Genomic DNA, 57,671 nt, shown 5'->3' with positions numbered 1-57,671 from the left:
ACTTGAAAAATATCAAAATGTGTAAATTTTATGACTATTTAGCTAATTTTGTTTAATATTTGTAATTTGTTGTTTTATAATGATAATCGGGTTGCTCGTGAATGTTTTAGATATTGCGATATATACTCAGATAAATTTATTTTAGGGAGGTTACAGAATTGAGTAAGAGAGTTATTATAAGAGTTTTTACATTATTATCAGTACTGGCATTATTCCTTAATGTGTTTTTACCAAGGGCTAGTGCAGAAGTTATGACGCATGAAAAATATTCAATGGACTGGAGTTATAGTAATAGTCTAGGTAAGTACATTCGAACTGAAATTATTAAAAATTCAAGTGGTCAAATTGCTTATTGCTTAACTCTTGGATTAAAATCACCAAATGGTGAAGATCTTCCTGAAATGGGGAAAACAGATAATGTAGTATATAAGGTCTTATTAAATGGTTTCCCACAAAAAAGTACTGAACAGCTGGGAGTAGCTAATAAAAATGAAGCGCATTATGCAACTCAGCTTGCGGTCTGGAATGCATTAGGACAACTTGATGTAAATGAATTAAAACATGAGAATAAAAATGTTGAAAAAGCAGCTAAGGCTATTATTAGTAATGCTAATAATAGTGAAGAGACGCAAGATATTTTTATGAATGTGATTCCTGCTGAAAAGCAAAAAGCAGAATTAAAGGGTGAGTTCTTTGAAACAAACCTATACACAGTGCAAACAAATGCTAAGAGTGGTTCTTATAAGGTAGTAGCGAAAAATGCCCCTAATGGAGTTAAAATTGTTAGTGAAAATGGTGAAGTGAGAGATCAGCTTTCAGTTGGGGAAAAATTCCGTATCCAAATTCCTAAGAACACAAAAACAGGTGAATTTAATTTAAGTGTTGCTGCTAATTTAACTAAAGTTCAAGCAATTGCTTACCGCGGCACAGATACTGTTCAGAATGCTACAGTATTATTAGAAAGAAATGAAGAAAAGCTTAGTGGTGATCTTGCAGTAAATTGGGAAGCAACTGGTTCTTTAAAAATTAAAAAGGTTGGAGAAAATGGGGAAGTTCTAGCTGGTGCAGTATTTGAAGTCTTTAATGCAAATAATGAATCAGTTGGAAAAATCACGACTGGTGCTGATGGTACTGCAGAATTAAATAACCTACAAATTGGTACATATACAGTAAAAGAAATTAAAGCACCAACAGGTTATGTTTCAGGTGATAAACCACAAACTATTGAAGTTAAAACAGGGGAAACAGGAGCTGTTCAAGTAGTAAACAATAAAGTAAAAGGTAACATCGAAATTAAAAAACTTAGTGATTCAGGAAAGGTTTTACCAAATGTTGAATTCACAGTCTTCACTGAAGATGGAAAAGAAGTGAAAAAAGTAGTAACAAAAGAAAATGGAATTGCAAACGTTGAAGGTCTTACGTATGGTAAGTATTATTTCTTAGAGACAAAAACACTTAATGGATATATTGAAAATAAAACAAAGTATCCTTTTGAAATTAAAGAGCACAATAAAACACTTACTTTTACAGTGGAAAATACCGAAGTAAAAGGTAGTGTAAAATTACTTAAAGTAGATAATGAAGATATCAGCAAAAAATTAGAAGATGCAGTATTCGAGTTAAAAGATGCAAGTGGGAAAGTTATTGGTGAATATAAGACAGATAAAAATGGTGAAGTTAACGTCAAAAATTTAGCATATGGTAAATATTCATTTGTAGAAAAGGCTTCTCCAAATGGTTATGTTCTTATTAAAGAACCAATTGTGTTCGAAATAAAGGAACATGGGAAAATTATTGAGTTATTAGCAGTTAATCATCTTATCAAAGGTGATCTAGAAATTACAAAAGTTGATGTAGCTGATGGAAACAACAAACTTCCAAATGCAGAGTTTACTATTTATAATGAAGCAGGAAAAGAAGTAGTAAAAGGAAAAACAGACGATAAAGGTATCGCGAAGTTTGAAAAGTTACCATTTGGAAAATACACATATAAAGAAACTGTTGCACCAAAAGGTTATGTATTGAATGAAGAAACGTTCTCTTTTGAGATCAAAGAGAATGGTCAAATCATTAAACATATTGTCAAAGATGAAAAGATTCCTTCAATAAAAACAACAGCTACTGATAAAACAGATGACACAAAAGAAATGCACACTTCTAAGTCTGTAACAATCCAAGATAAAGTGGAATACAAAGACCTACAAGTAGGTAAAGAGTACACTTTAAAAGGTAAATTAATGGATAAAAAGACTAATAAACCATTAGTTGTAAATGGTAAAGAAGTAACTGCTGAAACTAAGTTTACATCAAAAGAAGCAAACGGATCTATCACACTAGATTTCACTTTTGATGCAACTGGTTTAGAAGAAAAGGAAGTAGTAGTATTCGAAGAGTTACTGAAAGACGGAAAAGTTGTTACGACACATACTGATATCAATGATAAAGGTCAAACAGTTAAGTTCGTTAAGCCATTAGTAAAAACAACAGCTACAAACAAAGCTGATGGTGGAAAAGAGATTCATGCAAAGGATGCTATCACTATCCAAGATAAAGTGGAGTATACTAACTTAGTTGTTGGTAAAGAGTACACTGTAAAAGGAAAATTAATGAACAAAGCTATTAACGAACCATTATTAATTGGTGGTAAAGAAGTAACAGCTGAGACTAAATTTATTGCAAAAGAAAAGAATGGTTTTGTAACATTAGACTTTACTTTCGTTGGTGCTGAGCAGCAAGGAAGAGAAGTAGTCGTGTTTGAAGACTTGTTACATGAAGGTCAAGTAATAGCAACTCACGCTGACATTAACGATGTAGGTCAAACAGTTCGATTTGTAGAGCCTTCTATTAAAACGACAGCTACAAACAAAGCTGATGGTTCTAAAGAGTTAGATGCTTCTAAATCTGTAACAATCCAAGATAAAGTGGAATACAAAGACTTAATCGTAGGTAAAGAGTACGTTGTAAAAGGCAAACTAATGGATAAAGCAACAAAAAAACCATTAGTAGTTGATGGTAAAGAAGTAACAGTAGAATCTAAATTTACAGCAAAAGAAAAAAATGGTTCTATCACACTAGATTTCACATTTAATGCTTCTGCGTTACAAGGTAAAGAAGTGGTAGTGTTTGAAGAATTGTATCAAGATAATGTCTTGGTAGCTATACATGTTGACATCGAAGATAAGGGGCAAACAGTGAAATTTAAAGAAGTAAAACCGGAACAACCAAAACCTAATCAACCAAAACCAGATCAGCCGCATCCAGATAAAAGCATTCCAACACCAGAACAACAAAAAGCAGAAAAGACATTAAAATCAGGAATATTACCAGTTACAGGTGGAGATTTATCCATGTGGATCTCAATGGGCGTTGGCCTTTTATTATTAGCTCTTGGAACTGTATTATTTATCAAACGTAGAAACGCATAATAACTATATCATTTTTACAAAGAAGGTCTTCTAATAATTAGAAGACCTTTCATTTTTGAACTTAACTCGGATTTTGTTTGAGTCAGTTTGGACATTCGATTTTAAGCGTGAATAGCATTTAAAATCGAAAATTTATTCGTAGTAAATAATACATAATTTTGTTTTACCGTTTTAATTAAAATACGATCCGTTGTACCATATGCTGTTCCAATACGAATTACATTTGATTCTTCAACGCCAGCATAGGTAGAATCTTCGGTAACCTCAATCACATCACCTAATGGAATCGTAACCTTCGCCAACTGCCATGAAATAATTAACTCTTCCTTTGTTTTTTTTACATGAATACCTAGCATCATACCAAGACCTTTCTATAATAGAATGCTACACTTTTCATCTTATTATACAAATTTTCAGATTGTTTTTCTATATGTAGGAATAGAATGGATTTTATATATTGGAATCTTAAGAGTGGCAAAGAAATAGGAAGATATACTGTCATTTTAGTAAGGAATACTGTATGAAGAAAAGTTCACGTCAAATTAATATGGATTTGATATGGTTCAAGTATGATGAACGAGAAACAGTAAGCGTGTTAGGAAGGAAATGAATAATGAGAATTAAATTAGTAGGGATTTTCACTTGTATGATTGTGATACTAGGTGTCTTTATCGTTTACACCAATCAATCTATTGGTAAAGAACCAGAAAAGACAAATTATGAAACTCGTGAAAACTCCATAAATAATGAGAATAATAGTAAGCAAAATGGGACTTCAAATAAGATAGCAAGTTCTTTTGCTAGTATACAGGCTGTAGTAAATAAGGAATATGGATTGCCGGAAGACTATAAGCCAAAGGATTTAGTAGTACCGAATGTACCATTCTCATTTAGTGGAACGGTAGAAAAGAGTTATCTGCGTAAAGAAGCAGCTGAAGCGCTAGAAAAGTTATTCCTTCTAGCTAAGCAAGAGGGGATCCAGTTGAATGCTGTTTCAGGGTTTCGTTCCTATGAATATCAAAAAACTCTGTATGCCAACAATGTTAAAAAGAAAGGACAAGAGCATACGGATCGTTTCTCGGCAAAGCCTGGACATAGTGAACATCAAACAGGATTAACGATGGACGTTTCATCTAAAAGTGCAAATAATGAACTAGAGCTAGCGTTTGCGAACACGAAGGAAGGCAAATGGTTGAAAGAAAATGCGCATCGTGCAGGATTTATCATTCGTTATTCTAAGGGGAAGGAAAGTATTACAGGTTATGCATATGAACCTTGGCATATTCGCTATGTAGGACATATTGCTGAAAATATATATAAGAAAAACCTGACTTTAGAAGAATATATGAATCTGTGAAAATAGAATTGAAAAGTTAAACTGTATTTAATGTTTAAGAATCCTACTTTTCTTATTAAAAGGCCTAATTTCTCAATGTATTATAGAGAAATTAGGCCTTTTTCATCATTTTATCAAAGTATTTTTCAGTTAATAATTCGATGTACTGATTATATTTTCAAGTGTTCGCTTTGAGCTACATAGATATAGTTTTTGTTGCAACTGTTTGTTGAAATACCTTATCATGCTCAACAATAACCATTGTGGGATTAAATTGTTGAATAAGCTCTTCAATCTGCATACGCGAATAGATATCTATAAAATTTAGTGGTTCGTCCCATATATATAAATGAGCTTTTTATAGAATATTTCACGTAGAAATTCCCAATCTTCTGCTTGGGGACAAATTTCTTCAAGGATTTCATGAGTAAGTTTGTTCTTATCTGCAACAGGATAGGGGAAGTAATTGAATTCTACCGAAGCAAGGATTTTCCCACTATACTCATAATTCCCTAACAATAAATTAAAGAATGTCGTTTTACCTCGTCCGTTTCTACCGATAAATCTCAGTTTCCAATCCGTATCTATTTGGAAGTTTACACCTTCAAAAATAGTATCAAAGCTACGTGGGTATGAAAAAGTTAAGTCTTGGACTTTTATCATTGACATAATAATTCCTCCTTTATATATCGAAACGTTTCATATAAAGGAGGAACATCCATCCATTTTTTAATTCCTCTATATAAGTTTGATGGATATTAACGACTTATATAGAGCATTACATGTGTAATAATAGTGTCTGAAGTACTCATTTTTTTCGCTCCTTTATTTGTTAGGTGTATGTAACAATTAATAAGTTTCAACTAACATAAAACGGGAATAAAAAAATCCCCCAATTTGTAATCGGAAGGATTAGTCTTTCGTCTATAATTAATAAGTACTTATTAATTATTTGAATCATGACAAATAAAGTATGAACTGAATTTTAAAAATGGATAGACTAACCCTATATTTTGTAGTTTGAAGTTATAAAATTCAACTTAAAATTTAAATTAGTTAATCATTATTCATCCATCATTCCTTTCATAATTCTATTTTTAGAGTAACATTCTTTTTTGAGATGCAATATCAGAATCAGCTTCACCTAATCCTAAATCATTTATAATTCTTTGAGTAAGGAAATAAAACATTACCTTCTTTTTATAAATATCGTATTATTGTTCAATATTTCATGCCTTTTGTCCATTAAAAGGGGAGAGATTTGAAATTGACATCAATCTTGGTTGTAACTATAATAGTTACGGTTAGTTTCGTAAATTAATTCGAATTTCCATGTTAATGATAGTATATTTTCATTTCTTTTAAGTGTGATAGTTAGCAACTAAATATAATCCAATAGAGGATTATATTCTATCTCATATTTAAAGAGTAGTTAAGTTGTACCATCCAAATTTACTATGCACAAACACTTAAAAAACTACATTTTTCAACTTATCCTTTTTGGAATCCTCGGTATTAAAAATTGTAAACATATACAAAAAATTAACAAGACTGTTGTATGTAGAAAGAAATCTTTTAAAAAGGTCATAATATGGATAATAGGTGGCACACATTTTAATTAGTAGGAGTTGTGCCACTATCAAGACATTTTTTAATAAAAGTATAGAAAAAACTCAAGAAGGTGAGTCCATTGCGTAAACATGCATATGTGCAATTTTATGTATTGATATTGGCTTTAATAGCTTATATAAGCTTTTGCTTTATATTTTTATTTGTTTTTCCGAATCATTATTTCGTATCAGATTTTAATATCCGACTATCATCTTTAGTCATTGAAACTACTGTGTTTATCTCATTACTGTATTCTATATTAGCTAGAAAAATTAAGTTAGAAGTATTCTGGGTTTGCATTATTATTGCAATAGGGTGTTTCTTGATAGGGAATTTCATATCCGCTTTTCAAGTACTTAATGTGGAATTGCCAATACAAAATTTTAATATCTCTGATGTATTTTTGTTGTTTTTCTTATTCTTCTTTCTCTTTGCGTTCTTTTATAAAATCATGATGGAATGTAACAAGTGGGAGAAAGCGTATTTACTTTGTGATTTATGTATTGTTGTTACTGCTATTTTTACATTAGAGTGGTACCTATTTAATAAACCTTCTGCAAATATCTTATTTTTATCAATTGGAGATGTTTTTCTCTCATTTATTTTTCCGATTTTAGATTTATTGCTTCTATTACTTGGAGTTACCCTAATCTTTCGACCAGCTATTTTCAATACAAAAAGTAAATTGTTTATTTTTATCCTAGTATTAACCGGATTGGCTATTACGGACTACTTGTATTTTTATTTACAAGACGATTTATCAGATCGTTCAGTTATATTATTAAGGTGTTTGTATAGAGTTTTCCTATTATTTATCGCTATTGCTGCTACAATTCCAAAGAATGCATCTTCTAAAAGAAATTATTTTATTATTAATCCGACATTTGGAAAGAAAATTCTTGTCATTTTCCCTTATCTTGCAGTTACAGTTTTAATTGGCTTTACTTTGAAAGAGCAAACTTCTTCATCTACACTGATTATGGGAAATTGTATTGCTTTTGTATTTGTACTGATTCGTCATACAATCGTACGAATGCAAAACAAAGATTTAACTGAAACATTAAAAGTGTTTAATAATCAATTAGAACAAACAGTATCTCAAAGAACAATGGATTTAATAAACAAATCTAATGATTTGGTAAAAAATCAAGAGAGATTTAAGTCACTATATGAGTATCATCCGGATCCTATATTAACGATTGATTCAAATGGTACCGTATTAAATATAAACCAGGCTGGAAGTATGTTATTAGGAAAAGACAGTGCTGTATTAATAGGGAAAGAGTGCTTCTCTATTTTTTTAGATGAGGATAAATCTGAATTGGAATCGGCTATAAAGAAAGGAAAACGATGTAGTTCATCTTCGTTACAGTTACGTGTGAAAAATAACAATGAGAAGGATATACTCTTTTGGTATGTCACTATAGTTCCTATTATGATAGAAGGACAAACCTTTGGGAGTTATGTAATGGTAAAAGACATAACGAGGATGAAACAACAGCAGGATGAGATAAATTATCTTGCATTCCATGATACGGTGACGGAGATTGGAAATCGTATATTCTTCCAGCAAGAATTAGAAAAATCTATTAAGCGTGCACAAAAAACACAGGATAAGCTTGGGCTCTTGTATATTGATTTGAATCGCTTTAAGACTATTAATGATACACTGGGTCATTCGATTGGTGACAGGGTTTTAAAAGAAGTTGCCAACCGTTTTAGGACATGTCTGTCACCGACTATTCCTCTAGCAAGAATAGGGGGAGATGAGTTTGCGATCATTATCCATAACCAAACAGAGCAACAGCTATTGGATTTGTGTGAAACTTTATTTCGTATAACTGAAGAACCATTTGTAGTAAATCAGCATAGTTTTTACTTATCTCTTAGTATAGGAATAGCAGTGTATCCGTTTGGAGGAATAAATACTACTACACTTTTACAACATGCTGATATTGCTATGTATAGTGCAAAGGAAAAAGGTAACAATGCTGTTTGTATGTATGACGAGACATTATCTCGAAAAATAACCCGTCGATTACGATTAGAACAGGATTTACCAAATGCAATTGAAAATAATGAGTTGTTTTTATTGTATCAACCACAGATTGATAGTAAGGCAGGTAAGGTTATTGGTTCAGAGGCTTTACTACGTTGGCAACATCCAGAGCTCGGGCTGATTTCTCCTTTTGAGTTTATACCTATCGCAGAAGAAACGTCGCAGATTATTTCAATTGGGAAATGGACATTACAGAAAGCGTGTCGACAGCTGAAAGAATGGCATTCTGCGGGCTATTCAAATCTAAAGATGGGGATAAATTTATCAGCTATAGAGTTTGAACAGAAAGACTTTGTCCAAATAATTATATCGACCATAGAAGAAATAGGAGTACCTGCTAGTTCTATTGATTTGGAATTAACAGAGCGAATAGCAATGGTAGATGAAAAAGAAACTTTATCGAAGTTAAAAGCATTAAAATCATATGGTGTACATTTATCAATTGACGATTTTGGTACAGGTTATTCTTCATTAGCGTATCTGCCACTGTATCCAATTGATACTTTGAAAATTCCGAGAGAATTTGTTAATAGGATCGAAACTTCTACTGATGGAGATGAAATTATACAAACCATTATTTCACTAGCGCATACTTTAAATATGAAAGTGATAGCAGAAGGGGTGGAAACGAAGGGACAGTTAACAGTGTTACAACAAAATGCATGCTATCTAATTCAGGGCTATTATTACAGTAAACCTGTAAATGAAGATGAGTTTCTCATGTTTTTAAACACGATGTGGAATGAATAAGTGAGAACTCCGTATATGTGAAGTAAAGTGAAAAGAAGTTCTATCTATATTGAGTAGAACTTCTTTTTTATACTTATTTATCAATAGATAATTAGTTAGACCTTCAACCTAAAATATAAATAGCTTTTCTAAATGTGAAGAAGCCTAGATAGTTATCTGTGAGAAACAGAAGTAATTAAAAAGTTAATTAAAGTTTGTAACAGTTCATCAGAGCAGTCAATACTTTCTTTTTCATACACATCACTTCTCGTAGCCATTCGATATAAGGTACCCAATAAGATATGGGTAATGGTTAAGGCAAGTAATCGAGGATCTATATCTTTACGGAATGAACCATCTTGTATTCCTTCTTCAATTAATTCTTGTAATGTGAATAAAGCTTGCCCTGTAATAGATGTATATTTTTCTTCTAACTCTGGTGTAGGATACGATTTAGAATACAATTGATCAAACAAGCCTATGAAGCGGAATTGGGAGGAGTTTGTTTGATATTGATGACTAATAAATTTAAACATAGATTCCATCTTTTCGAAAGCGTTAGTTCCGTTTTGTACTTCTTCTTTTTCAGCTTCTAGTAACTCTGTTAAGATTCGGATTTGAATATTAAATAAAATTTCATGAATGGATTTATAGTATTTGTAAAGGGTAACTCTACTAATTTTTGCTTTATTAACGATATCCACAATAGTGATATCCATTAATCCCTTTTCTAAGGCCAACTCCAATGCAACATCTAAAATTTGTATTCTTCTAGCATTACGCATCTGTTCTAATTCTTGTTTCCGTGTTGAGACCATTAATTTGCACTCCATATTGTAAATAGTTTTTATTTATTAATATTACTCACCATTTTAATATGAAATAAATTACAAATCAATATTAGTCATATGGTAATCAGGTTATATAAAAACATATAGTATCAGTTTATATTATTACCTTACTAAACAAATTGCTTATTTAGTAACGAGTTTGTGATTTTGGTTTTTGTGCGTATGTTCGTTTTAGTGTTCAAATTCTCAGCTGCGTCTGTATTTACTAATGTAAAAACTATACCTTCTTTTAAACTGAAAGTACTTGCTAAGTAATGTTTGTTATTTCCTGAATTTTTTCATTCAACAAGTTCCTTAGAGCTTTTGTATAGTGTACAAACTATCATTTTTAGAGAGGATAAAGGTATTAACATCGTGTAAATACCCTAGCGATTTGAATTATATATGTGTGTTAACACGTTGTAACTATCTTTTTGTGAAATTCTTAATTTTAAGCAAGATTATATATCTGGTCTAGAATTTTTAGTATTGTCTATTGCACACAATAAAAATGAGTGTTGACATTAAAAATACTTAGGGTTACTATTTGTTTGTGGTGTTTACACGGTGTAAACACTTGGAGTGATGAAGGGAGAGAATTTTTCAGTTGAGGTAATTTACTATAGAGTAATTTATATTGTATCTATATAATCTTTTTATAAAGATAATCAGATTTATATTCGTGAATATATATTACTCAAAAAAGGAGAGATAGAAAAATGAAGTTAAAACCGTACATAATCGCTTTCAGCCTATCTGCAATTCTAGCATACAATACTATGTTAGTTTCTGCCGATAGCACAGAACAACCTATTGTTCTCGGGTATACCTTATATGGTACATCCACTGATTCTCTAAAGGTAACACAACCAGCAATGAATCAAGTATCAACAGATAACTTTTTCTTTTATGCAGATGGTACTGTGCAAGGGGAAGCACCTAAAGAAGTATTGTCCTATTCGCAAAAAAATAAAATAAAAATTTATGCAGCTTTATCTAACTTTAATAATGATATTAATTACTTTGACGAGAATTTAGCTCATAACGTTCTTTCTAATTCAGGGAAAAGAACAAAATTAATAAATCAAATATATAATATAGTTGTTAAATATAAGTATGATGGCGTAAATATTGATTTAGAAAATATTAAGCCAGAAGATCGGGACTTACTTACTACTTTTGTAAAAGAGACATCAAAAAAATTCCATGGTTCAGGTCATTCTGTTATGGTATCGGTTCCTGCCAAGAATGAGGATGATCGTGAGAATACATGGACATGGCCATTTGATTATGCTCAATTAGGTGAAAATGTAGATTTTCTTCAAGTAATGACTTACGATGAACATGGTACATGGAGTCAACCAGGATCTACTATTAGTAAGCCATGGTTAGAAGAAAATCTAAATTACACTACTAGAGTGGTAGATAATAAAAAAATTATTATGGGTATCCCTGCATACGGAAATGATTGGGATTTGAGTGATAAAAGTAATAGCAAAATGCTTGCTTGGAAGGACACAAATGAACTTATTCAAAAAACAAATGCAAAACCGCGTCGTGATGGAGCGTCTGGTTCGATGGTGTTTACGTATACGGATAAAAATAATCATAAGCATGAAGTTTGGTATGAGGATGAAACAAGTATTAAACAAAAAACTCACTATACAATCACAAAGAATCTTGCAGGGGTTTCCGTTTATGCAATAGGACAGGAGAATAAACAATTCTGGACAGCGGTATCTAGTGGCTTAAAATAATTCCTGGACATAATAATAAATCATATTTATTTTATAGAAATTATAGGTTATACTAAAGTTAGGTGCAAAAATGCACTGTTTGAAAAAGAGTGAAAAACAAAAAGGAATCCGTAAAGGGTTCCTTTTTGTTTTTTTCAATGAAGTAATATTCTAATTATCCCTGTCTTTTTTATATGCAAATGAACTCACTCATTATAAATTTAAAATGAATTTTGGGGAGATTTAGGAATTCTTGCAATAAAATATAGGACACCATTTTGGTTGTCTGCTCGTGGAACAAATGCCAGAAATACTTTTTAAGTAATTGGCTGTTCTTTTCCTTGCCAAAACCTTCAGTTATAGGAAGAGGTTCAATGAATTGCATCTTAAGTATTATACGTTATACCCGAATAATTTTAAATCTTCTCCTGAGTCTGAAATTATCTTTTCGAACTGCAATCCTACTTTTTCTAAAAGTTTTCCTGAGGCGGTGTTATCTATTGAAGTAATTGCTACAATTCGTTTCAGTCCAAATTTTTGTACACCGTATTCGATTACCGCAGAAGCAGACTCGTGGCCATATCCTTTTGAACGGAATTTTTCTAAAAAGGCAAAGCCGATATCAACATCTTCTAATGAATCTCTTTTAATAAGACCGCACATGCCAAGTGGCGTGTGGTCTTCTTTTCTTTCTACTAAGTAAAGGCCAAATCCGAGTTTGTTATACATATCGACTGGTCCGTTTACGATATAATTTTTTGCGTCTTCTAAGTTTCTAACCCCTTTATCGCCAATAAACTGAATCCATGCAGGATCGTTTACTAATTCAAGAATAAACGGAGCATCTTTTATATCGAGCCAACGAAGAGTGAGTCGTTCAGTTTCAAGAACTATCAATCTATTGCACCACCTTTAAATGTTATAACAATTAGTATGGATTGCGTAATACAAAAGTGCAACATATTTTAATTACGCTCTAATTGTTCACATAAAGTTCGTTTGTTTTGTATAAAAGGATATTTTATAATTAGATTTGATTGTAAAGAGTGAGATGCTTATACAATAACTCCTAGGTGACTAGGAGTTTTTACTATATAACTATCATTATTACTAAATATGACACACTACACATTCTACTCAAGGAGGTATATAATGAAAAAATTATATAATGCATCGTTTACGTATTTAATTATCGGTTTATTGTCAGGAATATTTGCTAGGGAGTATGGGAAGTATAAAGGGATTTTAGGCTCTACTTTATTAAATCTTTTACATACACATACACTTGTACTTGGTTTTTTCTTCTTTTTAATTGCTTTAGGATTAGCAAAAGTATTCGCGTTTCATGAAGTGAAAGGATTTAATAAATGGTTTGTTTTACATAACATTGCATTAACTTTAATGTTAGGTTCGCTGGCAGCGAGAGGGCTTCTTCAATTAAATGGAGCGGATTTTAAAGGGTTAACGTATATTGTAGGTTTCTCTCATTCATTGATGGCAGTTACTTTAATTTGGTTTATGTTGTTAATAAAGAAGTCATATAAAATGTAGTTTAAAAAGAACTTGTAGCGAGTGCTGCAAGTTCTTTTTTGTATGCTTAAAGTTAAAAAATCTCATTTTTCTAATTATTTTGTATAAAAATGGTATACTTATTTTAAAATTAAAAAAGGAGAGTTAGTTATGGAAATAACAATTGAGCATTTAGTAAATGAATTAAAGGATATACTTCCTGAAGAGCGAGTAGTAATAAATGAGACAGTAAGAGAGTTACATAGTAAAGATGAATCTTACCATACTAGTAGTTTACCTGATGTAGTTGTTTTTCCAAAAACGACCGAAGAGGTTAGCGGGATAATGAAAGTAGCGAGTGAGCATAAAAGATCTGTCGTTCCATTTGGGGTAGGCTCTAGTTTAGAAGGACATGTAATTCCGTATGAAAAGGGAATCACAATGGATTTTTCTCTTATGAATAAAATACTTGAAATAAGGGAGAAAGATTTTCTTGTGAGAGTACAGCCAGGAGTGACCCGCTCTCAGCTCAATAAAGAACTGAAGAAATACGGTTTGTTTTTTAGTGTAGACCCAGGAGCCGATGCAACGTTAGGTGGAATGGCTGCTACAAATGCAAGCGGAACGACAGCGGTTAAGTATGGCGTAATGCGTGATCAAGTTCGTGATTTAGAAGTGGTTCTAGCTGATGGAGGCATAATACATACGGGGAATTTAGCAGCGAAGTCATCATCAGGTTATCATTTAAATGGTATTTTCGTAGGTTCAGAAGGGACGCTTGGATGTTTTACGGAATTAACTTTAAAAGTATATGGTATACCAGAGCATGTTATGGCTGCCAGGGCATCGTTTCCAACTATAAATGATGCAGTAGAAGCTGTAATTAACATATTACAAGCAGGTATTCCAATCGCGAGAATTGAACTCGTTGATGAATTATCTATGAAACAAGTAAATCATTACAATGAAACAAGTTACAGAGAAGAACCGACGCTGTTTTTAGAGTTTCACGGCAATGAAGCAGGGTTAAAGCAAGATATTGAATTTACGAAAGAAATCGTTCTTGATCATAAATGTATAGAAATTGCGTTTGAGACGGAAACAGCAGCGAGAAATAAACTGTGGGATGCAAGACATAACTTAGCGTACTCTTACGTGCATAGTTATCCTGGTAAAAAGCTAATGAGTACAGACGTATGTGTGCCAATTTCGGAATTAGCTGGCGCAATCCAACATGCGAAAGAGGTATTAGATAAAGTAGGCCTTATTGGTGGTATTCTCGGTCATGTTGGGGATGGGAATTTCCATGTACTCTTAATGATTGACACAAATGATAAAGAGGAAGTGAAGAAGGCAGACGAAATAAACGAAAGTATCGTTCTGTATGCTCTTAAACGAGGAGGAACGTGTACAGGAGAACATGGCGTTGGAATCGGAAAACGAAAGTATCAAGAAGAAGAACATGGGGCGGCATTATTTGTAATGGAGAAAATAAAGAAAGCTCTTGATCCGCAAAATATTTTGAATCCGAATAAGGTGTTTCAATTAAAAGATAGGGGCTGAGTGGATGAAAATACTAGAAGCGATAAGTAATATAGCTGGAAAGTATTTTGCATTTTGGACCGGCTGCTGCACTCCCAAGTGTATTAGCGGCAGTATGGCATAACATTGCAGGGCCAATATTAGCGACAGTTTGGTCAAAAATACAAAGGGAAAATTTATCAATAAATATAGAAAAATAAGAGATAAGCATTTCATTTGAAATAGAGGAATGATAAATAATGCAAAAACGTATTGTACATTTTGAAGGAATGGTTGTATTTTTAGCCACGATTTATATGTATTCGATATATGAATTTAGTTGGATTATATTTTTTGTATTCCTTTTAGCGCCGGATTTATCCATGTTAGCGTATGGGATCAATAATCACGTTGGTGCTAACATTTATAATTTATTTCACACATATATCATATCGATATTAATTGTTATCATAGGTGTTTATTTTAAGATAGATATAGTTATTATGATTGGTTTAATATGGATAGCACATATTGGAATGGATCGAATGTTTGGATATGGGTTGAAATATGAGACGGATTTTAAGGATACTCATATTCAACGGTTATAATTTATTTTGAGAAGAGGGATACGTTGAAGCAGAGAATTGCTATCGAAGAATATGATGTCAAATAGGAAAGTGAATTTAATAAAATACACACTCTTATTAACAATGTAATGGAAGACAGCATTGTATCTATTGAACATGTTGGGAGTACATCTGTTAAAGGGCTTGCATCAAAACCAATATTAGATATTGATGTTGTAATAGAAGAGTACGAAATTTTTCATGAGGTAGTAAAAAACTGGAGAAGATAGGGTACTATCATCAGTTAGAATGGAGCTTTAAAGGAAGAGAAGCGTTTGGAAGAAAGGATGCGTTCGTTCCATGGAACGAGGGAAATACAGTTTGGATGGAACATCATTTATATGTGTGTGATAAAAATAGTGAAGAGTTGAGAAGGCATATAGCGTTTCGAGATTACCTGCGTGAACATACTGAAGTAGCTAATGAGTATGGAAACTTGAAGGAAGAGTTAGCAAGAGAGTCGAAAAATCGATCGAGCTATGGCGAAGGTAAAACAGCATTTATTACAAATATATTTGGAAAAATAAACTAAGGTCGCATTAAGTACATGCGACCTATTCTTATTAAATTGAATGCTGCCACTATAAAATAATGACAAACTGGCCCTGTTGATTGATGCGATTACTAAATATAATAGGAAAGAAAATAGAAAAGAGGGAGCTAATGTACATACCAAAATATTTTGCAATACAAGATGAAGAGATGAAGTACGAAACAATTGAACAAAATAGCTTTGCGACATTATTTTCTCAACATAACGGGGAACCATATGCAACGCATTTACCGTTGTTGCTAAATAGGGAAACGCTCACGTTATATGGTCACTTCGCACGTCCGAATGCACAGTGGAAAGATAGTGAGAATCAGCAAGTATTAGCTATATTTCAAGGGCCGCATAGTTACATCTCACCGTCATGGTATGAAACAAACAAAGCTGTACCAACATGGAACTATGTTGCAGTACATGTATATGGAGAGTTAGAAGTTGTTGAAGATAAACAGGAATTATTAAATTCTCTTCAAGACTTAGTACATAAATATGAAGATCCACAGAGCACCTACTCACTTGATGATGTAGACCCGGATTATATGGCAGGGTTAAGTAAGGGGATAGTTGGGTTTAAAATAAAGATAAATAAAATAGAAGGAAAAGCGAAGTTAAGTCAAAATCATTCTATAGAGAGACGGAATTTAGTTGTGGAGAAACTTGAGAAAGTTGGTAGTGAGGGGAGTAAGAGGATTGCGGAGTTGATGAGAAAATAAAACCTGCATGAAAGGGAAATATTCTAAATAAGCGTATTTAAAAAGACCTTCTTAATTGAAGGTCTTTCATTTTTTAAAGTGCTTTTTCAGTTGTTGTTGAGTTGTAGTCTGTACTTACGCCAACGGATTGAACAAGGTCAGGTCTTTGTGGTGCAGGAAGATCAGCATGACCCGCTTGGTATGTAAATGAACTATGAATACCAGTAGCCAAAATACCGAAAACAGATAGTCCTAAAAAAACAGAGCTAATTTTTTTTATCATTTCAATGCCCCTTTCTCAAACGTTTTTTCTTTTGCTTGTAACGCTTTATGAAAATATTCACTTGCCTTAATGTGGTTATTTTCACTATAAAATTTAACAGCTAATTTTTCTGAGTATTCTTGAGTGTAGTTATATAATAATTCTTTGTCGAAAAACGTAATTCCTTTAAGAATAATTGTTTCTAATTCTTCAGAACCAACATTATTATTTAGTTCGTTTAGAATTTTAAAATGATATATATATTCTTCATTATTTAATTCCGTACAAATTTTTAACCCTTTTTGGATTAATCCTTCAGCGATAATTGTTTCATCTAGTTTAGAGTGTTCTCTTGCTTGCAAGAAGAGAGCTTTGAAATGTGTAGGCTTCTTTTCAGTTACTTCTGATAGGTGACGGATTGCGAGTGTGGAGAGGTTTTGACTCGCATATAACCACCCCAAATTATTACGTACACTTAAAATTAATTCTTTTTCATTAGATTTTTGTAAAAGGTGTATTGCTGAATTATATTGTTCTTCCGCTTGTTCATATTGTTTTAAATATACAAATGAGGCACCTAATGTATTTTTACATAATCCAACTTTAACTTCGTAGCCAGTTTGTTTATCGAAAATCTCTTTAGCTTTAGTTGCATATTCAATGGATTCAATTGGTTGGTAAAAGTGATAATGGAAAATCGCCATTCGATAATAAAATTCAGCATGCTCTAGATTATCAGTGTTATTTACTAATAATAACTTAGCCTGTTCATAATGTTCGCTAGCTATGTTATAGTCTGTGGTTAAAGTTGCATAAATGCCTTTAAAGAAGTGATAGTAGTAAGACAGTGGATGATTGGATGAGATTACGTAAGAATCTATTTTATCAAAGCTATCTTTTGAAATACTTAAACTATCTGTCAAAACTTTATGTCGAAACTCTAGTAAGGAATGATATAATGCTAAATTTTCATCTTCCTCGAAGTTTAGTTCCTTTTCCTCAATTTCATGCTTTAAGTTTGTCGCTTGGGATACATCTTGTTTTAGCATAGCCAAATACCAGTCATTAAATAATTTTGTAGTTTGTTCATTACCTTGTAGTTGAACGTTCATGAAATCCCCTCACTTTTTGAATATTCTTATAAAATATAGTATCAAAAATAAAAATATTTAGAAATGATGTTTTATATTTCTCAATATTTGTTTAACAAGCTTACGAGTAAGTCTATTGGAATAGTGTAGAATTTGTTTTGGATTAAAGAAATGGCATCGGGGGATGTGCATTTTAAAGTTTTAGTTGAGTGGGGGGATATAAAAAGGGTGCGTTCACACAATTGGTATGAACACACCTTGTTACATATTAAACAATCAAGTCCCACAAAAAGTACGATAAGGACGATTCGTAGGCACGGGTGGAACACAGTATTCTTCTTGCTCTGCAGAATAAGCATAAGGATTTGATAAAGCTTCAAGAAGTTTCTCCATTACGCTATAATCTCCATCTGTAACAGCTGCTTCTAATGCTTCTTCTACACGGTGGTTCCTTGGGATGATCGACGGGTTATTATTTTTCATCATCTCATAGGCGTTCTCTTTTGATTCTTCTTGTTTTTCTAATCGAGATTGCCACAGTTTGTACCATTCTTTAAATGCAGGACTTTCAAATAGAGCTGTATTTTCGATAGTATCAAGAGTTAAAGAACGGAAGGTATTTGTATAATCCGCTTTATATTTCTCCATCATTTTTAAAAGTTGCTCAATAAGTGATTGATCTTGTTCCTCGTTGCTAAATAGTCCTAATTTCTTTTTCATTCCAAGGAACCAATTGTTTTCATACTGTACGCTAAATTTTGAAATTTCGTCTTGTGCAATCTTTAATGCTGCTTCTTCATCTTCATGTAGGATAGGTATTAAAGATTCAGCTAAACGAGCGAGATCCCAAGCAGCCATATATGGTTGGTTTCCATATGCATAACGGCCTTGTGTGTCAATAGAGCTAAATACGGTTCCTTGGTCGTAATTGTCCATAAATGCACAAGGACCGTAATCAATTGTTTCCCCACTAATCGTTATATTGTCAGTGTTCATTACACCATGGATAAATCCAACAAGTTGCCATTTAGCGATAAGACTTGCTTGTCTTTTAATGACTTCTTGTAGTAATGCAGTATATGGATTTTCATGAGATTCAATTTCTGGATAATGCCTTTTGATCGTATAGTCAGCTAGTGATTGAAGATCCTCGATAGAACCACGAGCGGCAGCATATTGAAATGTGCCAACACGTATATGGCTACTAGCAACCCTAGTTAAAATTGCTCCGGGTAACTTTGTTTCACGATATGTTGGTTCGCCAGTTGAGACAACTGCTAAACTTCGAGTAGTCGGAATATCAAGTGCATACATTGCTTCGCTAATAATATACTCACGTAGCATCGGACCGAGTGCAGCACGACCATCACCGCGGCGTGAATACGGAGTAGGGCCAGAACCTTTCAGTTGAATGTCAAAACGTTTACCGGAAGGAGTAATTTGTTCGCCAATTAAAAGGGCACGGCCGTCGCCTAACATATTAAAATGTCCGAATTGATGACCGGCATACGCTTGAGCTAATGGATGAGCTCCTTCAGGGAATGCATTACCAGCGAAAATAGCAATTTCAACTTCTTTTTTCAATTCTTCAGGATTAAAGCCGAGAGATATTGCTAGTGAATGATTTAGTTTAACTAGCTCCGGTGAACTTACGGGAGTAGGGGGGATTTCTGTATAGAATGATTGTGGTAAAGTCGTATAACTATTATCTAAATTCCAACCAGCTTCATTATTTTTAGTCATTTTATCTTCTCCTCTTTTGTAATTAGGATATGTATTTGTACGTATGTATTCTTTGTAAAGTTAACTAAAAGTATAATATAATATTTCCCCTTGCAATCTATTGTAAGGACTTCATTGCACAATGTCTATTTAACAGCAAATTTAAAACCTCCATTTTAAGAAAATGGAGGTTTTATTATTATTTCATTTTTACAATTATTTTTCCTTTTGCTCTTCCAGACTCTGAATATTCCATTGCTTTTTGAGCATCTTCAAAAGGGAAAACTCGATCGATTACAGGTTTGATTTGTCCAGCTTTAATATAGTTTGCAATAGTACGTAATTGATCCCCGCTTGGCTTCATAAATAAAAATGAATATTGAGCATTATGCTTTTTTTCAAGTGCGGTAAGTTTTTTGCTGGCTAATGAAAATAAGAGAGTTTTAAAGAATCCTGAACCAAATTCTTTACCGAAGCGAGCATTCGGCATGCCTGAAACGGAAACAATGTTTCCTCCGCTTTTTATAATATTGAATGATTTTTCAAGTGTTGCACCGCCTATTGTATCAAATACCGCATCATAATTTTTTAGTATATCTTCAAATTTCTCTGTTTTATAATTAATAATTTCATCTGCGCCAAGAGATGTTACTAAATTCGCACCAGCTTCACTAGCAGTCGTTGTAACAGTGGCACCCATTATTTTTGCTAACTGAATAGCAAAAGTACCAACACCACCGGATCCAGCGTGAATTAAAATCTTTTGTCCTTTTTGTAATTGCATGATGTCATGTAATGCTTGATATGATGTTAAGCCAACGAGTGGAATCGAAGCAGCTTCCTCAAAACTTAAATTATTAGGTTTTAAAGCTATATCATCTTCATGAATGGCTATATACTCCGCGAAAGTACCAATCTTATTTTTTCTTGGGCGTGCATATATTTCATCACCGACTTTAAAGTTAGTCACTTTTGCCCCCATCTTTACGATGACACCGGAAAAGTCATTACCAAGTATTAGGGGCATTTCATATTTCAGTAACATTTTTACTTTTCCGTCGCGTATTTTAAAATCAATTGGATTAATGCTAGCTGCATGAATTTCTGCGAGCACTTCATACTCATTTATTTCAGGAGTAGGTACCTCTGTCATACGCATTGGGACTTTTCCATATCTATCAATTATCATTGCTTTCATTTCTTATACCTCCAAATACCGTATCTTTATTTCAATAAAAGTTGTGCAACAGCTTTTCAATATCTAACACAAGATTTTTTAATAAACCTAATTTTGTACGTATATCAATATAATAAAAGTTTTTTGTGCCTTCTTTTCGCATTAAAATAATACCAGCTTCTCGTAAAATCTTAAGGTGATGTGATACTGCTGGGCGGGAAAGGTGTGTTTGCTTCGTAATTTCTCCTACACGTAATCCGGTTTGACATTCCGTTTCCATGAGAACTAACAAAATAGCTTGCCTTGTTTCATCGCCAATTGCCAATAATACTTTTTGAGAATCAATAAAATCTTTTTTTATAACATTTAATTGTTCTTGTTTATTCATTTCAATCACTTTGCCTCCAATAAATTAGTCGAAAGGTTTAAGATGATGAACCATTGCATCGATACGATAATGCTACATGATTGTTGTATGAGCTGCAATATTGGGAAAGAAAATCGAGACGAATGAATTTTTTATTGTTGAAAATTATAGAGGGATAGAAAAGGGATTGGAAGGATTACATAACTCAATAGATGAAGTTTTAAAAATGAAAAATGATTTAACAATAAAATAAGCGATCGCAACCTTATATAATCCATAAGGTTATGATCGCTTATAATTTTTGTATTATTTCTGATTTCTATAATAAAACATGGCTCAACGTAAAGTAAGTTCTTTTGTTTTACTCTTTCATACACACACAATTCAGGTGGATTATAGATGTATGAAAAGGTAAAAGGGATTTTGGGGCGTAATCTATCTATATAATAATTCAAAATGAAATATAAGTCTATATTTTAATGGTTTTTTTAATTATATTTATGATACTGAGCTCAGAACAATGATGTGGAGGATAAATATATGAAAGCAAATTATGTACCAGTTTTAATTGTTGGAGGGGGATTATCAGGATTAGCGTCTGCGTTATTTCTTGCAAAACATAATATTAGGTACTTACTTATCGAAAGACATCCGTCTACTGCAATTCATCCGAAAGCAGGCGGGCTTACTTTACGTACAATGGAGTTATTTCGAGAATTAGGTTTAGAAAATAGAATTAAATTGGCGGGGAAAGCACTAGAAAATTGCCGAGGAAGAATAGCGGTTCGTACAATAGCTGAGGCGAATAAGGAAGAATTGGAAAAAATGAGAGCCACTCAGTATGGAAACGATGAAAAGTTACTTCAAAAAATAGAAGAGATTAGCGCATCAAAACAAACTGCTTGTTATCAAATTATTTTAGAAGAAATGATGTTACAAGAAGCGAAGACATTAGGCGGAGAACTATCTTTTTATCATGAATTAATTTTATTTGAACAAAATGAGAACGGGGTAAAAGCAACGATTCGAGATCGTGAAACAGAAAAAGAGAGTGTCATACATTGTGATTATGTAATTGCAGCAGATGGGGCGAAAAGTAAAATACGTGAGCAGTTAGGGATTAAAACTGAGGGTCGTGGAACCATTGGTGGCTATTATATGAATATTTATTTTGAAGCTGATTTAAGTGAGTTTATACAAGGAGACGCATTCGGTTTTTCTATGGTACTTCATCCGGAGGTTCTTGGTGCACTCATCCCGGTTGATAACGTAAAAAAATGGATTTATCATGTAGCCTACGATCCATTAAAAGGAGAGGGGCCAGAGGATTTCAATATAGAACGTTGTAAACAAATTATTCAAACAGCAATTGGAAGTACAAATGTTGAATCAGAAATATTAAGTGTTCTACCGTGGGAAGCGAGTGAAAGTACAGCGATAAAATTTCAAGATAATCGCATTTTTTTAGTTGGTGATTCTGCACATATTATGCCGCCAACAGGAGGATTTGGTTCAAATACGGGAATACAAGATGCGCATAATTTAGCCTGGAAGTTAGCTGCTGTTATAAAAGGGAAAGCAAAACCGAAATTGTTAGAAACATACCATGATGAGAGATACCCTGTTGCAAAATTAACGACGGATTATGCGAGTAGTTTATTATTTCGTGCTGCGAATAGAGAGGAAGGCAGTTTGAATAATATGGATGGTTTAGCTGTAACTGTTGGGTATCAGTATTGTTCAGAGGCGATTATAGATGACTCCAACACTCCGCATAGAATGGATGTAGTAGAGTTGAACGGAAGACCTGGCACGCGAGCACCACATTTTTTTGGGGTGTATGAAGGGAAAGAAGCTTCTATACTAGACTTATTCGGTAACAATTTTGTATTACTTACAGGAATAGAAAATTGTTCTTGGGATGAAGCTGCACATGATGCTTCATCTAAATTAGGAATAAATATAAAAGTGTATCGAGTTGGTCTAAGTGGAGACTTTATTGCTCAAGAAGATGTTTTTAGCAAATTATATGGGATAGAGAATGGAGGTGCTGTATTGATTAGACCTGATGGCTTTATAGGGTGGCGTTCAAGGAAAGAGGTTATATCTCCAATAAACACAGTACTTGAAGAGGTTATGAACAATTTATTATGAAATTTTCAAATAAATAAGGAAGTGTGGTTGTATATAAATTATCCACTTTTTAACTAAGAATTGTAAAAAATGAAAGTTGTTATAAAAGATAATAATATTATGTAAATAAAATAGTTGATAAAAACAAAAAGACATTATAGCTAATCATTGTCCATAAAAGTCTGATCAGTGTGGACTAATACTCAATGGAGGATGCATAAAACTTGGTTGATTGAAGTTTTACTTTATTAAAAAATCATATTCACAAAATTTAATAGGTTTGGTATGATTAATTTCGACAAGTTAATAGAGGCCGGAGATATTTGAGAAAAGCCATAAATTTATTTAGGGATACAGGAGTGTCCTCTAAATAAATTATGGCTTTTTTTATTGAATGAACCGTACACAATAGGGAGTTACATGTGAAAAGGAGGCTATAGGAATGAAATAGTTTTCTTTATTAATAACATAGAGAAAATATATTTGTAAGATTGGAATTTTAATATAGGCTTATAAAAATAATGAAAGTATGTCTTCTATTTCGTGTAAATCTCATTAGCTTGTTGAAATTTGCAACGTAGGAAGGGTTAGAAGGATGAGAAAAATTATTAGCGTTTTAGTTATTTTCTTTATGACGGGAAGTATCTTTGCTGGGGGAGCTGTTCATGCGAAATCAGAAGGGAAGCATGAATGGAATACGAATAAGTTTTTAAATATTGCACATCGCGGAGCAAGTGGACATGCACCTGAGCATACTTTTACTTCTTATGATCTTGTGAAAAAAATGAAAGCGGATTATTTGGAGTTAGATATTCAATTAACAAAGGATGGCCAATTAATTGCAATGCATGATACAGCAGTTGATCGAACTACAAATGGTACAGGTGAAGTACGAGATAAAACGTTAAGTGAAATAAAGAGTTTAGATGCAGGGTCATGGTTCAATAAAGCTTATCCAGAAAAGGCTAAGCAAGAGTATATTGGTCAAAAAGTTCCGACTCTTGAAGAAATCTTTCAGAAGTACGGAAGAAGTATGAAGTATTATATTGAAACAAAATCGCCAGATGTGTATCCAGGAATGGAAGAGAAATTATTAGCGTTATTAAAAAAATATAATTTAATAGGTCAGAACATGTCTTCTAGTCGTGTTATGATTCAATCATTTAGTAAAGATAGCTTAAAAAAGATTCATAGTATGAATGAAAATATTCCGTTAGTCCAACTACTTTGGTATTATCCAAATGATAACAACGAGATTGTTGAATGGTCTGGCATTACACATGAGCCGAAAAGTGTAACGCATGATGATTTTCAAGAAATTAAAAAGTATGCAGTCGGTATTGGGCCAAACTTACGTAATGATAATGGAGAGTTAATTATTGATGAGTCATATATGAAAAAGGCTAGGGAAAATCACCTGCTTATTCATCCGTATACAATTAATGAGAAACCAGATATGAGATTGTTAATTAAATGGGGTGCTACAGGAATGTTTACAAATTATCCGGATCGGTTACATAGTGTTTTAAAAGGAAAATAAATAGGGAAAAAGGTATACCAATATTTTAGGTATACCTTTTTCTATGATGTAAAATGAGTGGTTACTGTTTCAGGGTAGATTCAAATAATAGAGTTCAGTGCATTCTTCACGCTAATTCTCCAATAAACCAAATCTCTTTTTTAGAGCATTCATCTTCGTCATGAATGATTTCTTGAAAGTGCAATGTTTTGACGGTATGCCAAATTTTAATTCCCCATTTTTCCCAAAAAACAGATTCATTTGAAAGCGGAATCCATTTTTGAAATTCACTATTTCTATGGAAAAAAGTATGAAAGTAGTCATCGTTTTTAAATATGATAATTTGAGAGCGCCATAAATCTGCAATGGAAATCATAACTACAACTCGATATGTATTTGTGTCGTTCGGTTTCATTTTCAATAATTGGCTTGCTTGATTTAATAAAGTTTGAATACACAATCTCTTTACTTTCCTAGGTGTTTTTTGAGAGTTAATAAAAGCTTGTGAAACAGGTAAAGGCATATACCAATATTCATCATGATAGAAAGTAGAAGGGAATGTATTCGTATATTCCTCAATTCGTTTTATCATAGTGTTTGTTTTTCGTTTCATACCACGTATTTTCTTTTCACGCATTGTGAGTCATCTCCATAAATTTTTGTAATGCAGCTGAGTGAAAAATATCTTTTCTAGTAATAAAAGTAGTAGGGATTTTTTTGAAGCTATTTGGTAAAGGGTTGAATGATACGTCATGTTCATGCTCTTTTAAAATTGATTTCATCATAATCGCTACGCCCATACTTGATTTTACACATGCAAGTATAGCTTCAATTGTTCCGAATTCTAATACTCGTTTAGGCGAGATCCCTTCTTCTTGAAGCCAGTCTTCTAATAACCTTCTATAATAGCACCCGTGACTAAAGGCAAGTAAATTCATGTCTCCTATGTCTTGGAAAGAGGATAAAGGATTTTTGCTAATAAGAACTAATTCTTCTTCACGAAATACATTTGCACGAAGTTCAGCGTGCTGAGTAGTTCCAGCGATAAATGCTCCGTCTAGTTTTCGGTCTAATACGAGATGGGTTAGCTGTTCCGTCGTATTTGTTTCTAAAACTAATTCGACTTGTGGGTAATTCTCATAGTAGTTCACTAATATGGAAGGAATCCGAACAGCTGTTGTGGATTCTGTACATCCGATTTTTAAAGTGCCTTTTGGTTTGGTTCCATTACTTTGGACCGCTTTAACAGATTGCTCCATTAAGTGGATGATTTGTTTTGCGTATGTTAATAAAATCTCGCCGTTAGAAGTTAAAGTAACACCTTTTCCATTTCGATAAAATAAAGGCACACCTAATTCGTTTTCTAGTTGTTTCATACGCATCGTTACACCAGATTGTACATAGTTTAAATTTTTTGCTGCATGAAATATATTTCTTTCTTTTGCAACTTCGTAAAAAACAGTTAAATCTTTTATGTCCACGTATCATCCCTCCGAAAAAGGTATCAATTTTTTTGATGGATTATATGATTAATATTTATTTTATATGATATCAAAAATTTCATACAATGGAAGGGGATGGAGGGATCTTAATGCTAATGAAAGAGAATGTGAACAGTACTTATAAGTGGATGATGTTAATTTTTGCGACTATTGCTCAAACGACAGCGACACTTATAACGTATGGTGTCGGAGCTTTCGCTTTATTTTGGAAGGAAGAATACGCACTTACGAATATGGAGAGTGGGTTATTAGTAAGCGTTGTAAATATTGGACCGCTATTTTGCATGCTTGTTGTCGGGAAGCTACTTGATCAATATAATGAAAAATGGTTAATTACTATCAGTTTATTTTTACTCGGAGGTTCGCTCTTACTGACTAATATAGTAAATGGATTTAAAGGGTTACTCTTTGTCCTTTTGTTAGTAGGAATGTTTTATAGTGTTTCCCAGCCGGGAGGAAGTAAAGTGATACTAAAATGGTTCTCAAAAGAAAATCGTGGGTTAGCAATGGGGATCAGGCAAGCCGGTATACCGATTGGTGGTGTACTAGCGGGAGTATTAATTCCGTTACTTGTAATAAAATATAATTTGTCTTATGCGATACATGTAATAGGAAGCATTTGTATAATAGGTGGTCTTTTATTTTCTATATTTTATCGAGATTCATGTGTTCGGAAGGAAGGGAAAGAAGAACGTATAAAAACCTCTTTTTGGGTGCAGTTAAAATCAGTGATGCATAAAAAAGCGTTGTATCCAATTTATATAACTGGTATTTGCATGATTTCATTACAAATGGTGTTAGTTGGACATTTTATAAATTTTTTAGTAATGGAACAATCAATTACACCTATTTTAGCCGGAAAAGTATTTTCAGTTATGTTCTTTTCTGGAATGATTGGCCGTATTACATTGGCAGCTGTTAGTGATTTGTGTTATAAGGGAAACCGGCGCATCCCTTTATTTATATCGGTCTGCACTTCTATCTGTTTTATTCTTATGTTAGTAATGAATATACATACAATAAGGAGTGAGTTCTTGTATGTTGTAAGTGCATTGTTAGGGTTCTTTTCGATTGGCTGGTTCAGTCTTTTTATAATTGAAGTTGCAGAAACGGCAAGTGAAGAATCTGTAGGGATGACAGTGAGTTTTGCTCTTACATTAAATCAAATTGCTATTATTGTTGCACCTGTCTTATTTGGGTATATTGTAGATCAGAAAGGGTATACGTATGCGTGGTTGTGTATAGTTGTATTACTAAGTATTTCAGTACTCAGCTTATATAGGGAGAATAAAAAATAAAGGGAAGTTAGCAATGTGAATTTTTGGTGAAGAAAATATAAAGAAATGCCATATGAGCGACATTTCTTATTGAATATGCTGTATAATCAAAAAAGAAAATGAGATTCGTTTTCAATTACGTTCATTTCCTCTTTTGAAATTACCTGTAATTTTAGCCATAATCAGTTGTTTTTCTTTATCGTTATTTGCATGATTTATTTTGTTTAAAAATTTTTCAGCGTCATTTCCTTTTAAAATCATAATTTGTTTTCCGTAATATTCAATTAAAACTATGTTATTCTTTGTTATCCGATAATGAAACATTCTATCATCTAAACGATTGCGTCTATCGGTATTTTTCATATTACATCTCCATTCTGTATGATGTGTAACAAATGTTACATAAGAAATTGAAATTATAGTCAGGTGCATCCGATTGTATGCTGGATATTTTTTAAGAAAGAAATACAATAGAGAGTAGTTGAATGTGATAAAAAGGAATCTAATTTAAATAAAGAGAATAGCAAGTAATATTATAAAATATCTGAAAATTAAAAGATATAGAATAGAATGGATGCACGTTAAGTGAAACTAGAAAAAGAGGGTTCCTATTATGTTAAAGAAATGGTTAATCGTTTTCTTTATTTTTGCTGTTTTTTGTGGGAGTGTCGTTGCACTAATACATGCAAAGAAAGATAAAAAATATGATATAAAGGCATTTTCGAATATAATTGATAAGCAAAAGGACGAGCAGCAAGAAGTTAGTATAAACGAGAAAAAACGCTATGAAAGTGCAGCGGGAAAACTAGATCAATATTTAAAAGATAAAGGGTTTAATGGGAGTGTTCTAGTAGCTAGCAAAGGTCATGTGATTTTACGAAAAGGTTACGGCTATGCGAATGTGAAAGATAAAATGTTAACAACGCCAAGAACGAAGTATCGTATCGGTTCCATTACGAAAACAGTCGTTGCGATATCTATTATGCAACTAAGAGAAAAAGGGAAATTAAATATTGAAGACAATGTCAATAAGTATATTCCATCGTTTCCGGCAGATAAAAACATTACGTTACGAAATTTGTTAACACATACGTCCGGGTTACCAGAACAGGGGCAAGGGAGTGTTGATGCAGCGTCACGTTTAAAGTTAGTAACGTGGATTGGTGCGCAAACGTTACAATTTCCTGCAGGGACAGGATGGAAATATACAGATTATAATTATATGGTGTTAGCGTATATTGTCGAAAAGCTTACGAATAAACCGCTTGCTGAATATGTGAAAGAAAATATTTTTAATCCTGTTGGAATGCATGAATCTGGAATGGGGGCAACTCTACCGGAAGATATTTTCTTAGCAGAAGGTTATACGAAAAAAGATAATGAATTAATAGATGCGCCTCGCTTAAAAATGAACTGGCTATATGGTTGTGGTGAAATGTATACGACTGTTGAAGATATGAAAAAATTAGATGAGGCTATTATGGATGGGAAATTGCTTTCTAAGCAAGGCTTATCTGATATGTTTACTGTATCACCTGCAAGAAAATATGGATTTAGTTTCTATATTTACCCAGACTATTATCATAATCATGGGGTATTAGCTGGTTGGAACACATTTAATAATTTTAACTGGGATAAACGAACGTTTGTTATATTATTCTCTAACGTACAGAATGGTATGAATGATACGTTTAATCAAGAGTTTAGAAAAATGGCGAATGATTTAATAGAAGAAAAATAAATGTTTAAAAATCGGTATTGATATGAAATGATCAATACCGATTTTTTTATTTAATAATGTTTTATTTAGTGAACAAGCAAGTATGAGAAGGGAGTAAGATTAGAATAAATTTATGAAGGAAGTTAAAAAATAGTAATGTTAAATAGAGGGGGTTACTTTGTGAATGCCCTCTATTTTTATTGGGATTTTACGATTATCACGTGGGAGAATAATTGGTAATTTTTACATCGATGAAAAAGCTTGAGCTTCACACTATGTGAAGCTTTACATTATTGAAGACAAGAACAGGAGGGGCAGAAAATGAAAAAAGTAGTGAAGTTTTGTTTGATAGCTACATTAGCTACAACGATTATAAGTGGATGTTCTTATGAAGGTGGAAATGAAAATGCAAAAGGGAAAGAGAATGAGAAGGTAGAGGTACAGAAAAAGATTGGAAAATACACGATGCCGGATGAAACAGATAAACATGAAGGTACATGGCTACAATGGCCACATGAATACACATATGGTCAAGAGTATCAAAAAGAAGTTGAACCTATTTGGGTTAAGATGGCAAGTGCTTTAACTACGGGTGAAAAAGTCCACATTGTTGCATATGACCAGGAAGAAAAAGAGAGAATCAATAAGCTTTTAACAGATGAAGGGCTAAATATGGAGAAGATTGATTTCATTATAGCACCTACGGATGATGTATGGGCAAGAGATAGTGGACCAATTTTTGTTTATGACAATGATAAAAATCTAAAAATATTAGATCCAGCATTTAATGGTTGGGGGAATAAAACACCTTACAAAAATGATGCTCGTATTCGTGAGAACGTTAGTAAGCAATTAGGGATTGAAAGAATTGATTGGGGGAAATTTGTCCTTGAAGGTGGCGCAATTGAATTAGATAGCAATGGGACTGCTTTATTAACTCGAAGTTCTGTAACGAATAAAAATAGAAATCCTGATTTATCGGAAAAGGAAATTGAAAAATATATAAGTGACCTTGGGGTGTCAAACATTATTTGGTTAGATGGAGTACCTAATTTAGATATTACGGACTTTCATATTGATGGATTTGCTAAATTCCATAATAAATCTACTATTGTAACGATGAAAGAAGACGACCTAGCCGAATGGGGTTTGTCTAACAAAGATATGGATACATTGTTAGATGCAAAAAATGCTTCAGGAAATAAGTATAAGTATGAATACTTACCACTTAGTAAAGACAAGGTTGCTTTAGAAAATGGGAAAACTCTTGATTATAAGGGATCATATATCAATTATTATATTGGGAATAAAGTGGTATTGGTGCCTAATTATAATGATCCAAATGATAAAATCGCAAACGACGCGATTCAGAAGTTATACCCGGATCGTAAAGTAGTAGGTATTGATGTGAGAGAGCTTTATAAAAATGGCGGTATGATTCATTGTGTGACACAACAACAACCAATTCAATTGAAATAGTCGTTTGGAGTTTCGTTATACTGCTGTATAGACAAAATAGATGAAATACTATCTTTACCTATTTTGTCATGCTTTATTATTCGTAAAAATAAAACGTTTTAATATAATGATAATCGGAGTATAGTGTATTGTCGCTTTTCGTTTTATCCCGCTATTTGCGGGTAGTAAGACTCTCACCTTAAAACTCGACTCGAAAAAAGAAGTTAGGTGGGAGTCGGGCTGTCCATAAACGCCCGATTAGTGTGGGCTAATAATCAGTAGGGGGTGAACACCCCCCCTACTGATTAAAGTTTCACTTTATATGGAAAAGGAGAAAATGTTTGTGTTAAAGAACTTAAAAATAGTATTTTCGTTTTTCCCTATCGTTCTACAGTACATTTTAAATGTAGCTTTGATTTGTTTAGGGGTTGTTCTAAGTGTGTTTCTTGTGAAAGAAGTCATTCAATTTATACAAGAACTGAAATTAAATGGTGAGGAATCTAGTTATCATTTGATCGATAGTATCGTCGTATTCTTTTTATATTTTGAATTCATCGTAATGATTATAAAGTATTTTCAAATGAATTTTCATTTTCCATTACGATATTTTATATATATAGGTATAACAGCTATCGTTCGTCTCATTATTATAAATCATGATAGTCCAATAGATATATTGTTATACGCCTGCGCGATTCTTGTATTAATTAGTGCTTTATTCATTGCGAACTCTAAAATAATGCGTCGTGATTTAGAATAGTGAACATTTGTTGTTTAAATTTTAAAAGTGGTATATCTTTTGGCTCAAAAAGGAGTAAGAGTATTGAAAGAAATAATTTTCACCAGTTTCGTAATGATAGGGTTTATGATTCTACTATTTAATTGTATACTTTCGTAATTTTTAAGGATAAAAAGTTAAAAAGAGAAGAGGCTTTTGTAAATATGGTACATTACAATAATCAAAATAGTTTACATCGAATATTTACATTAAAGGGAACAGTTATAAGAGATATTTTCCCACAAATTTTATTATATATGTGCATTTCAACAGTAATCACTGTGATTAATTACTATTATGCAGAAATAAAAATTAATCAAACTCCTTGGGTAATTGTTGGAGGAGCTTTAGGTCTACTGTTAGTTTTTCGTACGAACACTGCCTATGATCGGTACTGGGAAGGTAGAAAGTTATTTGGCACGATTGGTGATTCTACTAGAAACTTAGCAGTTAGTTTTTTATGTCATTGGGAGTCTGAAGAGAAAAAGACGGATCAGGAAAAGCTAAAATTTTTACATTTATTAATTGCTTTTCCTAAGATAGCGAAAGGGCATTTGAGAGACGATAAAGATCTAACTGAAATAAAAGCATTGCTTAATATTTGTTCCGAGAAGGAAAAGGAAATATTGGCGGAGTCTATTCATTTACCAATTAGTATAGCTTTTATGTTAAAAACTATACTATCAAAAGGTTTAAAAACGGGTCGAATTCATCCAAATGTAATAATTAATATGGAAGCTGATTTGAATAATTTGCTTACGGCTGTGGGTGGATGTGATCGTATTAAAACAACGCCTATCCCATTTGCATATTTTGCTCATATTGAAATTTTACTGCTCATATTTTGCGGGACTTTACCGATCGGGCTTGTTGATAGTCTTGGATGGTTTACAGTACTTGCAACTACGTTTATAAGTTTTGCATTTATAGGGATTGAAGCAATAGGGGTTGAAATTGAAGATCCATTTGGCCAGGACCCAAACGATCTTCCATTAGAAGGGATTTGTATAGGAGTAGAAACACATGTATTAGATTTATGTAATCAAAACGGTTTGCTCGAAGTAATGGATATGAATCTTGATAGAAAAATCAGCTAATCATTCATTGGGTATGATGATTATATTTTTAATGTTGTATGAAAAGCGTTATTTTCAAATCTTGTCAAGAGTTACTTTACGGCTTAACGACAGCTATATATTTTTTATATAAATATATAATATTTCTCCGTGCTATAATCCATTCATGAAATGTGCACGTTTCAAAAATTGTAATGAAAAGAGAAATGGATTGGGGAATAGTTGGCTGATTGAAATCAGTTATGTAATCATTATTAAAAAGCGAGGTAAATAAAATGGAACAAAAACATAGTGGCATTATTTTTACTGCAATACCAGACGAATCGAATGAATATTATCAACCATTGTATGAAGACATTATTTACTTTAATGAATACTTAAATGAAAAAAAATCATTTACCGATCAACTTATATCTTTATCTGTTGAAGAGCAAGACTTTCATACAAACTTCTTTGAGTATGATGATATTTGGCTAAGAGATGTTGCGCCACTTATAACGAATCATCTTGTTAAATTTAAATATTACCCAAACTATTTACCAGAGGATCAAGGGCGATATTTAGATCAACAATTTAATAAATGGTTGAAGAAAAATGAATTTGAGTATGTGAAATCACCATTAATATTGGATGGTGGCAATCTTATTTGGAATAAAAAAGATACTGTTATATTAACAGAACGCATATTTGATGACAACGATGATTGGACGGAAGAGGAAATAATTGAGCAATTAGAGTGGGATTTAGATGTAAGCCGGGTTATTATTATTCCTGCTGAAGAAGGAGATGTACTTGCGCACGCGGACGGAATGGTTAAATTTATTGATGAACACACAATGTTTATTAGTGATTTTCTAGGTGATAATGAATTTAGATATCATGTGCAAGAGATTATTCAAGAGCAAATGCCAGAAGCTGAATTTATCGTTGTTCCTTCGTCATATACAGAGAAAGGGCAATATGATCAAGAAATTGCATCGGCAAAAGGTTTATATATAAATATGTTAGAAACATGTGACGCCCTTTATGTTCCTAAGTTTGGATTAGCAAAAGACGGGGAAGTTTTACGATATATTCAACAGCATACGGAAAAACAAGTCATTCAAATTCATGTAGGAGAAATATCGACTATGGGAGGTGCAATGAATTGTTTAACGTGGTATTGTCCGAGTCATTTATTGCCTTCAAAAATGAAAAGATTGAGCAATCAGGGTGAAAGTTCTTCAATTAGAAAAATTTTTGATTGGTTTTAATAGGGTGAAACTTTAATTAGAGGAGGCCATCCCCTCTAATTATTAGCCCATACCAATCGGGATGAATAAGTTTATAAGAAAATGTATTCAAGGGGTATTTATATGTATACAATTACTGAATTTTCACGAATTTGTAAAATGAGTACACGGATGCTAAGGCATTATGACAAAGAAGAGATATTAAAACCAGCATATGTGAATCCGGTAAATGGATATAGATATTATGAACAAGGGCAGCTGGAAGTAGCGTTAAAAATTAAAAAGCTGAGGGAGTACAAGTTTCCTTTACCAAAAATTAAAATCATTCTCCAGTCAGCAGATCAAGATTCGTTTGTTGAACATATGCAATCTCAAATTATGGAGTTATCTCATGAAGTGAAACAAAATTTACAGGTTATTTCAGAAATGAATGAAATACTAAATATGAATAAAGGTCTAAATATTGCTCGCCATAGAAGTTACGATGTATTAATTGGAATGAGAAATGAAATAACAGTAATTGCTCAAAAGTTACAAATAGATATAGACGATATGGATGATTATTTTTATGACTTATATGAACAAGTACAAAAAAATAGCTTTCAAATAGTCGGTTCTCCATCTACAGTTTTTTATGATGAAGAGTATATTCCAAATCGCAGCCATATAGAATTAAGAATTCCGATTATGGATGAAGATAATAAAGGTGTATTACAAGAGTGCGACATAAAAAGGTTAAAGCAGCATCAAATTGTTACCACTTTGCATTATGGCAGCTATGACTATATAGGTTATGCTTATATGGCGTTAGAAGAGTGGGTTGAAAGGAATGGCTATATACTAGAGAGTCATCCATATGAAGTCTATATAAAGGGACCAGAATGTGATTGTTTAACAGAAGAGTATGTGACACAAATTTGTTTTTTAGTTACGAAAATAGAATGAGAATAAGGATTGACATTAACATTATGTCAATCCTTATTCTATATACGAAAGCAATTTATCACGCTATTTTTTGGGAGTCAGGCTGTCCGTAAAAGCCTGATGGATGTGGGCAAATAATTAGTGAGGGATGGAGTCCACCACTGATTAAAGTTTCATTTTATCATAATAAAAAGGAGAAAGAATATGAAAAGAAAAATCATGATTATTTGTTTGATTCTAAGTATGGTATGGATTTCAGCGTGTACGCCTGAAGTAGGAGAAGGTGAGAATGGTAGCTCTGCTCTACCTAGTCAGTTGCCCAAAAATGTAGTGTTTAAAAATGGTACAATTTACACTTCTAATGAAAAGCAAGAAATGGCAGAAGCTATAGAGATTAAAGATGGGAAAATTACTTTTGTCGGTTCAAATAAGGATGTAGAAAAATTGATTAATAAAGATACGAAAGTGATAAATCTACAAGGACGTCAACTTCTTCCTGGTTTTGTGGATAATCATAATCATATTTTTGAAGCGAAATCACCAGCAGCAGGGAATTGTAGTGTCTCACCAGATGCTGCGTTGCAAGAACAACGCTCGTATTTAAATGCTTGTAAAAAAGATGTGAAAGATGGGGAATGGATAAGTGGAACAGGATTTAGTTTGGAAGAGCTGTTAAAAAATATGGATGAAAAGTCAGAACAACAAACGCCATTACAAGTTCTTGATGAGCTATTTCCTAATAACCCAGTAATAATTATGGAAAGAACCTCTCATTCTGTATGGGTTAACTCGAAAGCATTGGAGTTGGCTGGGATAAATAAAGATACGAAAGATCCACAAGGTGGAAGAATTATTCGGGATCCAGAAACAGGAGAACCGTTTGGTATTCTTTATGATACAGCTGGAGATATCGTAATGGAAAAAGCATGGAATGCCCAACCGAATTTGTTCGAAAAAAATTATGAAGGTTTGCTGGACGGCTTAGATGAAGTTGCGAAGAATGGTATTACTACAGTGGGGGATGGACGTCTCTATTGGAAACGAGGCTGGTTAGATGTTTGGAATAAAGTAAATGATGAGAAAAAGTTAACGTCACGGGTAGTACTTCGTCCGTGGGTGTATCCGAACTTAAATGAAGCAGAACAAATCGAGTATTTCCAAAAGATTAAGCGAGATGATTTGTCATCACGCATGCTTATTAATCAAGTGAAGATGTATAGTGATGGAATTAGTATTAACAGTACAGCGAAAACGCTTGAAAAATATAAATTTGAGTGGTTTAAAGGAACCCCGTATGGTTTGAACTATATTCCAGAAGAAAAAATGAAATGGTGGTTAACTGAACTTAATAAACTTGGTTACGGTGCACTTATTCACACAATTGGAGATAGTGGAGTAAGAGAGAGTTTAAATGCAATTGAAGCAGCGAAAAAAGAAGGGGCAAAACAGCCGTATACGCTTACGCGCGTGGAAATGGTAGAAGATAGTGATATGAAGCGTTTTGCTCATTTAGGAGTTAGCGCTGATTTTCAAGTCGGTCATGATTTTGCGGAAGATCCTAAACAAAGCTGGGCAAGTACGTATTTTACAGCCCAGCAAATGAAACGAATTATGCCGTTAGGACAAATTTGGAAAACAGGTGCAAATGTATCACTTAGTAGTGATTGGGATGTAAATGAATTGAATCCACTTGTGACGATTTCGAACGCATTAAGTATTGATGAGAAAGGCTTGTCTAATGTACAGGCTGCTATTGATGCTTATACAATTAAGCCAGCTAAGGCACTAGGACTTGATAAGATTACTGGCTCAATTGAAGTAGGAAAATCGGCTGATATCGTAATACTAAATGAGGATATTACTAAAATGAGTGTCGATAAGATTCCGAGTGTGAAAGTATTAATGACAGTTTTACAAGGAGAAGTAGTGTATCACAAGGGAGAATAAAGAGTAACGTTATGAAGTAGTTACAAGCAAATGAATATATTGTTGTTGACCTTAACACGATGTCAAAGTATAGACTGGACTTACATTTAGAGAAGGGGTGAACATGTATGAGAAATATAGAAAATAGTTTGTTTTATATGCCTGCAGAATGGGAGAAACATGAGGGGACATGGCTCCAATGGCCTCATGATAAAACGCATAGAGGTGAAGGTTACAGAGCTAAGTTAGATGATATTTGGGTAACGATGGCGAAGGAGCTTCATTACGGAGAGAATGTGCATATTGTTGTATATGATGAAGAAGAAAAAACACATGTCCAATCGAAGCTAATTGAAGAGAACGTAAATATGGATAAAATTGATTTTTTAGTTCAAGAAACTGATGATATATGGATAAGAGATAATGGACCGATATTTGTAAAAGATAAGGAAGAAAATCTCTGCTTAACGCACTGGATTTTTAATGGTTGGGGGGATAAATATCCGTATGAAAATGATGCTGTTATTCCGGACGAAATAAGTGAAACGTATAGCATCCCAAAAGTTGCAGCAAGTGTTTGTCTAGAAGGTGGAGGAATAGAGATAAACGGAAACGGGACCTTAATGGCGGCAAAAACTTCTATTACAAATGAAAATCGAAATCCTACACTAAGTCAGGAAGAGATTGAAATGGAGTTAACGAAGTATTTAGGGGTAACGAATTTTATATGGATAACTGGTATTCGTGGTGAAGATAATTATGATGAAGATACGGATTATCATATTGATGGGGCAGCACGTTTTGTAAATGAAAATACGATTCTTTATGAATATGATCCTTTCGGGGAAGGAGAGGCGTACCTTTTGGATGCGCAAGAAAAGCATTATCAAGAATTGCGACAAGCGAGAAATATAGATGGAAGTCCATTTCAACTCATCCCAGTACCAGTAACAAGAAAAGTGGTAAAAGAGGCAGACTGTAAAGGTTCGTATTTGAATTTCTATATTGGAAATGAAGTTGTATTGGTTCCTATATACGGTGATGAACATGATAAGTTAGGACTGCAAATCATTGAAGGGCAGTTTCCAGGAAGAAGAATCGTTGGTATTCATGTAAATGCACTGTATGCGTATGGTGGTATGATTCATTGTGTGACGCAGCAACATGTAGAATAAAGTGATTCGAATGAAAAAAGCATGCAGAGTATATACTCTGCATGCTTTTTTTATAATGCTGAAAACTCTTCAACAAGTTGAGTAAAGCGATTTAATGCACTTTCAATCGGTTCTGGCGTAGTTAAATCAACACCAGCTTTTTTCAGTAGGTTTAATGGATAGTCAGAACTTCCGCCTTTAAGGAATTCGATATAGTTTTTTTGTGCATTTGGATCACCGCTTAATAATTTATCGGCAATTTGAATGGCAGAGGCGAATCCAGTTGCGTATTTGTACACGTAAAATGGACGATAGAAATGAGGGATTCTAGACCATCCATATTTTACTTCTTCATCAAATACAAGTGAATCACCGTTATATTCTCTAAATAGCTTTTCATAAATTTCGCTAAAGACTTGGGCGTTTAATGGTTTACCTTGTTCGGCCATTTCATGTGTGATTTTTTCAAATTCTGCAAACATGATTTGTGTAAAGAAAGTACCTTTAAAGCTATCGATAAAGTAGTTAATTAAATGATTACGTACGTTCGTTTCTTTCGCTTCTTTTAATAAGTAGTGAATTAATAACACTTCATTTACTGTAGAGGCGACTTCTGCAACAAAAATGGAATAGTGTGCAGAAATTCTTGGTTGGTATCCGTGTGAATAATGCGTATGCATACCGTGACCACACTCATGAGTAAGTGTGAAAAGGCTATTTAGATCATCGTGATGATTTAAAAGAATGAATGGGTGAACGCCATATACCCCAAAGTTATAAGCACCCGAACGTTTTCCAGGCGTTTCTCTCACATCTATATATCGTTTATCTTTAAAACCTTTTAATGTTTCAATATACTCTTCTCCTAAAGGAGCAAGTGATGCAATCATAGTATCAAACGCTTCGTCATATGGAATGTCTTGTTTTACACCTTGTACTAAATCGACGCTTAAGTCGTATTGTCTTAGTTCGTCTACATTTAATTTTTCTTTACGAATTTCATTGTATGTATGTAATGTTTGAATGTTTTTTTTCGTTGTATCAATTAGGTTTTCATATACCTCTTTCGGAACCATATCGCCAAATAATGATTTCTCTAAAGCTGATGGATATTTTCTTAGCTTTGAAACAGTAACATTATTTTTAATAGCAGAAGATAATGTAGAAGCGATTGAGTTCTTTAACTGAACATACGGTTTGTAATATGCCTTATAAGCTTCTTTACGTTTCTCACGATTCTCATCTTCTATTAACTTCGAATACATTCCACGTGTTAAGTTCACTTTCTTTCCATCATCATTCGTCACTTCACCAAATGATATATCTGCATTATTTAGCATACCAAATGTATGTTGCGGAGAGGAAAGTGCTTCACCCATTTGGGATAAAATTTCTTCTTGATCCGTATTCAATACGTGTTTTTTATAACGGTATAATTCAAATAAGTCTTCTTTATAGTATAGTAACCCTTCCGTTTCTTCTATGTAAGAGTGTAAAGTGTTTTCTTCTACGCTAAGTAAGAATGGGGAGAAGAATGATTTCGCTGCGCTTACCTTTACATGTAATTGTGATACTTTATCGACAAGGGATTGGGCGTCAGTATCGCGTGTATCAAGATCAGATTGTAATCGCGCATAAGCGAACATTAAAGATAATATGCTAGATATTTCTTCACTCTTTGTTAAATAAGCTAATAAACGATTGCCATCGTGAATATCTCCATTAAATTCTTTTAGTTCAATTGTTAACATTTCTATTTTTTTATAATCATTTTCCCAATCATCAATCGTATCGTAAATATCTGTTAACTTCCATTTTTCATTATCGGGTACTTGTAATCGATCTTTAAGTTCTGTCATAATCATTTCCTTTCTAAACGTGTAGTCATATTCCTATATAACTATGAAATACAACAAATTGCAAAAAATCCCTGCTGAAAATTGAAAAGCCTTGCTGTAAATAGCAAGGCTTAAACAGTTATAGTGTAATTCCGAACTTCGAATGTAAAAGGTTTGTATATTGCTCGTCTGTAACTTCTTCTTTAGATTTTGTACCGTCCTTTGTTATTGTAAGACGATCTTTTGTTAAAGAAACGTGTCCGTCATGTGTAAGTTTTACAATAAGAGGTACTTTGTTAAATGGTGAGCCCTCATGTTCAACGATGATTTTTTGTGCTGTATTCGCTTTCGTTTCATCCACTTCTTCTATATAAAATGCATAGCCTAATGTCCAATCATCAGCAGAAGATTGATCTAGAAACTCATTGTTTTTACGCATTTCTAAAATGTAATTTCCTTTTTCAGTTGTTTCTTTGCGAATACGATAATCTCCTGTTACTGAGTGAACGACTTCACCTGAGAAAGGAACAGGTGCAAGAGGTAAGTATGATCCGAACCCCACTTCAATTAAATAAAGTTCATGATGATGTTTTAAAACAGTTGCGATATGTCCGGAATCGACAGCCCATATAGAGTTCGCAGCATTGTAAACTGTTCCTGAAACTAAATAAACATCCAATCCAAAGTCTTTAAGAAAGTAATACATAGTAGGATTTAGTTCATAACAAAGACCGCCACGGTTGTTTACTAAAATTTTTTCTTTTAAATTCTCTTTTGATATTTCTTTAAAGTTATTTTCGAGAACATTTAAATTTTCAAATGGAACAGTTTGCGCCATTCCATACATAAGTTGAGATAAATCTTCAAATGATATGGTTTCTTTTTCTTCTATATGTAAACGTGCGAAAAATTGTTTTTGAAAGTCTGTCATAGAAATCCCTCCGTCATACTTTTATAGATAAATTGTATACAATTTTGAATACGATGTGAATTTTAAACTATGTGGGGGTACTTGTGGAATAGTTAAATTCATATTTTGAAAAATAATGTGAGAGATTAAAAGATTGTTACTTTACTAACTGTAGAACGAATATTATAATAATTTTAATGAGTTATGCAAACGTTTTCTTAAAGGGGATGGTGTAAATATGTTGAAAAGGATTACGGTAGTCTGTTTATTATTTATTTTGCTTTTTCCTAATATATATGGGAGGAATAAGGCGGAAGCAGCAACGATAAATAATGGAACATTAATGCAGTATTTTGAGTGGTACGCTCCGAATGATGGGAATCATTGGAATCGTTTGCGTTATGATGCTGAAAGTTTAGCTCATAAGGGAATCACATCTGTATGGATACCACCTGCATATAAAGGGACTTCGCAAAATGATGTAGGGTATGGGGCCTATGATTTATACGATTTAGGGGAGTTCAATCAAAAAGGAACGGTGCGGACGAAATATGGGACAAAGGCACAGTTGAAATCTGCAATTGACGCTTTACATAAGCAAAACATCGACGTATACGGTGATGTAGTTATGAATCATAAAGGTGGGGCTGATTATACTGAAACCGTAACAGCTGTTGAGGTAGACCGTAACAATCGAAATATTGAAGTATCAGGTGATTATGAAATTAGTGCGTGGACGGGTTTTAACTTTCCAGGGCGCAGAGATGCTTATTCTAATTTCAAATGGAAATGGTATCATTTTGACGGAACGGATTGGGATGAAGGAAGGAAATTAAACCGAATTTATAAATTTAGGGGTATAGGTAAAGCGTGGGACTGGGAAGTGTCTAGCGAAAATGGAAATTATGATTATTTGATGTATGCAGATCTTGATTTTGATCATCCAGATGTTGCGAATGAAATGAAAAGTTGGGGAACGTGGTATGCGAATGAATTAAATTTAGATGGATTTCGTTTAGATGCTGTTAAACATATTGATCATGAATATTTACGCGATTGGGTAAATCATGTCAGACAGCAAACGGGGAAAGAAATGTTTACGGTGGCTGAATATTGGCAAAATGATATCCAGACTTTAAACAATTATTTGGCGAAAGTCAATTATAATCAATCTGTATTTGATGCACCGCTTCATTACAATTTTCATTATGCTTCAACAGGAAATGGGAATTATGATATGAGAAATATTTTAAATGGAACAGTAATGAAAAATCATCCTGCACTCGCAGTTACTCTCGTTGAGAATCATGATTCTCAACCTGGGCAATCATTGGAATCTGTAGTAAGTCCGTGGTTTAAGCCGCTGGCATATGCATTTATTTTAACTCGTGCAGAGGGCTATCCTTCAGTTTTTTATGGTGATTACTATGGGACAAGCGGAAATAGTAGTTATGAAATTCCAGCGTTAAAAGATAAAATTGATCCAATTTTGACGGCACGAAAAAACTTTGCATATGGTACGCAGCGTGATTATTTAGACCATCCAGATGTGATTGGCTGGACAAGAGAAGGAGATAGTGTACATGCTAAGTCTGGTTTAGCGGCATTAATCTCCGATGGACCAGGAGGATCAAAGTGGATGGATGTTGGAAAGAATAACGCTGGGGAAGTATGGTACGATATTACGGGTAATCAAACAAATACTGTAACAATTAATAAAGATGGATCGGGGCAATTCCATGTAAGTGGAGGCTCTGTTTCTATATATGTTCAACAGTAAATTGGTGATGAAAAAGAAGAGGTAGACTGAAATATAAGTTTCCTCTTCTTTTTACATTCTGTATAGTTATAAAAGTATGACACCTTTACTTCTTGCAAAACATATAGTATGATGATTTCAATAAATTAGATTTCAATGACCATAAAATATAAATTAATGAGAGGTGCTTTTTGTGAGTGCGGTAGGTATTAAATAGGAAAAATTTAATGAAATAAATCGGATAAGACCAGGGGATTTTTATGTATATCATACCCCTAATTTTGTCATGCGTTTATTTCGAAACCTATGAAGATACCTACAATACTTTATAAAGCGTGTAATGAGAGGATTGCCATTCGTTTTTTATGGTTTATTTCCTCATATGTTATTACACATGCCTTGTAAATGTAAAAGCTGCGGTATCCCCGCAGCTTTTTTGTATACGTTTTAAATGTATAAAAATGGTAATTGAATAATGTAAAACTCATTGGGATCTAATGAGTAGGTATCTTCATTTATGATAAACATCAATCATAGTGAGGAGAAACAAAATGAATACGATGACTTTTGAAAAGTTACAATATAACGAATTAAAGGAAATAGTGAAATCTTATTGTGTAAGTGGATTAGGTAAGGAATTATTAAATAAATTAGAGCCGAGTACAAGTATAAAAGTAGTGAGAAATCGTTTAAATGAAACGACAGAAGCAAGGACTATATTAGATGCAGAAGGACATGTGCCTTTTTTCGGAATTTCAAATATCGCGAGTACAATTCAAAAATTAGAAAAAGGGATGATTTTAGATCCAGAGGAATTAGTAAGTGTTTCAGACTTTTTACGTGGATGTAGAAAGATTAAAAAGTTTATGTTAGATAAAGAATTTTTTGCACCAGTATTAGCTTCCTATGCAAATTCAATGACTGAATATAAAAGCATTGAAGAGGAAATTAACTTTTCAATTAAAGGAAATAGTATTGATGCAGCTGCAAGTAAAGAGTTAAAACGAATTCGAAATAATATCGATTCTGTAGATGGAAAAATAAAAGAGCGTTTAACGAAGTTTTTAAATAGTAGTGCAAATAAGAAATTTATTCAGGAATTCTTTATTAGTAAAAAGGATGACCGTTATACGATTCCAATTAAATCTTCCTATAAAAATCAAGTTGCTGGGAGTATTGTTGAAGCTTCTGCAAAAGGTTCTACTGTATTTATAGAACCACATACGGTTACAAAGCTAAATGTGGAACTAGCAAGTTTGAAAGCAGAAGAAGCAATGGAAGAGTATCAAATATTAGCGACACTATCAGGAATGGTAGTAGAAAATATTTATAGTATAAAAATTAATATGGAACTGATAAGTCAATATGACATGGTATTTGCGAAAGCGAAGTTTAGTAAATCAATCGATGGAATAGAACCGAAGCTAAACGATCACGGAAACATTCATTTAATGAATTGTAAGCATCCGCTTTTAACGGGGCAAGTTGTACCGTTAAACTTTGAAATTGGTCAAGAGTACCGTAGTTTAATTATTACAGGACCAAATGCAGGCGGCAAAACAATTGTGTTAAAAACAATCGGACTATTAACATTAGCGACAATGTCAGGCTTTCATATTGCGGGAGATAAAGAAACGGAAATTGCTATTTTCGAAAATGTATTTGTAGACATTGGTGATAATCAAAGTATCGAAAATGCACTAAGCACTTTTTCATCTCATATGAAAAATCTGTCTGAAATTATGAGGATGTCAAATAATAATACGTTACTACTATTTGACGAAATAGGGAGCGGTACAGAACCGAATGAAGGTGCGGCGCTTGCGATATCTATTTTAGAAGAATTTTACCTTGCGGGATGTATTACAATTGCGAGTACGCATTACGGTGAAATTAAACGCTTTTCAGAAATGCATGGTGATTTTATGAACGCAGCAATGCAATTTAATAGTGAAACACTAGAGCCACTTTATAAATTAGTTATCGGTAAATCAGGTGAAAGTAATGCGCTTTGGATTGCGAATAAAATGAACGTAAAAGAACATGTACTGCAAAGAGCGAAAGAGTATATGGGAAATAAAGAATACGCTATAGAAAAAGTGAATGAAAGTAAAATTAGAAAACCGAAATTTGTGCAAGCGAAAAGAGAATCTCATTATGAGTACAAAGTCGGCGACCGTGTGAATTTATTGGATTATGATGATTTTGGTATCCTTTATAAGGAAAAAGATAATTTCTATAACGTCGTTGTATATTATAATGGTGAATTCGTTGAAGTGAATGTAAAACGCATTACTTTAGAGGTAGCAGCGAAAGAATTATATCCAGAAGGGTACGATTTAAGTACACTATTTGTTGATTATAAAGAAAGAAAAATGCAACATGATATAGAGCGTGGATCGAAAAAAGCACTTCGTAAAATCCAAAAAGAAATAAGAAAGAATAGAGGATAATATAGAATGGTAACGATTAGACAAGAACAAAAAAATGATTATAGAAAGACAGAAGAAGTTGTAAAAGAGGCATTTTTAAATGAAGAATTTAGTGATAAAAAAGAGCATGAACTTGTAAAACGTATTAGAGAATGTGACGCATTTATTCCGGAGTTATCCATCGTTGCAGAGTAGATAAGGAAATAGTCGGTCACATTATGTTATCGAAAATTACAATAGAACAAGGTGGGACTACTGTAGATTCATTAGCACTTGCACCAGTGTCAATAGCACCAAGCCATCAGAAGAAAGGAATTGGTGGAAAACTTATCACGGCTGCTTTAGAAAAAGCGAAAGAATTAGGATACGGGTCAGTTGTAGTATTAGGGCATCCAGAGTACTATCCGAAATTCGGTTTTGAACGCGCAAGTCAGTGGAATATAAAAGCGCCATTTGAAGTGCCAGATGAAGTGTTTATGGTGATGGAGCTAAGAGAGAACACTCTTCAAGGTGTAGAAGGAATTGTACAATATTCGAGTGCTTTTGCTGAGTAGAAGTATTGGCTAAGAAATGTAATCATAAAAGATGCTATCTTTTTGTAGAGATATACAGAAAGATAGCTTTTTTTATTCAGCAGATCTACTGACGTATATTTTGCTCAATGAATAATTGAGGTGGTAAAATTGATATAGAAACGTAAAGGGAGAGAATAGAATGAATAAGCGAGAAACAAATAGCAATGAGAATGTAGTTACGTTATATGTTACAAGACATGGTAAAACAATATTAAATACGAACCATCGCGCGCAAGGTTGGGCAGACTCTCCGTTAGTAGAAAAAGGTGTGGAAGTTGCCTCAAATTTAGGAACAGGATTAAAAGATGTTCATTTTACGAATGTGTATAGTAGCGATAGCGGCCGAGCGATTGAAACTGCTAATTTAGTATTAAAATATAGTGAGCAATCAAAATTGAAACTTGAGAAAAGAAAAAATTTGCGAGAATTAAATTTTGGTATTTTTGAAGGTGAAAAACTTGAAAATATGTGGGATGCGGTTGGAAAAGCTGCGGGTGTTGCAGCACCAGAAGAACTTATGAAGCTTTCTATTCAAGAAGTAATTAATCTTATTAGAGCAGCAGACCCTACGAAACAAGCGGAAGATTGGGAATTATTTTCTACTCGTATAAAAACAGAGATTGATAAAATTAGTGAAGAAGCTGCTGCAAATGGAGACGGTACCGTTTTAGTTGTCGTTCATGGGCTTTTGATTACTGCCTTAATAGAAATGATAGATAGTAGTAAAACAAAACTTGGAGTGGAAAATGCTAGTGTGACGAAGATTGTATATCAAGGTGGAACATACACAGTCGAGTCGGTTGGAGATATGAGCTATGTTGCAAAAGGGAAAGAAAGTGTGGAAATATAAAAAAATCATATAGAAATAAGAAAAGGAGGGTAGAGAAATCTAGCTTCCTTTTCCTATTTAGTATATTAATTATAAAATCAGGTTGGGATATACTGGTGAATATATCTATTATGTAGATTGTTTCTTTGTTCGACAATTGGATCATTTAATTGGATAAGGGTGTATCTTTTTGAATAGGGCCATTTTGTTGAAAAGGATATCTCCAATTTTTAACGAATACAGGGTTATAAATAAGAAAAAGTGGTGAGATAAATAGGAAGAGAATTTAATTTCTTTTTGGAAAATAAAACGAAAAAATGTATCATTAACAGGCTTCAGAGCGCAGGGTGTGTTTTCGCAGAAGATGAAACCCGGTTACTTATGTCAGAGGCACAAACAACAGAGGACCTAAAGAAAATGGTGGAAATGCGAGTCGATGGTTTACCACTTGAATATGTTGTTGGATACGCAGCATTCTGTGGATTGCGGATAGAAGTGGACCGAGGTGTTTTCGTACCTCGTCAACGTACAGAGTTTCTTGTTCAACAGGCAGAAGTTCTGTCATGTTTTGGTGATATCGTCGTTGATCTATGTTGTGGGTCAGGGGCTGTGGGTGCAGCTCTGGCGGCATCTTTAGGACGAGTTGAATTGTATTCTGTTGACATTGATCCTGTCGCAGTACGATGTGCTAGCCGCAATGTAACAAATTTCGGTGGGCATGTTTTTGAAGGTGACTTGTATAAAGCTTTGCCTCAAGCACTTAAAGGCCGCGTGAATACCCTAGTTGCAAACGCACCTTATGTACCTACCAAGGCAATAAAGCTGCTCCCACAGGAGGCTCGCCTACATGAACCAAAGGTGGCGCTTGACGGAGGAGAGGATGGACTTGACATTCAGCGAAGAGTAGCAAAAGAAGCATTTCTCTGGCTAGCACCGGGAGGACATCTTTTAATAGAGACGAGTGAAATGCAGGCAACTCAGACCTGTGAAATCTTTGCGGGTGCTGGGCTTACTCCGAAAGTGGCTAGAGACGAGAATTCACTACTGTCGTTATAGGAGTGAATTCTCGTTTTTAGCATAAATCAGTACGTAGTCTTATATACAAGTGAAATGATAATTTCCTAGCGATATACAAATAAAAAATTCATATTCACTTAAAGGGCGTTTTAAGTGAGTAAGGAGCACAAAATTTATTCCAAATCAACACGGGCTCGTTATTTGAAGAAGAAAGGACATAACATATTAGTTATATAAAATATGTTATGTCCTTTCATTTATTAACTGTTTTGAATTTAGGTTTTGATAAAATTTAACCTAGCTTCCTTTTTAAATATGAACGATTATGGAATCAATAAAATCTTCCCAGTACTTTTTCTGCTCTCTAATAATTTATGTGCAAGAGCACCATCTTGTAAGGCGAATGTAGTAGGACTCGCGATGTTTACTTTTCCACTAGTGATCCAATCGAATAATTGAGTAGAGCGCTGCTTACGTTCTTCAAAAGTAGTAAGCACGTTCCAAAGGTCTCCACCAGTTAAAGTTTTTGAAGTATCCATAAGCATACGCGGATCAACTGGCGCAGGATTACCACCAGCCATTCCGTAAAATACGACAGTACCGCCAATTTTAGTAGCGTTAAAACTTTCCTCTAATGTAGAACCTACTGATTCATATACAACATTTACTCCAGTGCCGTTTGTTATTTCAAGTACTTTTGAATGCCATTTTTCCGTATATAAAAATACATGATCAGCCCCAGCTAACGTGGCTACTTTGTTTTTTTCGGTTGATGACGTAAGACCAATTACTGTTCCGCCCTGTAGTTTAATCATTTGAATAAGAAGTTGACCAACGCCACCAGCCGCAGCGTGGACTAAAGCTGTATCACCTTGTTTTATTTGATAGCTATCTTTCGTTAAATAATGTGCCGTTAGACCTTGTAATAAGACAGAAGCGGCTGTTTCAAAAGAAATAGAATCCGGAAGTAGGATGGCTTTTTCTGATGGAACGGCAACTAATTCTGCATTTGCAAATGGGACGTCAGCAAATGCAATACGGTCCCCAGGATTGATAGTAGTAACGTCAGCTCCTACTTTTTCAACAATACCAGCCCCTTCATAACCTAATATATATGGCGGGTTACCAGCGAGATGATAATCACCGCGGCGTCTATAAATATCAGCAAAGTTTAAACCGATTGCTTTCGTGCGGACAAGAATTTCATTTGAATTTATGATTGGATCATGTATTTTTTTATATTGTAGTACATCCGGATTTCCGAACTGTTCGAAACAAAGTGCTTTCATATGGAATACCTCCATTTATATTGTTTGTCGATGCTCTTTATCATACAATATAAACATCGATAGACAAAGAGGATTATTTCGATGAAATCAATCGGAAATACCGATTGAAAAGAGGGATGATAAATGGAGATAAAACAATTAATTACATTTAAAATAGCCGCGGAAACTTTGAACTTTACACAAACTGCAAAGAAATTAAACTTTGCCCAATCGAGTGTTACAGCACAAATTAAAACGTTAGAGGCTGAGCTCGGTACACCACTATTTGAGAGGTTAGGGAAACGTCTTTTCTTAACTGAAGCGGGCAGGAAGTTTCAACTATATGCGGACAAGATAATCGCACTTAGTAACGAAGCGAAGACGGCTGTGAAAGATGATGAGGAAATAGCAGGTACGTTAATAATTGGTGCACAAGAAAGTCAATGTACATATAGGCTTCCTTCTATATTAAAGAGGTTTAAAATACAATTCCCCAAAATAAAGCTTATATTTAAACCAGCGCATTCCAATAAAGATGCGAAGGAACAATTGATGGAGGGGAAAGTCGATCTTGCATTTATTTTGGACGAATGTAAAACAGAAGATGCTTTGCATGTGGATCCACTTATGAAAGAAGAATTAAAAGTAGTAGCGGCTCCAGGGCATTGTTTACTCGAACAGGCTTCCGTTTCTATAAAAGATTTAGAGAGTGAAACACTTTTGTTAACTGAACTAGGGTGCTCATATCGGACTTTATTTGAAGAGTTATTTCGTGCGGAAGACGTATATCCAGCAAATAAGATTGAGTTTGTTAGTGTCGAGGCAATTAAACAATGTGTCATTGCGGATTTAGGTATAGCAGTTTTGCCAGCAATAGTAGTAGAAAAAGATATACGGGAAGGGACGTTAAAGGAGTTAGTGTTAAAAGAAACAATACCTCCGATTTATACACAAATTGCTTGGCATAAAGATAAATGGATGACAGCGCCACTGCAGCAATTTATTGATGTAACGAGGGAGTTTTTTACAACGGATTAAGTGGAGAAATATTTATTTTATATAAAAGAAAAAATGGCAATTTTATATAAAGAACCGATGCTTGAATATAACAAGTATCGGTTCTTTTATGTTTTAAATAAAGAATGCTATAAAATGTGTATTTCTCAACTTTTTTCTTACAAGGATAAGTAAAATTCTTCGTATATTCCAATAATCATAAGGGAATTTACAACGTTTATTCGTTTCTGTAAGATGCCTCTAGGAAGCGTGAAAGGAGGGCTTACATAGGGGATAGATTGTCTTTAGTATACGTACTTATTGTGAGGGGGGAATTTAATATGTTTAAAAAGTTAATGAAAGTATGCGTGTTAAGTGGGGCAAGTATAGGTGTATTATTTAGTTTCCAAGGAAGTACATTGGCAGCTACTGATTTAAGTAGTTATTATGACGGAAAAAATCCAGCAACAACGAAAGTATACGGGGGAAGTACAACGTGTGATGCAGATGGATTTAATGCAAAGTCTACAGCAGTTTATGAAGGGAGTAAAAAAGTAGGGACAGTGTATTTACGTTACAGTAATAAATGTCATGCAGCATGGTCTAAGCTTGTTTTAGATCAACCAGCACCAGCTGTTTCGGGAGGAGTGTATGCGTACGCAGTTGTAAATAAATATAAAAATGGTGTATTCCAAAAATCAGTTACTTCTAATCAGGGGAACGGCACAATAAAAACAGGTCAAACGAGCACGTATACAGGAATGGTATTTGATTTAACTGCAGATTTCGGATATACAGCAGATGCTGAAGCGGTTACGTTTAATAACGGTTACGGTAAAACAGCACGTTATTAATAAAGGAGTGAAATTATATGAAGCTATTAAAAAAGGTGAGTGCATGTTTATTGCTATCTTTACTCGTTGTAACTAGTATGTTTAGCACGACTAATAGCGATAAAGCATACGCAGAAAATCATTCATATGATGGGAAAAGTCCTTACTATAACAGCTGTGATCAATCCGCAGTAACGAAAGAAAAGAAGTGGATTGATTCAAATTCTTATGTAGAATTAAAATTTAGCACGACTTGTAAGACAGCATGGGCAAAAGTTACTGTAACCCGCCCAGCAGTTTATAATAACGAAGCTGATGCAAGGATTGTTAGAAAAACAGATGGAAAGGCATACACTTGCGGAAGTGCTGGAGGAAATGGTGTTGTAAATAAAGGGAAAACATCATGCTATACGCCAATGGTATATGACTTAGATCCAAGAAAGGCACAAGCGCAGGGGAAACATGCCATTCCGAATAGTGATGCTTATAATTATGCGGAGACTATTTGGTATTGATGAGGATATGGAGATTGTAAGATAGCATATTTTAAGAGCATGTTTTGATTGGATTTCAAAACATGCTCGATTTGTATTCATTCTAATTTTTTCAGTAATCATGGACCATTGAATTAACTAAGATCTGTATCAGGAGGAGTATATCCAAGGTGCCTAGCCATTGATACAATTTGTCCTTTATGATGAAACTCATGTGTCTCCGTATGAGTTAAAAGCCAGAGCGGAGTTGTGCTCCAAGGTTCTTTTTGCCATTTAACTTCATTTGCTATATTTTCGAGCCATCGGTCATTATATTCATCTAAAAAACGTAGTACAACCTCATCTACTAACTTAAATCTAGTACGAACTTTTTCGACATCTGCATGCTCAACTTCATAATCGCTGGCAAATGAAAAATCTGCTCTTTTTTGCTTGAATGCGAATGATCCAAGCCAGTATCGATAGCAATCGGCTACATGAATATGCGTCTTTATTATACTACCGCTTCCGAAATTCGGAACAGTGCTATGTAATTTTTCTACTAGGATTTCTTCAAAAAACGAAAATAGAGTTTCTCTTGTAGAGCTAATCAGATTATATTGTTGTTTTAAAATATGTAACATACAAGTACACTCCTCTTTTATTTACATAGTAAGTAATTCTATATTTACGAGGAGTGAACCTTTTTATTATGTTTAATAAGCATATTAGGTGTATTTCTTAATTGTTTCTGATAGATTATACAAGGTGAAACTTTAATAAGTTGAACACTCTTAGTTCATAATAAATTGTACATAAAAAAGGGGAGCGATAAAATGAATAGACTAGTTGGTTTAAAACAATTTGAAATAACGCGTGGAGCATTACTGAAATTCATGGAAACGTTAGATGATAATACTGCGGATACGCAGCCGGATGGCTTTAACAATACAATTCGCTGGCATATTGGTCACGTGTTAACGGCAGCAGAAACTTTCATGTTTGGAAGAGAATTTAAACAATTACCAACTGAATACCCAGGTATGTTTGGATATGGTACACGACCATCTAAATGGGAAACAGAAGGGCCATCATTAGAAGTGTTAACGGCTCAATTAAAAGAACAAGCGAAGCGTATTAACGAAATGCCAGCAGAAGTATTTGAAAATAAACTTCCAGAACCATTCCTAGGATTAGAAACAGTAGGGGAGCTTTACGGTATGATGCTTTATCATGAAGCGGATCATCTTGGGCAAATGAAGGCGATGGAACGAATTATTAAAGCTCTTTAGTCTTAATTGCATATAACAAGCAATACAGGTGTAATGTTAAATAATATATACAAAAAAGGTAGATAAATTATTATCTACCTTTTTTGTATAACTTTTTGAAGGATTAGGGATTATCATCTTGATGCTGATGAAGAAAGATAAAAAACAATATATAAGGATGAATGAATTTCATGATTTTTATGGTGTGATTATTAATTATAGTGTTCCTAAATATGGAATATACGTATAATAATAGAGAAGAACTAGAAATAGGGGTGAATACTATGATTACATTAGAACAAAAGTTGGAGCAATATAAACATACATATGTACAGTTAAAGGGAGAACTAAAATGGAAAACGAGTGATTCTCGAACAGGAATGATGATTGCTGCTATGTATGCAAGTAGTGATAAATTGTTTGATCTCGGACGTTTTTTAGAAATTAGTAGTTATATTAAAAATCAGGTAGGGATGTTTTCATACTTAAAGTCTTATCATCGTTTTGTAGTGGCCGCAACATTAGATATTCACTTTACAGATTACAAGAAAGCTTTTCGGACGTTTTTAGATTTATATGAACAATTGGTCACTGGTGGCTTTAGCCGGAGTATATTTACTTATCTCGCAGCAGCTGTACTTTTAACAGAAGAAGATGAACAACATGGCGCGTACATTCAGCGTTCGATGCAAGTATATAAACGCATGAAAAAGGATCACCTCTTTCTTACAAGTACAAATGATTATCCGCTCGCAGTTTTATTAGCAGGACAATCAGAGCATGTAGAAACACTTATGGACCGAGTGGAACGTCTTTATCAGAAACTAGCGACAGCTGGTTTGCGTAAAGGGAATGATCTTCAATTTTTGAGTCATATTCTTTCACTAAAGAAGGATGTCAGGGAAGAACTATTAGTTGCAAAATGCACAAATATATGGAATTTGTTAAAGCAAGAAAAGGTAAAAGTAAAACAGATGCATTACCCAGCTATCGGGCTACTAGCGTTACTCGAGGACGGAGAAAAAGAGATTCATTCTATTAGAGCATTTATTGAAAAATTGCAGGGGGATAAATTGTTCCGTTGGCATACAGATACAACTATTCTTATTGCTATTCAACTGTTCGTAAGTCAGAAAGGTGAGGAAAGTAAAGCTACTAACACAGGTTTACAAACAATGATAGAAGTCCTCATACAAGCACAACAGGCAGCCATGATGGCAACGATTGCCGCTTCATCTGTAGCAACATCTTCTGCTAGTAGCAGTTCATAATGTGTAATTGCTTATACTCTTGTAAATTATAACTTCCTTGATAAGGACGGTTTAAAAAATATTACTAAAAACAGTTAGCTCATCACTCTCTAATGAGTGATGGGCTAACTGTTTTTACATAATCAGCATTATCTTTTTGATTCCTTCAAATGTTTGAGCTGCGTGACAATCATAATGCTAATAACAACGAGTAAAAACCATGAACTAATTTTGCTTAAGTGAACGAGACTCCATGCTTCCCGTTGATTTGGATATTGCCATGCTCCGAAAAATGTTGCGATGTTCTCTGCAATCCAAATGAAAAATCCGATAAGGAAAAAGGAGAGAACGAGTGGCATTTTATATGTAACGCCTTGTAATGAAAATTGTACAAATGTGCGAGAGAAAACAATGAATAGTAGTAAAGTTAATATCCATCTAAAATCGTATGTAAAGTGGTGTGTGAAAAAATTGAAGTAAATCATAGCTCCTAACGGCACGGCAAAAATAGCTTTCGGCCAATGATGCATTTTTAAATGCAACCTTCTCCACGCTTGACATATGTAACTCGCGACACTCGCATACATAAAACCGCTGTAAAGCGGAACTCCAAAAACCTTCGAATATGCCTCTTCGGGATAACTCCATGAACCGAAATGTACTTTATATATTTCTAGTAAAAGGCCGATGAGGTGGAAGATGGTAATTACTTTTAGTTCGTCTTTTGTTTCAAGACCAGTCTTGTACATAATCCACTGCATAAGAAGGCATACGATGAGTATGAAATCATAGCGATATAACCCTGGGATAGAAATGATTTTTGAAAGGGCTAGTGTTAAAAAAATAGTGACTGGGAATAAACAAGATAATGCTTGTTCGTAAGTGAAATGTAGTAATTGTTTTATATAGAACATTGGGTCTCCTTTGATAAGTTTGTTAGAAAACTCGAAATAATGACTAAGTATACTACGATTTTAAAAATAAGCTAGTAGTCTATTTTGCATGTATTTGTAAGTTTTAGAAGGGAATTGTAATAAGTATTTTAATATTTTAACAAAGTAAAAAATAGTTTGCTATTTAAAAAAAGTGGGGATATAATATCTAAATGAAAATGATAATTATTATCAATATTAATTATAAATAAAAAATAATTATAAAAAACAACTGAATATAAAGGATGAAATGAAACATGTTACATAAGTCTACTGTACATGCTGGTAATAACCGCTGGATACATATTAAGTTCATATGTTTCATGAGCTTAACAATTTTATGTTTAATTGGATCTATATTTTTAGCCATTTCATTTGGTGCAAAGGATATTCATTTACAAACGGTGTGGGTAGCGGTTTTGGATTACAATCCGAAACTAACACAGCACCAAATTATTTATGAATTAAGGCTCCCGAGAGTAATTGGTGCAGCAGTTGTAGGGGCAGCTTTTGCGGTTGCTGGTGCTGTTATGCAAGGTGTAACACGAAATCCTTTAGCTGATGCAGGTGTACTCGGAATAAATGCAGGTGCGATGTTTGTAGTAGCACTTAGTTTTGCTTTTTTCCCACATATGCCGTATTCCTATTTAATGATTGTTTCCTTTATTGGAGCTGTCTTAAGTACAGTACTTATTTTTGTTATTGGATCAGCAACATCAGGCGGGTTAACACCAATGAGGTTAACGATTGCTGGAGCGGTTATGGCAGCGCTTTTACATTCATTAAGTTCAGGTGTTGCGATTTATTATGATTTAAGCCAAGATTTAGCGTTTTGGTATGCTGGTGGTGTTGCAGGGGTTAAGTGGGAACACTTGAAATTTTTAGTCCCTATTATTCTTATAACGATTATTTTTGCGATAGTGTTAGGAAGATCTATTTCACTCATATCAATGGGAGATGATGTTGCTACAAATTTAGGAGTGAAAACGAACCGAACGAGAATACTAGGGATGATTATAGTAGTTATTCTGGCAGGTGTTTCTGTTTCAGCTGTTGGTTCTATTGGATTTGTAGGACTAGTTATCCCGCACATTGCTAGAAAATTAGTTGGTGTTAATTATAGACTCATTATTCCTATGTCAGCATTATTAGGAGCTATGTTATTAGTTGTAGCTGATTTAGGGGCAAGAACAGTAAATCCTCCTAAGGAACTTGCGATAGGGATTATGGTAGCTCTTGTTGGAGTTCCGTTCTTCCTCTATATAGCACGTAAAGTTGGGAGGGAATTATAAGTGAAGGATCTTTTTAACACGGATAAAAAGAGAGCTATTACTGTAACTACAATCTTCGGATGTATAAGTATCGCTGTAATTTTAATTAGTTTAAATACAGGGACACTGAGTATAGCGCCACTTAGAGTAATTGAAACACTTTTGGGTTATGGTGATTTTGAGAGTGCAACCGTGCTATATGATTATCGTATGCCAAGAATAATAATCACGATGTTAGCCGGTATTGGTCTTGGTATTTCCGGTGCGATTTTGCAAGGGTTATCCCGTAATGCACTTGCAGATCCTGGTATTTTAGGGTTGCATTCAGGTGCATCTTTCGGTCTTATCGTATTTGTTACTCTCTTTCATTCTATTAATGAGAGTGCATCCATTTTAATACCGTTATTTACATTTGGCGGAGGAGTATTAGCTGCATTTCTTATTATTTTACTTGCGAGTGATCGGTCAAAAGGTTTACTTCCCATTAGACTTATTCTCGTTGGTATTGCAGTTTCAGCTGGCTTTAGTGCAATTTCGCTATTTTTCTCTCTCAAGTTAAATGATGAGACGTATACATTCGCTTCTAGATGGCTAGTTGGTAACGTGTGGGGAAGAGACTGGATTCATGTGCTAGCATTATTACCTTGGATTTTCATACTAACCCCTTATGCGTGGCTAAAATCTAAAACGTTAAATGCATTGTCACTAGGTGATAGTGTAGCAGCAGGACTTGGTGTTTCTGTGCAAAAAGAACGGTTATTACTTTTAGCTACAGCGGTTGGATTATCTTGCGCAAGTGTATCGATGGCAGGGGGGATTGGCTTTATCGGCTTAGTTGCTCCGCATATCGCAAGAAAGTTAGTAGGTACTACCTATCAACACTTTCTTCCGTTAGCTGGCATAATCGGAATGATTATTTTAGTGCTCGCAGATACGATAGGACGCTCTATATTTGAGCCGAATTCTATTCCGGCTGGTGTAGTAGTAGCGGCTTTAGGAGCACCGTATTTTCTTTATTTACTTACAAAAACAAAATAACTACTTCAAAGAGGAGAACATATGAAAAAGAAACTTACTATTTTATTTAGCATTATGTGTATTTTAGTATTAGCAGCATGTGGTCAAACGAAATCTAATGAAGAGGCAACGCAAAAAACGGAAAAAAGTAATGATCCAAAAATTGCTTCCATGTCTATTCACTTAACGAACAATTTACTTGCATTAGGAATTACACCAGTAGGTTCTGTTATTGGTGGAGATTTAAAAGATTTCTTACCACATGCAAAAGAACAACTGAAAGATACGAAGAAACTGGGCGTTGTAACAGATCCGAATATGGAAGCGTTACTTCAGTTAAAGCCATCTGAAATTTATGTGGATGAAAAATACGCTGGCAAAGATTTAGCGAAATACGAAAAAATTGCAAAAACACATACTTTTAATTTAGATGAAGGTACGTGGAGAGATCATTTAAAAGAAGTAGGTAAACTTGTAAACCGTGAGAAAGAAGCAGATAAATATATTCAAGACTATGAAGAACAATCAAAACGAGTGAAAAATTTAATAGATAAAGAGCTGGGTAATAACGAAAAAGTAATGGCAATTCGCGTTACTGCAAAAGAGTTACGTGTATTTAGTACGAAAAGACCGATGGGACCAATTTTATTCCATGACTTAGGATTACAGCCTGCAAATGGTGTAGAGAAAATTGATGGAAACCGCCCCTTCGAAGTCATTTCACAAGAAGTATTACCTGACTTTGATGCAGATGCGATTTTCGTTGTTGTAAATAGAGACGATAAAGCGAAAGAAGCATTTAAACAACTTCAAGAAACACCAATTTGGAAAGACTTAAAAGCTGTTAAAGGTAAGCACGTATATACTATTAATGACCAACCATGGCTTGACTATTCTGCTTTAGGAAACAAAATGGCGATGGATGAAGCGGAGAAAATGTTTACGAAATAATACAGTTTTGCTATTAGGGAAGACCCTCTAAATTTGAAGTGCACCCCAATTGTTAGACACATAATTAACAATTGGAGGTGCATTTTTTATGGCTAAATTTTCTTCAA

The 57,671-nt window shown here is 33.8% G+C and carries 47 protein-coding genes and 4 pseudogenes; 34 read left to right on the top strand and 17 right to left on the bottom strand.

The annotated features are described in order from the left end of the window. Positions 1-158: 158 nt before the first annotated feature. Entirely contained in the window at positions 159-3,425 is a 3,267-nt protein-coding gene (locus G9F74_RS07180) for a VaFE repeat-containing surface-anchored protein (protein WP_016108873.1), read from the top strand. 101 nt (positions 3,426-3,526) lie between these two features. Here G9F74_RS07180 and G9F74_RS07175 read toward each other — a convergent pair whose 3' ends face one another. Beyond that, positions 3,527-3,781 (bottom strand): SunI/YnzG family protein, encoded by a 255-nt coding sequence (locus G9F74_RS07175; protein WP_002093492.1) that lies wholly within the window; start codon positions 3,779-3,781, stop codon positions 3,527-3,529. 257 nt (positions 3,782-4,038) lie between these two features. Between G9F74_RS07175 and G9F74_RS07170 the strand changes: the two genes are divergently transcribed. After that, entirely contained in the window at positions 4,039-4,782 is a 744-nt protein-coding gene (locus tag G9F74_RS07170; RefSeq protein ID WP_001220647.1) for a M15 family metallopeptidase, read from the top strand. A 303-nt stretch (positions 4,783-5,085) separates the two neighbouring features. On the opposite strand, the gene G9F74_RS07165 is transcribed toward G9F74_RS07170, so the two are convergent. Then, positions 5,086-5,430 carry an ATP-binding cassette domain-containing protein gene (locus tag G9F74_RS07165; protein ID WP_016108872.1) on the bottom strand — a complete coding sequence of 115 codons (345 nt, stop codon included), beginning with the start codon at positions 5,428-5,430 and terminating at the stop codon, positions 5,086-5,088. A 1,021-nt stretch (positions 5,431-6,451) separates the two neighbouring features. Between G9F74_RS07165 and G9F74_RS07160 the strand changes: the two genes are divergently transcribed. Continuing rightward, complete coding sequence (locus G9F74_RS07160) at positions 6,452-9,181, top strand: sensor domain-containing protein (RefSeq protein ID WP_016108871.1); 2,730 nt, start codon at positions 6,452-6,454, stop codon at positions 9,179-9,181. Positions 9,182-9,333: 152 nt separating this feature from the next. Here the strand turns inward: G9F74_RS07160 and G9F74_RS07155 are convergent, their stop codons facing one another. Continuing rightward, positions 9,334-9,978, bottom strand: coding sequence for a TetR/AcrR family transcriptional regulator (locus tag G9F74_RS07155; RefSeq protein ID WP_000255295.1), 645 nt, complete (start codon positions 9,976-9,978; stop codon positions 9,334-9,336). 731 nt (positions 9,979-10,709) lie between these two features. Here G9F74_RS07155 and G9F74_RS07150 point away from each other — a divergent pair. Next, entirely contained in the window at positions 10,710-11,747 is a 1,038-nt protein-coding gene (locus G9F74_RS07150; RefSeq protein WP_000769448.1) for a glycosyl hydrolase family 18 protein, read from the top strand. 372 nt (positions 11,748-12,119) lie between these two features. Here the strand turns inward: G9F74_RS07150 and G9F74_RS07145 are convergent, their stop codons facing one another. Next, the gene (locus G9F74_RS07145; protein ID WP_016108870.1) at positions 12,120-12,623 is read right to left on the bottom strand and encodes a GNAT family N-acetyltransferase; all 504 of its coding nucleotides are present in this window, start codon (positions 12,621-12,623) and stop codon (positions 12,120-12,122) included. A 255-nt stretch (positions 12,624-12,878) separates the two neighbouring features. Between G9F74_RS07145 and G9F74_RS07140 the strand changes: the two genes are divergently transcribed. The 6 genes and pseudogenes from G9F74_RS07140 to G9F74_RS07115 all read left to right on the top strand — a co-directional run bounded on the left by G9F74_RS07140 (position 12,879) and on the right by G9F74_RS07115 (position 16,645). Beyond that, positions 12,879-13,277, top strand: a complete 399-nt coding sequence (locus G9F74_RS07140) for a DUF2871 family protein (protein WP_000737892.1) — start codon at positions 12,879-12,881, stop codon at positions 13,275-13,277. 129 nt (positions 13,278-13,406) lie between these two features. Next, positions 13,407-14,798 carry an FAD-binding oxidoreductase gene (locus G9F74_RS07135; RefSeq protein ID WP_000406565.1) on the top strand — a complete coding sequence of 464 codons (1,392 nt, stop codon included), beginning with the start codon at positions 13,407-13,409 and terminating at the stop codon, positions 14,796-14,798. 50 nt (positions 14,799-14,848) lie between these two features. Continuing rightward, a pseudogene (locus G9F74_RS07130) lies at positions 14,849-14,977 on the top strand (transporter); the annotation flags it as partial. Positions 14,978-15,016: 39 nt separating this feature from the next. Beyond that, complete coding sequence (locus G9F74_RS07125) at positions 15,017-15,364, top strand: DUF4260 domain-containing protein (protein WP_001172067.1); 348 nt, start codon at positions 15,017-15,019, stop codon at positions 15,362-15,364. An 83-nt stretch (positions 15,365-15,447) separates the two neighbouring features. Next, a pseudogene (locus G9F74_RS07120) lies at positions 15,448-15,914 on the top strand (GrpB family protein). A gap of 131 nt (positions 15,915-16,045) precedes the next feature. Then, positions 16,046-16,645 (top strand): FMN-binding negative transcriptional regulator, encoded by a 600-nt coding sequence (locus tag G9F74_RS07115; RefSeq protein WP_000275802.1) that lies wholly within the window; start codon positions 16,046-16,048, stop codon positions 16,643-16,645. Between the two features lie 73 nt (positions 16,646-16,718). On the opposite strand, the gene G9F74_RS07110 is transcribed toward G9F74_RS07115, so the two are convergent. From G9F74_RS07110 to G9F74_RS07090, 5 genes are all read right to left on the bottom strand, one after another. Continuing rightward, positions 16,719-16,907, bottom strand: coding sequence for a Phr family secreted Rap phosphatase inhibitor (locus G9F74_RS07110; RefSeq protein ID WP_000592018.1), 189 nt, complete (start codon positions 16,905-16,907; stop codon positions 16,719-16,721). Beyond that, positions 16,904-17,998 carry a response regulator aspartate phosphatase gene (locus G9F74_RS07105; RefSeq protein ID WP_016108868.1) on the bottom strand — a complete coding sequence of 365 codons (1,095 nt, stop codon included), beginning with the start codon at positions 17,996-17,998 and terminating at the stop codon, positions 16,904-16,906. The genes G9F74_RS07110 and G9F74_RS07105 overlap by 4 nt, the downstream gene beginning before the upstream one ends. 255 nt (positions 17,999-18,253) lie before the next feature. Next, positions 18,254-19,720: a protein adenylyltransferase SelO gene (locus G9F74_RS07100; protein ID WP_016108867.1), complete on the bottom strand. Its 1,467-nt coding sequence runs from the start codon at positions 19,718-19,720 to the stop codon at positions 18,254-18,256. Between the two features lie 178 nt (positions 19,721-19,898). Next, positions 19,899-20,897, bottom strand: coding sequence for an NADP-dependent oxidoreductase (locus G9F74_RS07095; RefSeq protein ID WP_016108866.1), 999 nt, complete (start codon positions 20,895-20,897; stop codon positions 19,899-19,901). Between the two features lie 31 nt (positions 20,898-20,928). Continuing rightward, complete coding sequence (locus tag G9F74_RS07090; protein WP_000571879.1) at positions 20,929-21,273, bottom strand: ArsR/SmtB family transcription factor; 345 nt, start codon at positions 21,271-21,273, stop codon at positions 20,929-20,931. A 510-nt stretch (positions 21,274-21,783) separates the two neighbouring features. Between G9F74_RS07090 and G9F74_RS07085 the strand changes: the two genes are divergently transcribed. Then, positions 21,784-23,397 carry an FAD-dependent oxidoreductase gene (locus tag G9F74_RS07085; protein ID WP_016108865.1) on the top strand — a complete coding sequence of 538 codons (1,614 nt, stop codon included), beginning with the start codon at positions 21,784-21,786 and terminating at the stop codon, positions 23,395-23,397. A gap of 574 nt (positions 23,398-23,971) precedes the next feature. Beyond that, positions 23,972-24,916, top strand: coding sequence for a glycerophosphodiester phosphodiesterase (locus G9F74_RS07080; RefSeq protein WP_001226355.1), 945 nt, complete (start codon positions 23,972-23,974; stop codon positions 24,914-24,916). A 106-nt stretch (positions 24,917-25,022) separates the two neighbouring features. Here the strand turns inward: G9F74_RS07080 and G9F74_RS07075 are convergent, their stop codons facing one another. Together G9F74_RS07075 and G9F74_RS07070 are read right to left on the bottom strand one after the other, a co-directional pair. Then, complete coding sequence (locus G9F74_RS07075; RefSeq protein WP_016108864.1) at positions 25,023-25,532, bottom strand: DUF3916 domain-containing protein; 510 nt, start codon at positions 25,530-25,532, stop codon at positions 25,023-25,025. Beyond that, positions 25,525-26,376, bottom strand: a complete 852-nt coding sequence (locus G9F74_RS07070; protein ID WP_016108863.1) for a LysR family transcriptional regulator — start codon at positions 26,374-26,376, stop codon at positions 25,525-25,527. The genes G9F74_RS07075 and G9F74_RS07070 overlap by 8 nt, the downstream gene beginning before the upstream one ends. A gap of 86 nt (positions 26,377-26,462) precedes the next feature. Here G9F74_RS07070 and G9F74_RS07065 point away from each other — a divergent pair, with 86 nt between their 5' ends. Further along, positions 26,463-27,695, top strand: a complete 1,233-nt coding sequence (locus G9F74_RS07065; protein ID WP_131202349.1) for an MFS transporter — start codon at positions 26,463-26,465, stop codon at positions 27,693-27,695. A 111-nt stretch (positions 27,696-27,806) separates the two neighbouring features. Here the strand turns inward: G9F74_RS07065 and G9F74_RS07060 are convergent, their stop codons facing one another. After that, positions 27,807-28,037: a hypothetical protein gene (locus G9F74_RS07060; RefSeq protein WP_000798812.1), complete on the bottom strand. Its 231-nt coding sequence runs from the start codon at positions 28,035-28,037 to the stop codon at positions 27,807-27,809. Between the two features lie 250 nt (positions 28,038-28,287). On the opposite strand from G9F74_RS07060, the gene G9F74_RS07055 reads away from it, so the two are divergent. The 8 genes from G9F74_RS07055 (at position 28,288) to G9F74_RS07020 (ending at position 37,963) form a co-directional block, all read left to right on the top strand. Further along, positions 28,288-29,415 carry a serine hydrolase domain-containing protein gene (locus tag G9F74_RS07055; RefSeq protein ID WP_000915199.1) on the top strand — a complete coding sequence of 376 codons (1,128 nt, stop codon included), beginning with the start codon at positions 28,288-28,290 and terminating at the stop codon, positions 29,413-29,415. A gap of 300 nt (positions 29,416-29,715) precedes the next feature. Further along, a complete protein-coding gene (locus tag G9F74_RS07050) occupies positions 29,716-30,873 on the top strand; it encodes an agmatine deiminase family protein (RefSeq protein ID WP_000758193.1) in 1,158 nt (385 codons plus the stop codon). 322 nt (positions 30,874-31,195) lie between these two features. After that, positions 31,196-31,612: a phosphate-starvation-inducible protein PsiE gene (gene psiE / locus G9F74_RS07045; RefSeq protein WP_000916784.1), complete on the top strand. Its 417-nt coding sequence runs from the start codon at positions 31,196-31,198 to the stop codon at positions 31,610-31,612. 182 nt (positions 31,613-31,794) lie between these two features. Then, positions 31,795-32,727, top strand: a complete 933-nt coding sequence (locus G9F74_RS07040; RefSeq protein ID WP_016108861.1) for a bestrophin family protein — start codon at positions 31,795-31,797, stop codon at positions 32,725-32,727. Positions 32,728-32,981: 254 nt separating this feature from the next. After that, positions 32,982-33,959, top strand: coding sequence for an agmatine deiminase family protein (locus tag G9F74_RS07035; RefSeq protein ID WP_016108860.1), 978 nt, complete (start codon positions 32,982-32,984; stop codon positions 33,957-33,959). 102 nt (positions 33,960-34,061) lie between these two features. Beyond that, positions 34,062-34,883: a MerR family transcriptional regulator gene (locus tag G9F74_RS07030; RefSeq protein ID WP_016108859.1), complete on the top strand. Its 822-nt coding sequence runs from the start codon at positions 34,062-34,064 to the stop codon at positions 34,881-34,883. 183 nt (positions 34,884-35,066) lie between these two features. Continuing rightward, entirely contained in the window at positions 35,067-36,809 is a 1,743-nt protein-coding gene (locus tag G9F74_RS07025; RefSeq protein WP_016108858.1) for an amidohydrolase, read from the top strand. Positions 36,810-36,916: 107 nt separating this feature from the next. Next, positions 36,917-37,963, top strand: coding sequence for an agmatine deiminase family protein (locus G9F74_RS07020; protein ID WP_016108857.1), 1,047 nt, complete (start codon positions 36,917-36,919; stop codon positions 37,961-37,963). 50 nt (positions 37,964-38,013) lie between these two features. Here the strand turns inward: G9F74_RS07020 and pepF are convergent, their stop codons facing one another. Continuing rightward, positions 38,014-39,801 carry an oligoendopeptidase F gene (pepF, locus tag G9F74_RS07015; RefSeq protein ID WP_000137585.1) on the bottom strand — a complete coding sequence of 596 codons (1,788 nt, stop codon included), beginning with the start codon at positions 39,799-39,801 and terminating at the stop codon, positions 38,014-38,016. 118 nt (positions 39,802-39,919) lie between these two features. Continuing rightward, a complete protein-coding gene (locus G9F74_RS07010) occupies positions 39,920-40,711 on the bottom strand; it encodes an arylamine N-acetyltransferase family protein (RefSeq protein ID WP_000129201.1) in 792 nt (263 codons plus the stop codon). A gap of 217 nt (positions 40,712-40,928) precedes the next feature. Between G9F74_RS07010 and amyS the strand changes: the two genes are divergently transcribed. The 5 genes and pseudogenes from amyS to G9F74_RS06985 all read left to right on the top strand — a co-directional run bounded on the left by amyS (position 40,929) and on the right by G9F74_RS06985 (position 47,361). Then, complete coding sequence (gene amyS / locus G9F74_RS07005) at positions 40,929-42,470, top strand: alpha-amylase (RefSeq protein ID WP_000919644.1); 1,542 nt, start codon at positions 40,929-40,931, stop codon at positions 42,468-42,470. A gap of 530 nt (positions 42,471-43,000) precedes the next feature. Then, the gene (locus tag G9F74_RS07000; protein WP_001095216.1) at positions 43,001-44,902 is read left to right on the top strand and encodes an endonuclease MutS2; all 1,902 of its coding nucleotides are present in this window, start codon (positions 43,001-43,003) and stop codon (positions 44,900-44,902) included. Between the two features lie 6 nt (positions 44,903-44,908). Further along, positions 44,909-45,435 (top strand): annotated as a pseudogene (locus G9F74_RS06995) (GNAT family N-acetyltransferase). A gap of 160 nt (positions 45,436-45,595) precedes the next feature. After that, a complete protein-coding gene (locus G9F74_RS06990; protein ID WP_016108854.1) occupies positions 45,596-46,306 on the top strand; it encodes a histidine phosphatase family protein in 711 nt (236 codons plus the stop codon). Positions 46,307-46,666: 360 nt separating this feature from the next. Beyond that, positions 46,667-47,361 (top strand): annotated as a pseudogene (locus G9F74_RS06985) (putative protein N(5)-glutamine methyltransferase). 264 nt (positions 47,362-47,625) lie between these two features. On the opposite strand, the gene G9F74_RS06980 reads toward G9F74_RS06985, so the two are convergent. Next, the gene (locus G9F74_RS06980) at positions 47,626-48,591 is read right to left on the bottom strand and encodes a quinone oxidoreductase family protein (RefSeq protein ID WP_000645249.1); all 966 of its coding nucleotides are present in this window, start codon (positions 48,589-48,591) and stop codon (positions 47,626-47,628) included. Between the two features lie 123 nt (positions 48,592-48,714). Here G9F74_RS06980 and G9F74_RS06975 point away from each other — a divergent pair, with 123 nt between their 5' ends. The 3 genes from G9F74_RS06975 (at position 48,715) to G9F74_RS06965 (ending at position 50,914) form a co-directional block, all read left to right on the top strand. Beyond that, on the top strand, positions 48,715-49,608 hold the full coding sequence (locus G9F74_RS06975; RefSeq protein WP_000403867.1) for a LysR family transcriptional regulator: 894 nt from the start codon (positions 48,715-48,717) through the stop codon (positions 49,606-49,608). A 299-nt stretch (positions 49,609-49,907) separates the two neighbouring features. Then, positions 49,908-50,420, top strand: coding sequence for a DUF2690 domain-containing protein (locus tag G9F74_RS06970; protein WP_016108852.1), 513 nt, complete (start codon positions 49,908-49,910; stop codon positions 50,418-50,420). Between the two features lie 17 nt (positions 50,421-50,437). Beyond that, positions 50,438-50,914 carry a DUF2690 domain-containing protein gene (locus G9F74_RS06965; RefSeq protein WP_016108851.1) on the top strand — a complete coding sequence of 159 codons (477 nt, stop codon included), beginning with the start codon at positions 50,438-50,440 and terminating at the stop codon, positions 50,912-50,914. 113 nt (positions 50,915-51,027) lie between these two features. Here the strand turns inward: G9F74_RS06965 and G9F74_RS06960 are convergent, their stop codons facing one another. Further along, entirely contained in the window at positions 51,028-51,516 is a 489-nt protein-coding gene (locus tag G9F74_RS06960) for a DinB family protein (protein ID WP_016108850.1), read from the bottom strand. A 192-nt stretch (positions 51,517-51,708) separates the two neighbouring features. Between G9F74_RS06960 and G9F74_RS06955 the strand changes: the two genes are divergently transcribed. Both G9F74_RS06955 and G9F74_RS06950 read left to right on the top strand, forming a co-directional pair. Further along, complete coding sequence (locus tag G9F74_RS06955; RefSeq protein ID WP_001081127.1) at positions 51,709-52,164, top strand: DinB family protein; 456 nt, start codon at positions 51,709-51,711, stop codon at positions 52,162-52,164. Between the two features lie 212 nt (positions 52,165-52,376). After that, on the top strand, positions 52,377-53,414 hold the full coding sequence (locus tag G9F74_RS06950; RefSeq protein ID WP_016108849.1) for a DUF4003 domain-containing protein: 1,038 nt from the start codon (positions 52,377-52,379) through the stop codon (positions 53,412-53,414). A 128-nt stretch (positions 53,415-53,542) separates the two neighbouring features. Here G9F74_RS06950 and G9F74_RS06945 read toward each other — a convergent pair whose 3' ends face one another. Beyond that, positions 53,543-54,307 carry a DUF817 domain-containing protein gene (locus tag G9F74_RS06945; RefSeq protein ID WP_000499378.1) on the bottom strand — a complete coding sequence of 255 codons (765 nt, stop codon included), beginning with the start codon at positions 54,305-54,307 and terminating at the stop codon, positions 53,543-53,545. A gap of 275 nt (positions 54,308-54,582) precedes the next feature. Between G9F74_RS06945 and G9F74_RS06940 the strand changes: the two genes are divergently transcribed. The 3 genes from G9F74_RS06940 to G9F74_RS06930 are packed head-to-tail and all read left to right on the top strand — an operon-like array spanning position 54,583 to position 57,564. Continuing rightward, positions 54,583-55,617, top strand: a complete 1,035-nt coding sequence (locus G9F74_RS06940; RefSeq protein WP_000902729.1) for a FecCD family ABC transporter permease — start codon at positions 54,583-54,585, stop codon at positions 55,615-55,617. Beyond that, on the top strand, positions 55,618-56,634 hold the full coding sequence (locus G9F74_RS06935) for a FecCD family ABC transporter permease (RefSeq protein WP_016108848.1): 1,017 nt from the start codon (positions 55,618-55,620) through the stop codon (positions 56,632-56,634). Positions 56,635-56,655: 21 nt separating this feature from the next. Beyond that, positions 56,656-57,564 carry an iron-hydroxamate ABC transporter substrate-binding protein gene (locus G9F74_RS06930; protein ID WP_016108847.1) on the top strand — a complete coding sequence of 303 codons (909 nt, stop codon included), beginning with the start codon at positions 56,656-56,658 and terminating at the stop codon, positions 57,562-57,564. The last annotated feature ends 107 nt before the right edge of the window (positions 57,565-57,671 follow it).

Origin of the sequence: Bacillus sp. EKM202B (genome assembly GCF_011066025.1) — a bacterium.
GTDB lineage: Bacteria > Bacillota > Bacilli > Bacillales > Bacillaceae_G > Bacillus_A > Bacillus_A toyonensis.
The sequence above is the reverse complement of the archived record's forward strand: the minus strand, read 5'-3'. Positions and strand labels throughout refer to the sequence as shown.

Excerpts from the sequence above, each read along its gene's own strand:
- G9F74_RS07175 (WP_002093492.1), bottom strand. The coding sequence starts at position 3,781 with ATGCTAGGTATTCATGTAAAAAAAACAAAGGAAGAGTTAATTATTTCA.
- G9F74_RS07110 (WP_000592018.1), bottom strand. The coding sequence starts at position 16,907 with ATGATAAAAAAAATTAGCTCTGTTTTTTTAGGACTATCTGTTTTCGGT.
- G9F74_RS07035 (WP_016108860.1), top strand. The coding sequence starts at position 32,982 with ATGGAACAAAAACATAGTGGCATTATTTTTACTGCAATACCAGACGAA.
- G9F74_RS07140 (WP_000737892.1), top strand. The coding sequence starts at position 12,879 with ATGAAAAAATTATATAATGCATCGTTTACGTATTTAATTATCGGTTTA.
- G9F74_RS06950 (WP_016108849.1), top strand. The coding sequence starts at position 52,377 with ATGGAATATACGTATAATAATAGAGAAGAACTAGAAATAGGGGTGAAT.
- G9F74_RS07040 (WP_016108861.1), top strand. The coding sequence starts at position 31,795 with ATGGTACATTACAATAATCAAAATAGTTTACATCGAATATTTACATTA.
- G9F74_RS07055 (WP_000915199.1), top strand. The coding sequence starts at position 28,288 with ATGTTAAAGAAATGGTTAATCGTTTTCTTTATTTTTGCTGTTTTTTGT.
- G9F74_RS06960 (WP_016108850.1), bottom strand. The coding sequence starts at position 51,516 with ATGTTACATATTTTAAAACAACAATATAATCTGATTAGCTCTACAAGA.
- G9F74_RS07155 (WP_000255295.1), bottom strand. The coding sequence starts at position 9,978 with ATGGTCTCAACACGGAAACAAGAATTAGAACAGATGCGTAATGCTAGA.
- pepF (WP_000137585.1), bottom strand. The coding sequence starts at position 39,801 with ATGACAGAACTTAAAGATCGATTACAAGTACCCGATAATGAAAAATGG.
- G9F74_RS07020 (WP_016108857.1), top strand. The coding sequence starts at position 36,917 with ATGAGAAATATAGAAAATAGTTTGTTTTATATGCCTGCAGAATGGGAG.
- G9F74_RS06955 (WP_001081127.1), top strand. The coding sequence starts at position 51,709 with ATGAATAGACTAGTTGGTTTAAAACAATTTGAAATAACGCGTGGAGCA.
- G9F74_RS07115 (WP_000275802.1), top strand. The coding sequence starts at position 16,046 with ATGTACATACCAAAATATTTTGCAATACAAGATGAAGAGATGAAGTAC.
- G9F74_RS07030 (WP_016108859.1), top strand. The coding sequence starts at position 34,062 with ATGTATACAATTACTGAATTTTCACGAATTTGTAAAATGAGTACACGG.
- G9F74_RS06990 (WP_016108854.1), top strand. The coding sequence starts at position 45,596 with ATGAATAAGCGAGAAACAAATAGCAATGAGAATGTAGTTACGTTATAT.
- G9F74_RS07010 (WP_000129201.1), bottom strand. The coding sequence starts at position 40,711 with ATGACAGACTTTCAAAAACAATTTTTCGCACGTTTACATATAGAAGAA.
- amyS (WP_000919644.1), top strand. The coding sequence starts at position 40,929 with ATGTTGAAAAGGATTACGGTAGTCTGTTTATTATTTATTTTGCTTTTT.
- G9F74_RS07170 (WP_001220647.1), top strand. The coding sequence starts at position 4,039 with ATGAGAATTAAATTAGTAGGGATTTTCACTTGTATGATTGTGATACTA.
- G9F74_RS07065 (WP_131202349.1), top strand. The coding sequence starts at position 26,463 with ATGGAAGGGGATGGAGGGATCTTAATGCTAATGAAAGAGAATGTGAAC.
- G9F74_RS07080 (WP_001226355.1), top strand. The coding sequence starts at position 23,972 with ATGAGAAAAATTATTAGCGTTTTAGTTATTTTCTTTATGACGGGAAGT.
- G9F74_RS07025 (WP_016108858.1), top strand. The coding sequence starts at position 35,067 with ATGAAAAGAAAAATCATGATTATTTGTTTGATTCTAAGTATGGTATGG.
- G9F74_RS07100 (WP_016108867.1), bottom strand. The coding sequence starts at position 19,720 with ATGACTAAAAATAATGAAGCTGGTTGGAATTTAGATAATAGTTATACG.
- G9F74_RS06965 (WP_016108851.1), top strand. The coding sequence starts at position 50,438 with ATGAAGCTATTAAAAAAGGTGAGTGCATGTTTATTGCTATCTTTACTC.
- G9F74_RS07165 (WP_016108872.1), bottom strand. The coding sequence starts at position 5,430 with ATGTCAATGATAAAAGTCCAAGACTTAACTTTTTCATACCCACGTAGC.
- G9F74_RS07000 (WP_001095216.1), top strand. The coding sequence starts at position 43,001 with ATGAATACGATGACTTTTGAAAAGTTACAATATAACGAATTAAAGGAA.
- G9F74_RS06945 (WP_000499378.1), bottom strand. The coding sequence starts at position 54,307 with ATGTTCTATATAAAACAATTACTACATTTCACTTACGAACAAGCATTA.
- G9F74_RS06970 (WP_016108852.1), top strand. The coding sequence starts at position 49,908 with ATGTTTAAAAAGTTAATGAAAGTATGCGTGTTAAGTGGGGCAAGTATA.
- G9F74_RS07060 (WP_000798812.1), bottom strand. The coding sequence starts at position 28,037 with ATGAAAAATACCGATAGACGCAATCGTTTAGATGATAGAATGTTTCAT.
- G9F74_RS06940 (WP_000902729.1), top strand. The coding sequence starts at position 54,583 with ATGTTACATAAGTCTACTGTACATGCTGGTAATAACCGCTGGATACAT.
- G9F74_RS06975 (WP_000403867.1), top strand. The coding sequence starts at position 48,715 with ATGGAGATAAAACAATTAATTACATTTAAAATAGCCGCGGAAACTTTG.
- G9F74_RS06930 (WP_016108847.1), top strand. The coding sequence starts at position 56,656 with ATGAAAAAGAAACTTACTATTTTATTTAGCATTATGTGTATTTTAGTA.
- G9F74_RS07135 (WP_000406565.1), top strand. The coding sequence starts at position 13,407 with ATGGAAATAACAATTGAGCATTTAGTAAATGAATTAAAGGATATACTT.
- G9F74_RS07095 (WP_016108866.1), bottom strand. The coding sequence starts at position 20,897 with ATGAAAGCAATGATAATTGATAGATATGGAAAAGTCCCAATGCGTATG.
- G9F74_RS07085 (WP_016108865.1), top strand. The coding sequence starts at position 21,784 with ATGAAAGCAAATTATGTACCAGTTTTAATTGTTGGAGGGGGATTATCA.
- G9F74_RS07105 (WP_016108868.1), bottom strand. The coding sequence starts at position 17,998 with ATGAACGTTCAACTACAAGGTAATGAACAAACTACAAAATTATTTAAT.
- G9F74_RS06980 (WP_000645249.1), bottom strand. The coding sequence starts at position 48,591 with ATGAAAGCACTTTGTTTCGAACAGTTCGGAAATCCGGATGTACTACAA.
- G9F74_RS07075 (WP_016108864.1), bottom strand. The coding sequence starts at position 25,532 with ATGCGTGAAAAGAAAATACGTGGTATGAAACGAAAAACAAACACTATG.
- G9F74_RS07050 (WP_000758193.1), top strand. The coding sequence starts at position 29,716 with ATGAAAAAAGTAGTGAAGTTTTGTTTGATAGCTACATTAGCTACAACG.
- G9F74_RS07125 (WP_001172067.1), top strand. The coding sequence starts at position 15,017 with ATGCAAAAACGTATTGTACATTTTGAAGGAATGGTTGTATTTTTAGCC.
- G9F74_RS07150 (WP_000769448.1), top strand. The coding sequence starts at position 10,710 with ATGAAGTTAAAACCGTACATAATCGCTTTCAGCCTATCTGCAATTCTA.